Origin of the sequence: Pyxidicoccus sp. MSG2, from assembly GCF_026626705.1 — a bacterium.
Taxonomy (GTDB): domain Bacteria; phylum Myxococcota; class Myxococcia; order Myxococcales; family Myxococcaceae; genus Myxococcus.
Window position 1 is genome coordinate 281,063 of the sequence record NZ_JAPNKC010000001.1, and the last position, 57,182, is coordinate 338,244.

Annotated in this window: 48 protein-coding genes (2 of these 48 running past the window's edge); 14 read left to right on the forward strand and 34 right to left on the reverse strand. The window is 69.9% G+C overall.

Annotated elements, in window-relative coordinates; all coding sequences use genetic code 11:
* Both OV427_RS01245 and OV427_RS01250 read right to left on the reverse strand, forming a co-directional pair.
* Positions 1-800: the 5' portion of a CPBP family intramembrane glutamic endopeptidase gene (locus OV427_RS01245; protein WP_267854278.1), read on the reverse strand. It extends 145 nt beyond the left edge of the window; 800 of the gene's 945 nt are visible here — the first part of the coding sequence; the start codon lies at positions 798-800; the stop codon falls past the left edge of the window.
* Between the two features lie 176 nt (positions 801-976).
* A complete protein-coding gene (locus tag OV427_RS01250) occupies positions 977-1,771 on the reverse strand; it encodes an SDR family NAD(P)-dependent oxidoreductase (RefSeq protein WP_267854279.1) in 795 nt (264 codons plus the stop codon).
* Positions 1,772-1,997: 226 nt separating this feature from the next.
* Between OV427_RS01250 and OV427_RS01255 the strand changes: the two genes are divergently transcribed.
* Entirely contained in the window at positions 1,998-2,426 is a 429-nt protein-coding gene (locus tag OV427_RS01255; protein WP_267854280.1) for an EVE domain-containing protein, read from the forward strand.
* Here OV427_RS01255 and OV427_RS01260 read toward each other — a convergent pair.
* The 4 genes from OV427_RS01260 to OV427_RS01275 form a co-directional block, all read right to left on the reverse strand.
* Positions 2,389-3,873 (reverse strand): amino acid permease, encoded by a 1,485-nt coding sequence (locus OV427_RS01260; RefSeq protein WP_267854281.1) that lies wholly within the window; start codon positions 3,871-3,873, stop codon positions 2,389-2,391. The two genes, OV427_RS01255 and OV427_RS01260, sit on opposite strands and share 38 nt — an antisense overlap.
* 76 nt (positions 3,874-3,949) lie before the next feature.
* Positions 3,950-4,546 carry a hypothetical protein gene (locus tag OV427_RS01265; protein ID WP_267854282.1) on the reverse strand — a complete coding sequence of 199 codons (597 nt, stop codon included), beginning with the start codon at positions 4,544-4,546 and terminating at the stop codon, positions 3,950-3,952.
* 4 nt (positions 4,547-4,550) lie between these two features.
* Positions 4,551-5,144, reverse strand: a complete 594-nt coding sequence (locus OV427_RS01270; protein WP_267854283.1) for a hypothetical protein — start codon at positions 5,142-5,144, stop codon at positions 4,551-4,553.
* Positions 5,141-5,713: an RNA polymerase sigma factor gene (locus tag OV427_RS01275; protein WP_267854284.1), complete on the reverse strand. Its 573-nt coding sequence runs from the start codon at positions 5,711-5,713 to the stop codon at positions 5,141-5,143. The genes OV427_RS01270 and OV427_RS01275 overlap by 4 nt, the downstream gene beginning before the upstream one ends.
* A 54-nt stretch (positions 5,714-5,767) precedes the next feature.
* Between OV427_RS01275 and OV427_RS01280 the strand changes: the two genes are divergently transcribed.
* The 3 genes from OV427_RS01280 to pheA are packed head-to-tail and all read left to right on the forward strand — an operon-like array spanning position 5,768 to position 8,173.
* Positions 5,768-6,226, forward strand: a complete 459-nt coding sequence (locus OV427_RS01280; RefSeq protein WP_267854285.1) for a GNAT family N-acetyltransferase — start codon at positions 5,768-5,770, stop codon at positions 6,224-6,226.
* Entirely contained in the window at positions 6,223-7,359 is a 1,137-nt protein-coding gene (locus OV427_RS01285; RefSeq protein WP_267854286.1) for a bifunctional chorismate mutase/prephenate dehydratase, read from the forward strand. The genes OV427_RS01280 and OV427_RS01285 overlap by 4 nt, the downstream gene beginning before the upstream one ends.
* Positions 7,352-8,173: a prephenate dehydratase gene (pheA, locus tag OV427_RS01290; RefSeq protein ID WP_267854287.1), complete on the forward strand. Its 822-nt coding sequence runs from the start codon at positions 7,352-7,354 to the stop codon at positions 8,171-8,173. Before OV427_RS01285 ends, pheA begins: the two co-directional genes overlap by 8 nt.
* 128 nt (positions 8,174-8,301) lie before the next feature.
* Here pheA and OV427_RS01295 read toward each other — a convergent pair whose 3' ends face one another.
* The 10 genes from OV427_RS01295 to OV427_RS01340 all read right to left on the reverse strand — a co-directional run bounded on the left by OV427_RS01295 (position 8,302) and on the right by OV427_RS01340 (position 17,885).
* Positions 8,302-9,420: a 3-deoxy-7-phosphoheptulonate synthase gene (locus tag OV427_RS01295; RefSeq protein WP_267854288.1), complete on the reverse strand. Its 1,119-nt coding sequence runs from the start codon at positions 9,418-9,420 to the stop codon at positions 8,302-8,304.
* Positions 9,421-9,596: 176 nt separating this feature from the next.
* Positions 9,597-10,163 carry a tetratricopeptide repeat protein gene (locus tag OV427_RS01300; protein ID WP_267854289.1) on the reverse strand — a complete coding sequence of 189 codons (567 nt, stop codon included), beginning with the start codon at positions 10,161-10,163 and terminating at the stop codon, positions 9,597-9,599.
* A 132-nt stretch (positions 10,164-10,295) separates the two neighbouring features.
* Complete coding sequence (locus OV427_RS01305; protein WP_267854290.1) at positions 10,296-11,180, reverse strand: sterol desaturase family protein; 885 nt, start codon at positions 11,178-11,180, stop codon at positions 10,296-10,298.
* A gap of 4 nt (positions 11,181-11,184) precedes the next feature.
* On the reverse strand, positions 11,185-12,162 hold the full coding sequence (locus tag OV427_RS01310; RefSeq protein WP_267854291.1) for a Rieske 2Fe-2S domain-containing protein: 978 nt from the start codon (positions 12,160-12,162) through the stop codon (positions 11,185-11,187).
* A 70-nt stretch (positions 12,163-12,232) separates the two neighbouring features.
* Positions 12,233-13,174 carry a radical SAM protein gene (locus tag OV427_RS01315; RefSeq protein WP_267854292.1) on the reverse strand — a complete coding sequence of 314 codons (942 nt, stop codon included), beginning with the start codon at positions 13,172-13,174 and terminating at the stop codon, positions 12,233-12,235.
* Positions 13,162-14,397, reverse strand: a complete 1,236-nt coding sequence (locus OV427_RS01320; RefSeq protein WP_267854293.1) for a DUF6365 family protein — start codon at positions 14,395-14,397, stop codon at positions 13,162-13,164. Before OV427_RS01320 ends, OV427_RS01315 begins: the two co-directional genes overlap by 13 nt.
* Entirely contained in the window at positions 14,394-15,644 is a 1,251-nt protein-coding gene (locus OV427_RS01325; protein WP_267854294.1) for a DUF6365 family protein, read from the reverse strand. Before OV427_RS01325 ends, OV427_RS01320 begins: the two co-directional genes overlap by 4 nt.
* Complete coding sequence (locus tag OV427_RS01330; protein ID WP_267854295.1) at positions 15,634-16,413, reverse strand: sugar phosphate nucleotidyltransferase; 780 nt, start codon at positions 16,411-16,413, stop codon at positions 15,634-15,636. The genes OV427_RS01325 and OV427_RS01330 overlap by 11 nt, the downstream gene beginning before the upstream one ends.
* Positions 16,414-16,492: 79 nt before the next feature.
* Positions 16,493-16,792, reverse strand: a complete 300-nt coding sequence (locus OV427_RS01335; RefSeq protein ID WP_267854296.1) for a hypothetical protein — start codon at positions 16,790-16,792, stop codon at positions 16,493-16,495.
* Positions 16,793-16,814: 22 nt separating this feature from the next.
* On the reverse strand, positions 16,815-17,885 hold the full coding sequence (locus OV427_RS01340) for a radical SAM protein (protein WP_267854297.1): 1,071 nt from the start codon (positions 17,883-17,885) through the stop codon (positions 16,815-16,817).
* Between the two features lie 186 nt (positions 17,886-18,071).
* Here OV427_RS01340 and OV427_RS01345 point away from each other — a divergent pair, with 186 nt between their 5' ends.
* Together OV427_RS01345 and OV427_RS01350 are read left to right on the forward strand one after the other, a co-directional pair.
* Entirely contained in the window at positions 18,072-18,830 is a 759-nt protein-coding gene (locus OV427_RS01345) for an ABC transporter ATP-binding protein (RefSeq protein WP_267854298.1), read from the forward strand.
* Positions 18,831-18,834: 4 nt separating this feature from the next.
* Positions 18,835-19,944 carry an ABC transporter permease gene (locus tag OV427_RS01350; RefSeq protein WP_267854299.1) on the forward strand — a complete coding sequence of 370 codons (1,110 nt, stop codon included), beginning with the start codon at positions 18,835-18,837 and terminating at the stop codon, positions 19,942-19,944.
* Between the two features lie 890 nt (positions 19,945-20,834).
* Here OV427_RS01350 and OV427_RS01355 read toward each other — a convergent pair.
* The 6 genes from OV427_RS01355 to OV427_RS01380 all read right to left on the reverse strand — a co-directional run bounded on the left by OV427_RS01355 (position 20,835) and on the right by OV427_RS01380 (position 28,462).
* Positions 20,835-23,087 carry a caspase family protein gene (locus OV427_RS01355; protein WP_267854300.1) on the reverse strand — a complete coding sequence of 751 codons (2,253 nt, stop codon included), beginning with the start codon at positions 23,085-23,087 and terminating at the stop codon, positions 20,835-20,837.
* A complete protein-coding gene (locus OV427_RS01360; protein WP_267854301.1) occupies positions 23,087-23,893 on the reverse strand; it encodes an ActD protein in 807 nt (268 codons plus the stop codon). The genes OV427_RS01355 and OV427_RS01360 overlap by 1 nt, the downstream gene beginning before the upstream one ends.
* A 150-nt stretch (positions 23,894-24,043) precedes the next feature.
* Positions 24,044-25,357: a GNAT family N-acetyltransferase gene (locus OV427_RS01365; protein ID WP_267854302.1), complete on the reverse strand. Its 1,314-nt coding sequence runs from the start codon at positions 25,355-25,357 to the stop codon at positions 24,044-24,046.
* 54 nt (positions 25,358-25,411) lie between these two features.
* Complete coding sequence (locus OV427_RS01370) at positions 25,412-27,061, reverse strand: sigma-54-dependent transcriptional regulator (protein ID WP_267854303.1); 1,650 nt, start codon at positions 27,059-27,061, stop codon at positions 25,412-25,414.
* Positions 27,062-27,106: 45 nt separating this feature from the next.
* On the reverse strand, positions 27,107-28,060 hold the full coding sequence (locus tag OV427_RS01375) for a GGDEF domain-containing protein (protein ID WP_267854304.1): 954 nt from the start codon (positions 28,058-28,060) through the stop codon (positions 27,107-27,109).
* A gap of 123 nt (positions 28,061-28,183) precedes the next feature.
* Entirely contained in the window at positions 28,184-28,462 is a 279-nt protein-coding gene (locus OV427_RS01380; protein ID WP_267854305.1) for a glutaredoxin family protein, read from the reverse strand.
* Between the two features lie 21 nt (positions 28,463-28,483).
* Between OV427_RS01380 and OV427_RS01385 the strand changes: the two genes are divergently transcribed.
* On the forward strand, positions 28,484-29,638 hold the full coding sequence (locus tag OV427_RS01385; RefSeq protein ID WP_267854306.1) for a DUF4388 domain-containing protein: 1,155 nt from the start codon (positions 28,484-28,486) through the stop codon (positions 29,636-29,638).
* A gap of 16 nt (positions 29,639-29,654) precedes the next feature.
* Here the strand turns inward: OV427_RS01385 and OV427_RS01390 are convergent, their stop codons facing one another.
* A complete protein-coding gene (locus OV427_RS01390; RefSeq protein WP_267854307.1) occupies positions 29,655-31,058 on the reverse strand; it encodes a penicillin-binding transpeptidase domain-containing protein in 1,404 nt (467 codons plus the stop codon).
* Positions 31,059-31,242: 184 nt separating this feature from the next.
* Between OV427_RS01390 and OV427_RS01395 the strand changes: the two genes are divergently transcribed.
* Positions 31,243-32,142, forward strand: coding sequence for an ABC transporter permease (locus tag OV427_RS01395; RefSeq protein WP_267854308.1), 900 nt, complete (start codon positions 31,243-31,245; stop codon positions 32,140-32,142).
* On the forward strand, positions 32,139-33,050 hold the full coding sequence (locus OV427_RS01400; RefSeq protein ID WP_267854309.1) for an ABC transporter ATP-binding protein: 912 nt from the start codon (positions 32,139-32,141) through the stop codon (positions 33,048-33,050). The genes OV427_RS01395 and OV427_RS01400 overlap by 4 nt, the downstream gene beginning before the upstream one ends.
* A gap of 51 nt (positions 33,051-33,101) precedes the next feature.
* Here OV427_RS01400 and OV427_RS01405 read toward each other — a convergent pair whose 3' ends face one another.
* Complete coding sequence (locus OV427_RS01405) at positions 33,102-33,332, reverse strand: sulfurtransferase TusA family protein (protein WP_267854310.1); 231 nt, start codon at positions 33,330-33,332, stop codon at positions 33,102-33,104.
* Positions 33,333-33,529: 197 nt separating this feature from the next.
* Between OV427_RS01405 and OV427_RS01410 the strand changes: the two genes are divergently transcribed.
* Positions 33,530-35,506, forward strand: coding sequence for a DsbA family protein (locus OV427_RS01410; protein ID WP_267854311.1), 1,977 nt, complete (start codon positions 33,530-33,532; stop codon positions 35,504-35,506).
* Positions 35,507-35,608: 102 nt separating this feature from the next.
* Here OV427_RS01410 and OV427_RS01415 read toward each other — a convergent pair whose 3' ends face one another.
* Both OV427_RS01415 and OV427_RS01420 read right to left on the reverse strand, forming a co-directional pair.
* A complete protein-coding gene (locus tag OV427_RS01415; RefSeq protein WP_163999312.1) occupies positions 35,609-35,995 on the reverse strand; it encodes a RidA family protein in 387 nt (128 codons plus the stop codon).
* A gap of 83 nt (positions 35,996-36,078) precedes the next feature.
* Positions 36,079-38,301 carry a RelA/SpoT family protein gene (locus OV427_RS01420; RefSeq protein ID WP_267854312.1) on the reverse strand — a complete coding sequence of 741 codons (2,223 nt, stop codon included), beginning with the start codon at positions 38,299-38,301 and terminating at the stop codon, positions 36,079-36,081.
* 158 nt (positions 38,302-38,459) lie between these two features.
* On the opposite strand from OV427_RS01420, the gene OV427_RS01425 reads away from it, so the two are divergent.
* Positions 38,460-39,650 (forward strand): FHA domain-containing protein, encoded by a 1,191-nt coding sequence (locus OV427_RS01425; protein ID WP_267854313.1) that lies wholly within the window; start codon positions 38,460-38,462, stop codon positions 39,648-39,650.
* Positions 39,651-39,745: 95 nt separating this feature from the next.
* Here OV427_RS01425 and OV427_RS01430 read toward each other — a convergent pair whose 3' ends face one another.
* A complete protein-coding gene (locus OV427_RS01430; RefSeq protein WP_267854314.1) occupies positions 39,746-41,371 on the reverse strand; it encodes a serine/threonine-protein kinase in 1,626 nt (541 codons plus the stop codon).
* Between the two features lie 190 nt (positions 41,372-41,561).
* Between OV427_RS01430 and OV427_RS01435 the strand changes: the two genes are divergently transcribed.
* Positions 41,562-42,329 (forward strand): FHA domain-containing protein, encoded by a 768-nt coding sequence (locus tag OV427_RS01435; protein WP_267854315.1) that lies wholly within the window; start codon positions 41,562-41,564, stop codon positions 42,327-42,329.
* A gap of 73 nt (positions 42,330-42,402) precedes the next feature.
* Here OV427_RS01435 and OV427_RS01440 read toward each other — a convergent pair whose 3' ends face one another.
* The gene (locus OV427_RS01440; RefSeq protein WP_163999307.1) at positions 42,403-42,765 is read right to left on the reverse strand and encodes a TraR/DksA family transcriptional regulator; all 363 of its coding nucleotides are present in this window, start codon (positions 42,763-42,765) and stop codon (positions 42,403-42,405) included.
* A 125-nt stretch (positions 42,766-42,890) separates the two neighbouring features.
* Between OV427_RS01440 and OV427_RS01445 the strand changes: the two genes are divergently transcribed.
* Positions 42,891-43,772: a DNA integrity scanning protein DisA nucleotide-binding domain protein gene (locus tag OV427_RS01445; protein WP_267854316.1), complete on the forward strand. Its 882-nt coding sequence runs from the start codon at positions 42,891-42,893 to the stop codon at positions 43,770-43,772.
* Positions 43,773-43,838: 66 nt separating this feature from the next.
* On the opposite strand, the gene OV427_RS01450 is transcribed toward OV427_RS01445, so the two are convergent.
* The 6 genes from OV427_RS01450 to dnaK form a co-directional block, all read right to left on the reverse strand.
* Positions 43,839-44,399, reverse strand: a complete 561-nt coding sequence (locus OV427_RS01450) for a PspA/IM30 family protein (RefSeq protein WP_267854317.1) — start codon at positions 44,397-44,399, stop codon at positions 43,839-43,841.
* A 15-nt stretch (positions 44,400-44,414) separates the two neighbouring features.
* Entirely contained in the window at positions 44,415-46,685 is a 2,271-nt protein-coding gene (locus OV427_RS01455; RefSeq protein ID WP_267854318.1) for a vWA domain-containing protein, read from the reverse strand.
* Between the two features lie 67 nt (positions 46,686-46,752).
* Entirely contained in the window at positions 46,753-49,284 is a 2,532-nt protein-coding gene (locus OV427_RS01460) for an AAA family ATPase (RefSeq protein ID WP_267854319.1), read from the reverse strand.
* Between the two features lie 88 nt (positions 49,285-49,372).
* The gene (locus OV427_RS01465; RefSeq protein WP_267854320.1) at positions 49,373-50,245 is read right to left on the reverse strand and encodes a hypothetical protein; all 873 of its coding nucleotides are present in this window, start codon (positions 50,243-50,245) and stop codon (positions 49,373-49,375) included.
* A gap of 154 nt (positions 50,246-50,399) precedes the next feature.
* The gene (locus OV427_RS01470; protein ID WP_267854321.1) at positions 50,400-54,143 is read right to left on the reverse strand and encodes an Ig-like domain-containing protein; all 3,744 of its coding nucleotides are present in this window, start codon (positions 54,141-54,143) and stop codon (positions 50,400-50,402) included.
* Positions 54,144-54,262: 119 nt separating this feature from the next.
* Positions 54,263-56,173 (reverse strand): molecular chaperone DnaK, encoded by a 1,911-nt coding sequence (gene dnaK / locus OV427_RS01475; protein WP_267854322.1) that lies wholly within the window; start codon positions 56,171-56,173, stop codon positions 54,263-54,265.
* Positions 56,174-56,573: 400 nt separating this feature from the next.
* Between dnaK and OV427_RS01480 the strand changes: the two genes are divergently transcribed.
* On the forward strand, positions 56,574-57,182 hold the 5' portion of the coding sequence (locus OV427_RS01480) for a diacylglycerol/lipid kinase family protein (protein ID WP_267854323.1). Its footprint extends 486 nt past the window's final position; the window shows 609 of its 1,095 coding nt (coding positions 1-609); it begins with the start codon at positions 56,574-56,576; the stop codon falls past the right edge of the window.

The window sequence follows — 57,182 nt, forward strand, 5'->3', positions numbered from 1 at the left end:
ACCGCCACGCCGCCCGCCTCCGCGCCGAAGGAGCCTCCCGTCCAGGCCGCGGGCCCCTCCGTCCGGCTCTCCAGCAACGAGGCCACGTCCGTGCCCGAGACGGCGACACCGAAGAGCGCGCCCTGGGTCCAGTTCCAGGCGACGTGCACGCCGGTGGCGAACCACAGCGAGCGGGTCAGCATGTACGCCGCAGCCAGGAGCACGCCCGCCTCCAGGGCAATCGCCAGCGTGGCGAACCAGGTGGCATTCGGATTCATGCCGTGGACGAGGCCGAAGAACGCGCTGCTGATGACCAGCGCCGAGGCCGAGCCCAGCCACTCCTCCAGCAGCCGGAAGGCGATGCCCCGGAAGGCCACCTCCTCGAAGAAGCCCGCCGCCGTGAAGATGGCCGCCCACCAGAGCGCATCCCGGGCCTCGTCCTGGAAGGTCTCCGGAGGGCCTTCCACCAGGTGGTACCAGCCGGCCAGCGCCAGGATGCCGACCACCGTGCTGAGCAACGCCAGGCCCAGCAGCAGGCCCCTGCCGAAGTCACGCACCGCGCGGTGCCGCCCCAGCCCCAATTGCGCGAGCGTGCGACGGCCGAGGCCCCACTCCACCAGCCACATCGCCAGCAGGACCCCGGTGGCGTTGAACACCGAGAAGAGCAGGACGCCGGGGTTGCCGGGCAGATGCCGCTTCAGCCCGAGGAGCTGACCGAGCCCATGCAGCAGCAGCGCGAGCGCCACCGAGAGCACGACGCAGAGCACGAGCCGCGTGAAGGGATGTTGGAGGACACGGCGGAAGGTGGACGGTGAATCCATGAGCGCGGGTGCTTCCGTGGCGGGGCGTTCCGCCGATGCTCGCACGCGGCCCGGGCGCCGTCACTCCAGCCAGGCCCGGGAGCGGTGCGGCACCATGCTGTTCGGAAATGTCGGGACATTTCCCGCCGCAAGACCCCCGACATTTCCGAACAGGGCGCCCTCCGGCCCGCTCTGCGTCAGGCGATGGCGCGCACCACGCCGCCGTCCACGCGCAGCGCCGCGCCGTTGATGCCGGAGGACTTCGGGCTGCACACGAAGGCCACCAGCGCGGCAATCTCCTCCGGCCGCTCGAAGCGCTGGAGCAGCGAGGAGGGCCGCGCGTTCTTGAAGAAGTCGCGCTCCACCGTGGCCACGTCCACGCCCTGCTGGCGCGACAGGTTCGCCAGGAAGCCCTCCACGCCCTCCGAGCGCGTGGGGCCGGGGAGGATGGAGTTCACCGTGACGTTCGTCCCCGCCGTGCCCTCGGCGATGCCACGGGCCAGCGCAATCTGCGCCGTCTTGGTGACGCCGTAGTGGACCATCTCCACCGGAATCTGGATGCCGGACTCGCTGGAGATGAAGAGGATGCGGCCCCAGTTCTTCTCGCGCATGCCCTTGAGGTAGTGGCGGCTGAGCCGCACGCCACTCATCACATTCACTTCGAAGATGCTGAACCAGTCCTCGTCGGTGATTTCCTCGAAGGGGTGCGGCGCGAACGCGCCCAGGTTGTTCACCAGGATGTCCACGCGGGGCACCTCCTTGAGCATCCGGGCCACACCTTCCCGCGTCCCCAGGTCGCCCGCGACGCCGCGCAGCTTCGCGCCCGGCTGCTTCCCGCGGATTTCCTTCAGCGCCGCGTCCACGCGCTCCTGCGTGCGGCCGTTGACGATGACCTCCGCGCCCTCGTGGGCCAGGGCCTCCGCGATGGCCAGGCCGATGCCCGCCGTGGAGCCACTCACCAGCGCAACCTTGTCCTTCAGTTCCAGGTCCATGCGTTCCACTCCCGAAGTTGGCCGCACCCTCTAACGGGGCCTAGGGCCGGGCGCACGCCTCCCGTGCGGAAGGACGCAGCCTGTCCTGGAAGCTCCGGGCGCGCACGCCGCTTTCACCGCGAGTGTCCGCTCCCCGGCCCGGGCCTGGAGTGCGGTGCGTCCGCGCGCGTGGCGACACATTCGCCGCTGGCCTCCGGCGCCCTCCCCTGCTCTATGTTCCGCCGCCATGGCGAAACCCCAGTACTGGCTCATCAAGAGCGAGCCCTCTGTCTACCCGTACGCCCAACTGGAGAAGGACGGGAAGACGCAGTGGACCGGAGTGCGCAACTACGAGGCGCGCAACAACCTGCGGGCGATGAAGCCCGGCGACCTGTGCCTCTATTACCACTCGAACGAGGGCAAGGCCGTGGTGGCCGTGGCGAAGGTGCTCGCCGCCGCCGGCCCGGACCCCACCGCGCCGGGCGAGGACTGGGCCTCCGTGGACGTGGGCCCCGCCGTCGCGCTGAAGCAACCCGTGGACCTGGCGACCTTCAAGGCCACGCCCGCGCTGAAGGACTGCCAGCTCCTCACCCGCAGCCGCATCAGCGTGGTGCCCGTCACCGCGGAGCACTTCAAGCTCATCCTGAAGATGGGGAAGACCGCGCTTCCGAAGTAGCCCGTGCCGACGGGGGCCGCAGCAGCGTCACCTGGGGCCCCTTGAAGGTGTGCCGCTGCACCAGTCCCCAGTAAAGCCCCAGCAGCACCAGCGCGCCGGCGAAGGTGTAGCCGGCGAGCTGGTTGGGCGGCAGCACGAAGAGCACCATGATGACGGCGCACCAGGCGAGCGCCACCGCGTTGACCCAGGGCGACGCGCGGCCCAGATCCCAAGGACCCTGGTGGGCCCACGTCCCGGAGCGGCGCGCCCGCCAGCCCACCCAGATGGGCAGCGCATATGACGCGTAGAGCGCCAGCGTGCTCAGCGCCACCATGGCCGCGTACGCCTGCGCCCACAGCGCCACGACGAAGGCGGCCACGACGGACACCCACACCGCCACGGACGGACTCCTGAAGCGCGGCGACACGTGCTTCAGCCACCGCGAGCCGGGCAGCCCGTTGTCCCGCGCGAAGGCGAACAGCATGCGCGAGTTGGACGTCACCGACGACAGCCCACAGAACCACATGGCGCCAATGGCCACCCACACCAGCGCGCCACCGATGGCCGGGCCCAGCGCGTTCGTCAGCACGTACAGGAACGGATTGGGTGCGGCGACGGCGGCGGGCAAATCGTGGATGGCCAGCGTCACCGCGCCCAGCAGCACGTAGCCCACCACGGCGCTGACGGCCACGGACAGGAAGATGCCCCAGGGCGCGTTGCGCGTGGGGTCTCTCGTCTCCTCGGAGATGTGGGCGCTGGCGTCGTAGCCGGTGAAGGTCCACTGCGCCTGCAAGAGGCCGATGAGGAAGCCGTACGCGTACCAGGAGGGGCTCTCCGCGCTGACTCGGGTGAGGAGGAAGGCGGCGTCCTGCCTCGGCGCCAGCGCGGCGAGCGCGCCGATGAGCACCGCCACGCCAACGAGGTGGTACCAGGCGGAGAAGTCGTTGAGCCACGCCACCACGCGCACGCCCACGTGGTTGAGCACCGCGTGGGAGACGAGGATGGCGGCGTACAGCGGCAGCACGTCCCCGCGCTCGCGGGACAGGCCGAGCATGTCCGCGAGGAACTCAGCCAGCCCGTAGTCGATGCCGGCGGTAATCGCGAACTGGCCCACCGTGTTGAGCCACGCGGTGAAGAAGCCCACCCGGGGCCCGCCGAGCATGGCGGACCAGTGGTAGAGCGCGCCCGCCGTGGGGAAGGACGAGGCGAGCTGCGCGAGGCTCGCCGCCACCGCGAGCGTCATCACCGCCACCAGCGGCCAGCCCACGCCCATGACGAAGGGCCCGCCGAAGCGCAGCCCGTGGCCATACAGCGTCACCGCGCCGGTGAGGATGGAGATGATGGAGAAGGAGACGGCGAAGTTGGAGAAGCCGCCCATGTCGCGCAGCAACTGCTGCGCGTACCCCAGCCGCTGGAGCTGGGCGGCATCCTCCTCGAGCTGGCGCTCACGGTCCGGAGTGGTGGCCATGGCGCGCGAGGATACGCGGGCCCGGGGGTGAGACCTTGGAGGGGACAGCCTCCCGGGCCCGCGTCTGTCCGGAACGCTACGGCTTGCGAGGCGGCGGCGGGGTACCCGGGCGCGCCTCTCCCGCCTCCCCGGGAGCGTCCCGGCGAATCTCGATGCGCTTCTCGACGCGCATGGGCCCCATCTCCGCCTCCAGCTTCTGCCAGAGGTCCGGCCCCAGCAGCTTCTTGATCTGCACCATCAGCGACAGGCGGTTGCGGCGCACCGCCGTCTCCGCGCGGCCCACCTCCTCGGACTGGGTGAGGATGGCGCGCTCGTCCGGCGTGGGCGCGCTCAGCAGGCGCTCCAGCCGGAGCTGGGCGCGCTTCAGGTCCGCTTCGAGGGGAATCAGCGCATCGTTGGACTCGAAGGAGAGGTCCTTGATCTTCTGCGCCACGTCGCGCGGCACGCCCAGCTTCTCCACCAGGTGCGGGGGGATGCCGTTGGCGGCCATGGGCAGCGGGCCCAGCGGCATCGCCGAAGGCCCTCCCTTGAGCACCAGCGTCCTGTGCCCGCCAGGCCCGGGAGTCTGGACGACCACGTCCTCGTCGTCCGCCTGCGCCCGGGCCAGCGCGGGTGCCGCCAGCAGCAGTGCGGCCACGGTGGTGCTCCACAGCTTCGAAACGCGGGTCTTCATCGCTTCACTCCTGAGGATAGAGAGTCAAGACCGCCGTTCGGAACGGCGGGGTTTCCAGCGCGCGGGAGTCGGGAGGGCGCAGCCACGCGGCGAGCGTTCCGTAGGACCGGTACGCCTCGTCGTGGACCACCAGGTCGCGGCGCGTGTAGCCGCGCACCTCGCCCATCAGGTTCATCAGGGAGCCCCGCCCCGCGAGCACGGCACGGGCGGGGGCCTCCTCGGAAAACACATCCTCACGAGGCTGGCCCGTCATGCCCAGCTCGGCCCGGGGCGCGGGCACCTCGTCGGAATATTCGGGAGCCGTCCCCTCATCCAGCACCGGCACGGAGGGGCGCGTCCACAGCACCAGCCCGGCCAGGCACAGGGACGCCACGGCCCCGGCGGCGGCGCGGCGGCGGATGACACGGCGGCGCACCTCGCCCAGCACGGCGTCGCGGGGAATGGGGGGCAGCGCTGGAGGCGACGGCAGGTGCAGCGCGGAGGCGGAGGCGTGGAGGGCGGCCAGGGCCCGGCACTCGGCGCAGGTCTCCAGGTGGGCCCGCAGCTCGGGGGAGCGGCCTTCCTCCATGAGGGCGGCGGCCGCGTCGTGGCATCTCATGGGGTGTCTCCTTCCAGGGCGTCGGCGGCCTTCAGCTTCTTGAGGGCGCGGTAGAGGTGGATGCGGACGGTGCCCCGGCCAATGCGCATGGCTCCGGCGATGGAGTCCAAATCCAGTCCCTCCAGGTAGCGGAGGGTGAAGGCGGTGGCCTGCTGCGCGGGGAGCGTCCGCAGCGCGCGGCCGAAGCTGCGCCAGCGCTCGGCACCGGCGAAGTGCTCTTCCGGGGAGAGGTCATGTGAAGGCCCGAAGTCGAGCGCCTCGCGCACGAGCGTCCACACCCGGCGCCGGCGCAGGTGGCCCATGGCGCGGGACACCAGGATGCTGCGCAGCCACGCGGGGCCGGCCTTCACGTCCCGCAGGGCGTGGCGCTTCTCGTACGCGTCCGCCAGGGTGGCCTGCACCAGGTCCCTCGCCTCCTCCCCGTCCCAGACCAGCCTCCGGGCGAGGCGCAGCAGCCCGCCCTGCTCCGCCTCCAGGAGCGCGTCGAAGTCCCGCGCGGCCGTGGCGCGCGGCGGGCTCGTCGGCTCGTCCAGGATGGCGGTGCCCTTCACGGTGAAACGACCTCCCATCGACTTCCACGCGAATGAGGACGCACGGGCGGGGAAACCGGCATACTCGAATCCGTGAGTGCCCCTGAAATCCGCCGCATTCCCGCCGTGGAGACCCGTCCCCTCCGCCACGCCGTGCTCCGCCCCCACCAGTCGCCCAACATGGTCGTCTACCCCGGGGATGAGGACCTCGACACCGTCCACCTGGGCGCGTATGCGGCCAGCCGCCTCGTGGGGGTGGCCTCCGTCTACCGGGAGCCGCCACCGGACGCCCTTCGCACCACCACGGCGTGGCGCCTGCGGGGCATGGCGGTGGACCCCACCCTGCGGGGCTCCGGCCATGGCGCCGCCCTCCTGCGGGCCTGCATGGAGCACGCCCGGGGCCAGGGCGGCACCCTGGCATGGTGCAACGCCCGCGCGACGGCCACGGGCTTCTACCGCTCGCTCGGCTTCTCGCAGAAGGGGGACGCTTTCGAGCTTCCCGGCATCGGACTGCATCTCTTCATGTGGCGGACCCTGGAGTCTTCTCGATGACCATCCCCGACCTGGAGGCAGTGCGCGTCGCCATCGAGAACATCGACGAGGAAATCCTCGATGCCCTCCGGCGGCGCATGGACCTGGCGGACGACGTGGCGCGGACGAAGCTGGCCGCGGCGGCGCCCTTCCGAGACCAGCGCCGCGAGGACCTGCTCCTGCGCCGCATCCGCACCCGCGCCGCCGAGCACGGGTTGGACCCGCACGAGGTGGAGCGCATCTGGCGCCTGTTCATCGACATGTCGGTGGCGCGGCAGCAGGCGCTCGTCACCCGGCTGGACACCACGCCTCTGCGCGTGGGCTACCCGGGCGTCGAGGGCTCCTACAGCCACCTGGCCGCGCGAGAGCGCTACGCGAAGCGGCCCGGTGGCGTGCTGCTCACGGGCTTCGACGCGTCCCGCGAGGTCATGGAGGCCCTGCGCCGCGGCGAGCAGGACCTGGTGCTGCTGCCCATTGAAAACACCACCGCGGGCAGCATGAACGAGACGTATGACCTGCTCGCCGAGGGCGGCGTGGTCATCACCGCGGAACTGGTGAGCCAGGTGGACCACCGGCTGCTGGGGCTGCCGGGCGCGAAGCTGGAGTCGCTGCGCGAGGTGCTCTCCCACCCGCAGGCGCTGGCCCAGTGCGCGACGTTCCTGCGCGCGAAGGTGCCCTGGGCGCGGGCGGTGCCGGACGCGGACACGGGCGGCGCGGCGCAGAAGGTGCGCGAGCGCAATGACCCGACGGTGGCGGCCATCGCCAGCGAGACGGCGGCACAGCGCTTCGGGCTGGAGGTGCTCGCCCGAGACCTGCAGCCCGGGTCGGACTACACGCGCTTCGTGGAGGTGGGCCGCGAGGCCACGCCGCTGGCGCCGGGCGTGCCGTGCAAGACGTCGCTGCTGATGGTGCTGGAGCACAAGCCGGGGACGCTGGGGGAGATGCTGCAGCGGCTCACCCTGCGCGGCGTCAACGTGAGCAAGCTGGAGTCGCGCCCCATTCCGGGCCAGCCGTGGCAGTACCGCTTCTACCTGGACGTGGAGGGCCACGCGGCCTCGGCGCCGCTGATGGCGGCCCTGGACGACATCCGCCCGCTGACCTCGTCCCTGCGCGTGCTGGGCACGTACCCGCGCGCGGAGGGCCCCCATGGCTGAGCCGAAACGCCGCATCGCCTTCCAGGGAGAGCACGGCGCCTACGGCGAGGAAGCCGTGCGCGCGCTGCACGGCCCGCAGGTGGAGTCCGTCCCCGTCCTCACCTTCCGCGCCGTCTTCGAGTCCGTGGCGGAAGGACGCGTGCAGGGCGGCGTGGTGCCGGTGGAGAGCAGCCTCGGCGGCCCCGTCGCGGAGAACGTGGACCTGCTGCTGGAGCACGACCTGCAGATTACGGGCGAGCTGTCGCTGCGCATCCGCCACTGCCTGCTCGCGCCGCCGGGGCGGACGCTGGACGGAATCGAGCGGGTGCTGTCGCATCCGCAGGCGCTGGCGCAGTGCGCGGGCTACCTGCGCAGGCGCGGCATCCTCCCGCTGCCGGAGACGAACACCGCCATCGCCGCGCGCCGGGTGGCCGAGGAGGCCCCGCCCCGCACGGCGGCCATCGCCAGCCGGATGGCGGCGGAGCTGTACGGGCTGGCGGTGCTGGACGTGGGCGTGGAGGACTCGCCGGACAACCACACGCGCTTCGTCACCCTGGGCCCGGCGCCCGAGCGCACGTGGACGCGGCGGAAGACGGCGCTGGCCTTCACGGTGGAGAACACGGCCGGCGCACTGTACCGGGTGCTGAGCGCCTTCTCCTCGCGCGGGCTCAACGTGGCGCGGCTGGAGTCCCGGCCGCAGCGCCGCGCATGGGAATACGTCTGGTGCATGGACGTGGACGGCGCGCTGGAGGAACCGCGGGTGCGCGAGGCGGTGGAGGCCGCCCAGGGCGCCTGCATCACCCTGCGGGTGCTCGGCAGCTACGGCGTGGCGTGACGCCCCAGGCTTCGGGGCCGCACGGCCGTGCCCTTCAGCAAACGGTCGGCGTGCCTTCGCCACCGCCCTTCAGGGCGGCGACGGTGCGGCGTGGGCCCCACTCGCGTGAGGCCTCACGCCCGTGAGGCTCAGGACGCGGCGGGCTTGCTGCCGTCGCCGTTCTTCACGGCGGCCACGTACGCGTCGCGGATGATGCGCGTGTAGTTCTGGAGCGCGGGGAGCTGCTCCAGGCGCAGGGCCTGCGGGCCGTCACACAGGGCGGCCTCCGGATGCGGGTGGAAGTCCACCAACACCATGGACGCACCGGCGATGAGCCCCTGGCCGATGGCGTGGAAGATGTCCGGCAGCCCGTCCGGCGAAGCGGCCGCCTGGCCGACGGCGTGCGAGGGGTCCACGCACACGGGCATGCGCGTGAGCCGCCGCACCACCGGCACGTGGGCGAAGTCCACCATGTTGCGGTGCGGGTCGCCCAGGTGCGTCTTCACGCCGCGGAGGCAGAAGACGATCTTCGGGTTGCCTTCGCTCGCCACGTACTCGCACGCGTTGAGGGACTCCTCGAGCGTGATGCCCATGCCGCGCTTGAAGAGCACGGGGAAGGTGCGCTGCTGCCCGATGCTCTTGAGCAGCTCGAAGTTCTGCGCGTTGCGCGTGCCCACCTGGAGCATGACACCGGTGGCGTTGCCCGAGCGCTCCAGCGCGTCGCGAATCTCGTCGATGTGGCGCGGGTGCGTCACCTCCATCGCGATGACCTTGATGCCGTGCTTGCCGGCGGATTCGAATACCCACGGGAGACACGCGGCGCCCAGGCCCTGGAACTCGTAGGGGTTGGTGCGGGGCTTGTACGCGCCCATGCGCGTGGTCTTGATGCCGCACTTCGCGAGCGCGGCCATCATCGTGTCGACGTTCTCCCGGTTGTCCACGGCGCACAGACCCGCGAACAGCTGCACCGACTTCTCGTCGAAGGTGACGCCGTTGTAGTCGAAGCCAGACGAGGCCACCTGGCCCTTGTGCCGGCCGATGACGCGGTACTTCTGCGACACCCGGACGACCTGGCGAACGCCCGGAATCTGCTCGAAGGGCTCGGTGGGGACCTGCGCGGTGGAGCCGAGCAGATACACCTCGGTGACCGTGTACTCGGCGCCCTCCATGACATGCGCCCGAGGGGTCACTCCCTTGTACTGCGAAGCGACCTTGAGGACGGCGGACACGACGGACTCAGGCGAGTCCGGTTCGAGCATGACGATCATCTTTTGATTCTCCCGCGCGGCGTTGTCGTACCTGCCGTGAAGAATAACGCATCAGGCCGCGCGGGGTGTAACACCCCAGAAGGGGCCGTCGCGTCCACATGTCCAGACTGACACCCCGGGCCCCCTTCGTGAGGCTCCGTCGGACGCGTGGGGCGCTCGGCCTCCTGCCCGCCCGCTCAGCCCCCGACGGGGCGCAGGCGGCTGGCCATCTGGGCGTAGTGGTCCCGCTGGGAGGTGTCCCCCAGGTGCTCCCAGACGTCCGCCAGGGCCTTGGCGGCCTCGACGTAGGCGGGGGACAGCTCCAGGGCCAGCTCGAAGACGTGGCGGGCCTGCCGGTAGCGCGCCTTGTCCGGACGGCGGGAGCCTCGCGTCAGGAGCGCGTTGCCCAGCGAATAGACTTCCACGGCGACGGCCTCGCGGTAGCCGGGCTCCGGGTTGAGCTGCACGGCGCGCTGCATGAGCTGGGCGGCGGCCTCGGGCTCCCCCAGCTCGAGCTGGCAGAGGGCCGCGTCGCGGTGCGGGTCGGCCGCGTTCGGGTCCACTTCGATGGCGTGCTCGAAGCAGGCCAGCGCTTCCTGCGTGCGGCCCAGCTCGGCCAGGGCCGAGCCCTTGGCGGTGAGCGCCGGGACGTGCTTCGGGTCCACGGCGAGGACCTTGTCGAACGCGAGGATGGCGGCCTCGTGGTTGCCGGACATGGAGAGCTTGACGCCCTCGTTGAACGCCGCGAACAGCAACTTTGACATCGTGCCCCCAAAGCAGTGTTGGCTCGGACCGCGCGCACTGCGGCCATCTGGGAGCCTGTCACCGTGGGAGAAGGAGGGGAATGGTGTCCGTCGGGACGGCCTTGCTTCCCACTGATGGAAACCATTGGTCCATCAATCACGCAGACCGGCCTGGGGGGCTTCCGCCGGGATGCCCTCCCCTCCTTCCAGCTCGGGAATCCTGGAGGGGCTGGCCGCCGACCGGATACGTGCGTGAACGGCGTCGTACCTGAGCTCGAAGTCGGGCTCGGAGGTGCCGAAGAGCCTGTCCCAGAGGGTCGTGAGCCCGCCAAAGTTGCGGTCGGCAAGTTCATGGTGCCGGTCATGGTATGTGGGGGAGACCAGGAGCCGTGTCAGCGGATTCCGGTGCCACCACCAGGGCAGGAGTTCATGACCGCAGTGGATCATCAGGTTCTGGAGCATTCCGAGCACGCTGATGGCCAGGAGCGCGTGGACATGGAAGTCCATGGCGACGAGCAGCACCAGCGTGAAGCCGCTGGTCACCAGCGCCTCCAGGGGATGGAACGACAGAGCGGACAGCGCGTTCGGTGTCCGGGACACGTGGTGGACCTGGTGGAAGCGGTAACGCCAGCCGGTATGCATCCACCGGTGGAACCAGTAGTTGCAGAAATCGAACAGCAGGAAGTAGAGCGCGAGCTGGGACAGCAGGAGCGCAAGGCTCACGGGACCTGATCGAAACCGGATAAACCCTCGCTCGTGAAGCCCCTCGATGAGGAGCCGCACCAGTCCCGCCGAGAGGAACGCCAGGATCGCGAAGACGAGCTCGTGACGCCACACGGACCAGCGAGCACCCTGCTCCTGGATGCGCCTCCGCCACATCCAGGAACCGAGCACCCCGTGAAGAAGCAGCAGGGTCAGCGCAGCGAACAGCAACGGCTGCACGATGGCGCCCGCCAGCACCACGATGACATGACTGAATGGGTGCACGTTCCCTCGTCCTTCCACGAATCCAGCGCCCGGGCCGGAAGACTGCCGCATGCCCTCACGCCGTGGCGGCGGCGTCCCCGGGCGCCGAGTAGAACTGCCGCGCCCAGTGGCGATAGGCGCCGAGGATTCCCTCCGCCCGGGTGAGCGCGGGCGCCTCCACGTAGCGCTTGTTCTCCCAGATGGGGATGTCCTGCCTCAGGTCCGAGATGAACCCCCGGAAGAACAGGCCGAGGATGCGCTCCGTCAGGGCCGGGTCGGCGAAGCGGACGATGCTCGCCGCGAGCCGCAGCGTGACGCGCTCGTCATCCAGCGGCGTCGCCAGGGCGAACTGCCTGGAGCGCACTCCGAAGACGGAGTCCACCGCCTCCACGCATACGTAACCCAGGCCCCACACCTCCACGCGAAAGACGAACTCAGCCCGTCCCGCCGTCCCCAGTGACTCCACGGAGCGGGACGAGGCAAAGGCCGCACGGAGACAGGGACCGTCCAGGCTTGGCGGGTCGACCACTCGCACGGCCTCGTACCCATGCAGCTCCGAGAAGTGCGTCAGGTCGATGCTGTTCTCGGTCACCTCTTGAGGATGGGTCCGCACGTCCACGCGCTCGACGCGCATGGCGGACCACTCCGCAGCGTCCAGCACTGGCACCTCCCACTGCGGGGGACGTCCTTCCGCGTGGTGCCATACCAGCAACAGCCCATTGCGCTCACGCAACGGCCAGGTCCCGATCCGCAGCCCCGCCACCGCGGGGCCGCCTTGAGAGGTGCCAACACAGTGGCCCTGGCCGTCGTAGCGAAAGCCATGAAGAGGACAGCGGAAGCTGTCACCGCAGACGCGGCCGCCCCGCCCCAGGTGCGCCCCCAGGTGGGGGCAGTAGGCATCCAGCGCGAAGGCCGCGCCCGCTTCGGTGCGAAAGAGGACGAGCTCCTGCCCGAAGGCACGGCACGTGAGGCTGCCTCCGGCTGGCAGGTCACCGGATAGTCCCACGGCGAACCAGCCGTTCGGGTACGACGGAAAGGGGTACCTCCGAGACATGCGCACCTCGTCAGCAAGACACACCAGGAGGCCGCCCACCCCGGGTGTCGCGGAGATCTCCCGTGAATCTTCAGGAAGCCACTGTCGTGGGGACCTCGGGTGCGACTTCCCCCGCCCCCGTTCCCGGAAGCGGACGGAACTCGTTCCACCCGCGGTAGCTGATGTACTCCCGGTATACGCCGCCGCAGGCCTTGCGGACGCCGCAGGCCTGGCAGGGACTGCCAAACACCCGCATCGAGTCGCTCATGAAGGCGTCGTAGTCTTCAATCACCCGGCCCCGAATCATCATCCGGATGTCGCGGTACTCGTTGTTGAGGTGCAGGTCCTGCCGCTCGGCGACGCTGCAGTAGGGGAAGCCCTCAAGCGTCACCCGGCGGCCGCGCGCCAGGCAGTGGTCGATGGCTGGATAGAGGTGCGTGCGGACCTCCTCGAACGACGGGAGGATGCGCCCCAGCGCGAAGAGCGCGCTGCCGACCGGATGGATGTTGGAGATGTTGAAGTGGTCCACGCCCGCGTCACAGGCCACGCGGGCAATGGAGGGCAGCCGCTGGAGGTTCGCCCGGGTCACGACGGTGTTGGTCCGCACGCGAGCCCCCAGGGCCTTGACGTTCTGGATGGAGGCAATCACCCGGTTGAAGCCCCCGGGGGTATGGGTCTGCGTGTCGTGCGTCTGCGGGTCGTCGCCGTGCAGGGAGATGATGAACAGCTTCACGCCGAGCTCGAACGTCTTGCGAGCGAAATCCTCGTCCGCCAGGCGGGTGGCGTTCGTCTGTAGATGCACCTCGCGGAAGCCCAGCGTCTGGATGAGCGCCAGCGTTTCCAGGAACCTGGGATGGATGGTGGGCTCTCCACCGTGGAAGTTCACGACGTCGTACGTCCCCGCGTGGGCACGGAGGAATGCGACGACCTCGTCGTAGTTCACCGTGTCCTTCGTGTAGAGCGGTGAGGCAACGACGCAGAACGTGCACTTGCTGTTGCACAAGTCCGTCAAGTGGATGCTCAGGCAGCGCATGTCGTGTCTCCAGACAGATAGCCGTCGATGACCTGTGCGGCGGTGGGCAACTTGCCGAGCCGGACGAGGTAGTCCTCCTGGCGCTGGCGGTGCGCGGAGCGTGCCGGACCCTCGAAGAGCAGCGCACGACAGACCGCCTCCAGGCGCTCTTCCTCCACCAACTCCACACGCTCGAAGGCCTCGCAGTAGCTGTTCCCGGCCAGGACCGGCTCCAGGTAGGCGCGGTACTTGAGGGGCCAGAGCAAGAAGGGATGGAGGGGAAAAAGCTCCAGCATCCAGGAGGGAGCCCCCCCCTGCTCCGGGGACGGGCCGTCCGCGTGGAGCGCGCGGGAGTTATGGAGCACCACCGTGGGAATCCCCGCGACGATGGCCCGTGTCACCGTCGTCGCGGCGACGTTCGCGGACAGCATCAAGTCCACCGCGCCCAGCAGCACGTCGAACTCGGGGTCGGACACCTGCGGTGATGGCCGGTACCGACTGCCCAGCACGGACCAGGCCTCGACCGGGGCGGGTCCCACGTGCAGCAGGTGCACGCGGGGCCCGAGGCGCTCCAGGCAGCGCGCCATCACCCCGTTCACCGCGTCGATGACCCGCCGGGTGGCGGGCGGGTGGTGCTTCGCCAACTGCCAGTCCGCGCTGCAGAACAGCACGCACCGGTCCGCTTCGGAAAGCCCCAGCGCCTCCCGGGCGGCCGCGCGGCGTGTGTCCGCGCGCTGGGAGCCATCCGTGGAGATGCAGCGGAAGGCTCCGGGGCGGAGCTCGGGGCGCAGGATGGGGACCGGCAGCAGCCTCCAGGGCAACGCCTCAATCCACCGGCTGACGGCGAGGCTCTCCGTGTCGGTGCGGTCGATGACGAAGCCACTCTCCCGGTAGTCCCAGGTGTCCATCGCGATGAGGGGGAGGCCATGGCGGGTCAGGGCCTCGGTGCCGCAGCGGTGGGCGCGCAGCGTGGCGTGGACGGAGTTGAAGTCACAGAGAATCAGGGCGTCGGGTCGCTCGGTCCGGATGACGTCTTGCAGGAGGAGTTCCAGCAGGGGGCCCAGGTGTCCGGCCACCCGCTCCACGCGGAAGCCGGTTCCCTCGAAGAGGGGACCGACCGAATCCGCGGCGACGAAGAGGGCCTCCCCTCCCGTCGCACGCAGTTCCTCCGCAATGCGCAGGGCCATGACACCCCTGCCCCAGGAGTTGGGCCCGAGGACCAAGAGCAGGTGCTTGCGGCTCATGCGGCGATGGTCCCCTCCGCGAGGTACTGGCGGACCACCTCCGAGGCGCGGGGTAGTCGGCGAACCCCCGCCACATAGGCGGCCTGCCGCTCCAGCATGCTCCGCCTGGACGTGTCGTCATGGAGCAGTTGCTGGCACGTCTCCACGAAGGCGCGCTCGTCGGTGAGCTCCACCGTCTCGACGGCCCTCATGAAGGGGTTGTCCTTCAGCACAGGGGCCAGGAAGTCGAACCACCCCAGGGGCCAGAGGCGGAAGCGATAGAGGGGCAGCGTGTCCACGAGCCAGCGCCGCAGCGCGTCCGACGGCGGCTGCGGGAGCCGCGACTCCAGCTCGAACAACTCCTCCACCTCGTGCGAGTTGTGCACGACCACGGTGGGCACACCCGAGGCGATGGCCTTGAGGTTCGTCCCGGCGGAGATGTTGGCGGACACCAACAGGTCGGAGCTCCCGAGCAGCTCCTCGAAGTGGAGCGACTGGAGCGGCGGCAGCCAGTGGTAGCGCTCCCCCAGGCGCTCCTGGAGCGGGAAGGCGGCAGGCCCCACGTGGACGAGGTGCACCGAGGGGCCCAGGCGCGAGACATATTCCGCCAGCAGGAGCGGAAGCGCGGCCGCCATCCGGTTGCCATGCCGGCTCCGGTAGCGCATGTGCTGCCACGTCGCGGTGCAGAGCAGGACGAGGCGCTCCGAATCACCAATGCCCAGGTTGTCCCGCAGGTGCGTCCTCACACGGCGCGTCAGCCGTACGGGCTCCGGCATGCAGTCGTAGGCACCCGGCCGGGGCGCGGAGTGAAGGATGGGGACCGGCAGCAGGGGCCGTGAGGCGCGTGCCAGCCCCAGGTCCAGCGCCTGCGGCTCGCCGAGAAAGAGGTCCATCGTCGCGCCCGTGGTCGCCTGGTCCCAGGTGTCAATGGCGAGGAGCGGCAGGCCGTACTGGGCCAGGAACGACGCATCCACGTTGGCCTGCGAGCAGAAGCGCTGCGTGGTGGCCATGTCCGATAGGACGATGGCCGTGGGGCGCTCGTCCTTGACGAGCGAGTCCACGTAGGCGCGCACCAGCATGCCCGCTTCGTCGCTGATGAACTCCCGGGCGAACGGCGTGTCCGCCATCAGCAGCGAGTTGGATTTGTGCGCGAGGAAGGAGACCGAGCTGCCTTGCGCCGTCAGCTCTTCGGCGATGCGCAGGCCCAGCGCGGTCTCTCCCCACCCCGCCCGCGTGAGAGCGAGAAAGAGGAATCGGTCAGCCTTCATGCGGCTCACGCGGCGGAGGTCGAAGCAGCAGCGAGGCGAGGCCTTCCGGCGTTCCCGCGTCCCTGTAGCTGCCCCCGGCGAAGAAATGGGCCTCCACCTTCAGTCCTGCGTGGATGGCCTTGTCGAACAGCTCTCCCAGGTGAACGTCCTGCGTCTGCGGCACGGCCGCCAGGTGCTCATGCAGGAAGTGACCGAAAGTGGGGGACCAGACAGCCATCCCCCAGGTGTTGCGGACATCCGTCCGGGCCGGCTTCTCCTGCACCTGGAGCACCCGGCCATGGCGGTCCATCGTGACGGGGCCGAGCTGCTCGGGGCGGTCCGTCGGGAAGACGCCCAGCATGACATCCGCGCGGCGGCTCACGATTTCACGACACAGCAGAGCCGGGCCATGGAGGGGTTGGTAGATGGTGTCGGGCAGCGCGAGGCAGACATACCGCTCACCCACCCACGGGTAGGCGACGTCGACGGCGCGCGCCAGTCCATCGGCATTCTCCTGGATGAGGTAGCCCAGGTTGATGCCGTAGTCGCCCCCGCCGCCGAGCAGACTGAAGAAGTCTGCCTTCGCGGGCGACACGACGAGCAGCACACGCTGCAGCTCCGCCTGCCGCATGGCGCGCAGCGTGTACTCGATGGCGGTCATCGGTTGGGCACGCCGCTCCTCGCCATCCAACTCGTAGACGATGGGCAGCAGCTCCTTGGGGTAGCGAAGCGGGCTGAGCCGCACGGCGCGCCCCGCCGCGGGCACCACCCCGATGAAGTCATTCCTCATGACCAACTCCGTTCGGGTCTTGCGGGCCGCATGGAGCGCGCCGTCATCCGTTGTCGGAAAAGCCAGTCAATGCGGGTGCCTATTCGTAGCCTCCTCCATCATCCACTTTTTCTAGGTTCATTGCCTTGACTTCCAGCGAGGAGCCCACCTTCTCCACCTGGGCGGTGAACTCCGCGAGCGGCGCCTGCGTCACGCGCTTGATCTCCTCGATGGTTTCATCGGAGAGGCCGTACTGCGCCTTCAGGGACTCGGGCGCCTCGATGAGGCGGCGGGCGAACATCGGGTCCTGCGAAGCCTGTCGCAGGGCATCTCGGAGGCTCAAGGGGTTTTCGACCTGCTGCGGGGCTGCATTCGGAAGCTTCAGGACGCTCTGGGCCACGGGGGCTCCCTTCTGTGGGACTTCATGAGGTACCAGTGGGGTTGGGCGCCGCCGGAATGGATTCAGCCATGGGCGCTTCACCCAACTGGAGTGTCAGCCGGATATCGATGGACTCCTGCACCCCCCGGCTCGCGAGGTGTTCCTTCAATGCCGTGCGGCCGGCCTCCGTCGCCAGAACGGAGAAACACATGTCGCACCCATTCGTGAATCCCGAGCGCCCCGGCGAATGGACAGCCTGGATGAGGTCGGGATTCCGCTTGAACAGCTCCGCCACGCCACGGGGCCCGTGAGTCCGCAGGAACTGATAGTCGGCCCGCTGGCTTGCCCGCTCCATGAGCGCCTGGAACCCGAGTTCCCGCAGGCTGCCCAGGTAGTGCGGCACCTCGCGGAAGTCGTGGTGCGCGGCGGCCTTGGCGATGTGGCAACTGAAGACGTCGCCGTCGGGGTTGACCATGGGGGTCCCCGTCCAACAGGAGCACTCGTATTCCTCGGGCGTCGGCGCGCGCAGCGAGGACTGATTGCGAAGCACGCGAGCGGCGAAGTACGGGTTTGGGATGACGCGCTCCTCGTAGAAGCGCACGCGCCTGGCATAACGCGCATACTCCGCGCGCACGGCCTCCAACTCCTGAGTGTTTGTATAGGTGATGCAGATGGTGATGGTCTTCACCCCCTGCTCGAACGCCGCCTCGATGACGTTATAGACGTTCTGGTAGGGCACCCTGCGTTGGTGAAAGACATCCGAGCTCAGGTAGAGGTGCGTCAGGCCGGGAAGCTGGCGAAGCATGTCCCTTGCGGCCTCGGGGGAGGTGCCCCAGTTCGAGCTCGTGAAGCAACCCACGCCAGCGCCGCGCTCGGCCGCCCGGGCAACGCTCTGCTTGAGCGCGGCGAAGCGCATGAAGGGCTCTCCGCCGGTGAAGATGATGGTGGGGACGCCATAGTCACAGGCCTGACCCACCCAATCCGCCAGTTCCTCGGGCTCCGCCTCGCGGTCGCGCTTCGAGCCGATGAAGCCGCAATGCGCGCACCCCACGTTGCAGGCTTCGGTGACGCTGACAAGGAGCGACTTGAACCGCGGCAACCCAGGGGCCGGCATGACGAAGTCTCTCCATTCCTGTTGCGCCCCCGGGTGCCACCCGCCAGGGTATGGCACTCAAAGAGCCACTGACTCAGAGGCAGTCAGTCCTTCACTTCGGGTAATAGAATAGTTTTCGTGATTTTCCACTGTCAAGGCGTTTCCCAAATCCCATGGTATGACCAGCCCATTCCAGGGAGGAGCGGATTGGCGCCGATCATCCGGGTGGACAACCTGCGCAAGTGCTTCGATTCGCAGGTGGCGGTAGACGGTGTCTCGTTCGAGGTACGGGCCGGACAGGTGTTCGGGCTGCTGGGGCCCAACGGCGCGGGAAAGACAACGACCCTGGAGATGCTCGAAACGCTGCTTGAGCCAGATGAAGGGAGCATCATCATCGATGGCATCGACGCGCGGCGGGAGCCCTGGGCAGTGCGGGCACGGATTGGCGTGCTGCTTCAGCAGTCCAGCTTCCATCCGCACCTGACGCTCGTAGAGTTGCTGCGCATGTTCAGCGCGCTCTACCAGGTGCGGGGAGACCCGGAAGCCTCCCTGCGTCACGTACAGTTGCTCGACAAGCGACACTCCACTTTTGACAGGCTTTCAGGCGGGCAGCGCCAGCGGTTTTCCATTGCCGTGGCACTAGTGAACCAGCCTCGCGTCGTCTTCCTGGACGAGCCGACCTCCGGGTTGGACCCTCAGTCCCGGCACCACCTCTGGGAACTCATCCGCCGGGTGCGTGACGAGGGCACCACCGTCGTGCTGACGACGCACTACATGGACGAGGCGGAGCAACTCTGCGACCAGCTCGCCATCCTCGATGGCGGCCGCATCGTCCGCATGGCGCCGCCGGTCCAGCTCGTGGATGAGCTGGTGGCTTCCGGGTTCCGGCGACCCGTCCAGCCACGCGCGGCGACGCTGGAGGACGTCTTCCTCCACCTGACGGGCAAGCAGCTCCGGGAGGGCTAGGGCCATGCGGGCCTTCAAATGGCATTCCGGGCAGGTGCGTGCGCTGCTGGTCTTGAGCTGGTACTTGCTGAAGTCACAGCTGCGGACCACGAGCACTGTGCTGCTCGGCTTCCTGTTCCCCCTGATCTTCATCGCGGTGTTCAGCTTCGTGGGGGGCGAGCCCCGGAAGCTCAGGTTCGGCATGGAGGAGGAGGACGCGGCGACCGCGAGCTCCGTCTTCGTCGTGGAGCTGCGCACGGTACGGGAGCTCGAGCTCGTCTCTCTCCCCCGGGCGGAGCTCGACATGCTCCTGCGGGCCGGCAGGCTCGACGGCATCGTCCACTTCGTTCCGGCCCCGGCGACGGCCGGTGGGCTCGTGCAGCTGAGCTACTCCTCCGCGAGCCCTCAGTCCGCGGCCATCTCTCGGCTCGTCGTCGACACGCTCGTCCAGAAGGCGAACCTGCGACTCACCGGCGTCACCGCGCCCCTGCTCGGCTTCCAGGCGACTGCCCTGGAGGCGCAGCCGTTCCGGTACGTGGACTTTGCGCTACCCGGGCAGCTGGGCTTCTCGCTGCTGACCCTCGCGGTGTCGGGCATGGCCTTGAGCCTCGCGGTCCAGAAGAAGACGCTGGTGCTCAAGCGCATGTTCGCCACGCCCTTGTGGAACCCGCTCATCCTGCTGAGCCAGGCGCTGAGCCGCCTGGCCATCGTCATGCTCAACACCACCCTGCTGTTGAGCTGCGGGGTACTGGTCTTCCATTTCCACCTCTCGGACGGCGCCACGACGTTCCTGCGGATGCTGGCACTCTCCATGTTTGGCCTCGTCGCCTTCCTCGGCTTCGGGCTCCTCATTGCGTCACGCGCGCGGAGCACCGAGTCCGTCGCTCCGCTGGCCAACCTCTTCACCATCCCCCAGCTCCTGCTAGCCGGGACATTCTTCAGCACCGACCAGCTCCCGGGCTGGCTCCAGCCCATTGCCCATCACCTCCCGCTCACCTATTTCAACGTGGCAATGCGAAAGCTGGTCATGGAGGGGGCCTCTCTCACGGACATCTCTGGCCCGTTGCTCGGAATGACCGCCTGGAGCGTGGCGTCGTACGTCCTGGCCTCACGCTCCTTTCGTTGGACCCCCTGAGCCACCGTGGGAGTCGGGCAGGCAAAGAGTTGTCCCAGATGGCTGGGTACTACTCGGCCATATGCGCGATGGCCCACGAGACGTCGCGCGAGCGTTGACCGGGCGCGGAGCCCTTGAGCGATCACCCCCGGAAGCGTTGTCGGTGCTCACGCCGCTCAGCATTGTCTTCGACTGAATGCCTACATCACTCCAGGCTTTATCCGTGCGAGTGGCAATAGCATCAATTCCATATATCCATGAAATATGATAGGGACTCGAGTGCCGTCCACCCTTTCGTCGGAGCATCCATGCGCTTCAACCGTCTGCTTGCCGTTGCCGCCGCCCTTGCCCTGTCTCCCTCGGTGACGTTCGCCATGCCCATCCAGTGCTACGCCGTCTGTCCGGAGAGCTATAACTGCAATCGGGGGTGTGGCGAGGGCTATCACCTCACCACCTGTGGCGAGGCTGGGTATGCCTGCGTCTCTCCGGTCAGCGATTCTGAGCCAAGCGGTGACGAGCTGGTTTCGGCCTGCTCGGACTGCAGCGATGCGCGGACAGGCTGCCTTGGGGGGGCGACCAGCGCTGGGGACGTCTGGGCGTGCGTTGACACCTATAACGCATGCGCCGAGACCTCCTGCGGGAGCGCAAATTAAAGAGGAACAAGAGGATGGGCCGCTCGGACCCAGGCCCGATTCAAAGTCGCTCGTCAGCGATTGCGTGAGCAGGGCCCTCTGGGAGTAGGTGCTCGGAGGGCAATGCTCCGCCGTTCGGCTGGACGGCCGTGCGGTGTGAGTGAAGTGCAGGAGAAGAACGAAGGGAGACCTGGCGAGCCCGTCAGGCGAGTGCAGTTGTGCGAGCGTCATGCCCATCAACACAGGGCTGCCGCACCCGATTCATCTGACCGGGCAGTGTCACAGCCGCACGCCGACCTGCATCCCGGGCCACCAGATGAAGTGCTTGGGGCCCTGCCGCGAGAAGGTGCTCAGCGCGGTGATGGCGTCGCCGTCCACGCCGTGCAGGAGGTTCATCGTCGGCCCGCCGATGAGGGTGAAGTGCTTCGCGACCTGGAACCCACCGATGACTCGCACCTGGTGCAGCAGGCGCGTCGTCGTGAAGCTCGCGTCCCAGTCGTAGACGGAGTGCGTCACCCCATCCACGTCGACGAAGAAGCGCTCGGACACGGGGATGTGGCCGCCCAGGCCGAAGCCCAGCGTCCAGTGGCTCGGCCCCTGGGCGCCCGCGACGTGGCCCATGCCCACCACCACCGTCGTGTAGAAGTGGCGGCTGCCCACCTTGAGGGCGGTGTTGGCGAAGTTGATGTCGCTGCCGAACGCCTCGACGTGGAACTGGCCGTTCTTCACGATGCTCAGCGCGCCAATCGGCAGGCCGGAGTCCATCTCCCGCGCCACGTTGACGATGCCGAGCTGCAGGCCGCTCATCTTCCCCGCGATGTTGATGAGCCCCAGCTGCATGCCCTTCACGTCGTCGCCGACGTTGAGGAGCGACAGCTGCATGCCCCGCGCGGTGTCCGCCCAGTTCATGCCCACGGACATCTGGACGCCCTCCATGCGGCCCCGCACGGCGTTGAGGCCCACGGTGCCCTGGACACCGTCGAAGTCGCCCTGCACCCAGTTGGTGCCCACCGACAGCTGGGCGCCGCTCAGCGGCGCCCGGGACAGGTTGCCGCCCACGGACAGCTGTCCCGCCAGGCCACCCTGCTGCGCGATGTTGAGGCCCGTCGCGACCTGCACGCCGCCCAACGCACCCGTGGCCAGGTTGCCGCCAATGGCGAACTGGCCGCCCGTCACGTCCGCGCGCGCGACGTTGCCGCCAACGGCGAGCTGGAGGCCTCTCACGGAGTCCGTCGCCCAGTTGGCGCCCAGCGCCAGCGCCACGCCTTTCAGCCGGGCCGTGCGGCCCGCCGCCAGTGCCAGCGAGAAGTTGTTGTCCACGGTGCCGCCGAACAGGTCATTGGTCTGCACCGACGGGAACAGGCCCAGGTTGAAGGGCATGCGTCGGTGTGGAGGCCCCTCGACCGCCGGCACGCTTCCTCCGCTCGCCGCGGGCGTCACGCCGTCGAGGCGAGGCGTGCCCCCGCCGCGCATGGCCGTCAGCTCCAGGCCCACCGGCCGGAAGGCGTTCTCCGCGAGCACGAAGCGCCCGCCCTGGTCCAGCACCAGCTCCGCCTGCGAGCCCACGCCGAGCGACTCGCGCATCACCGTGTAGCGCCCCGGCTGGAGGCCCAGCTCGGTGGCGCGGCCGGCGAACTTCTTCAGCTCCACCACGAGCCGGCCCGGCGCGTCGCGCACGTAGAGGCGCCCGTCGAGCATCTCCCCCAGCACCAGCACCGCGGCGGTGGAGCGCAAATCCGTCATCACCAGCTCGCCGGTGCCGGCCAGCTCGATGTCGTAGGCGGGGTGCTGCGCGCCGGCCCGCGTCTGCTCGGTGCGCGCCAGCGTCTCGTGGAAGGCGAACTGGTAGGCCTCGTGGAGCGTCACCCGGCCGTCGCCGGTGGCGTCCGCGGCGCCGCGCATGCCGGACACCAGGTTGTGGGTGAAGAACGAGCCACCGATGCGGTCGGACTCCTGGGACACCTCGTCCTCGGACGAGGACGTGAGGATGGCGTGGCCGCGCACCGCGGTGGACGCGTCCACCAGGAAGGACGGCCGGCGCACCCCGCCCTTCTGCCGCGCCAGCGTGCCGGACGCGCACGAGTCGAGGATGGCGATGCGCACGTCCGCCGGCAGCGACTCCAGCGCCTGGCGCAGCTCCTTGTAGCCGAAGCGGTCCTGCTGGAGCAGCAGGCCCGCCTCGTCCGAGTGGCCCGAGTAGTAGACGAGGGCCTCGGTGCGCCCGCCGGACGTCTTCGCCGCGGCAATCATCGCCTTGAACTTCGACAGCGCGCCCTCCAGCTCGGCGCGGCCGCCCTCCATCAGCATCAGCCTGTCCTGGGGCTGCACGCCGCCCAGCTCCTCCAGCACGTCGCCGAAGGATTGCGCGTCGGTGACGGCGTAGCGGAGCTTCGCACGGCCCGGGCCTCCGTCGTTGACGCCCACCAGCAGCGCGAAGCGCCGCACCGGCTGGGAGGAGCCCGCGTTGGGCACGGGAGCCGCCGAGGCCAGGGCGGGGAGCAACAGGAGCGAGAACAGGAGCGACCGCGTCATCACGGCACCTTCTCCAACGTGAACGATGTCTGGGCCAGGGTATCCGGCAAGGGGAGCGGCCGGGTGCGAGCTTCGGAGGGCTGGCGGGCGAGCACGCGCGCCGCGTCCAGCACCATGGCCACATCCAGCGGCACATCCGAGGTGACGAAGAGGAAGCGCTCGAAGCCGGGGGCGTCGTCCAGCTCGTAGGAATGGCCGAGCGTCACGGCCTCGCCGGGGGCCAGCTCCGTGGAGCTGGTGAGCGTGGCCGGGTGGTGCAGCGTCACCGTGCCGCGCCCGTCCACCGACACCACCACGCCGTGCGGGCGGCCTCCGGACACGTAGCTGAGCTGGAGCACGTCGCCGCGACGGGCCCGCGCGTGGTTGGCGAGCAATTCCGGCTCGGTGGCGCCCTGCCGGTGGACGCGCAGCATGGGCTCACCCTTGATGCGCTCCGAGACGTTCCAGATGATGGGCGCGCGCGCCGGGGCGGGCTCCGGCGGCGGCTCGCGCTGCGTGGACAGGACGAACAGCACGAGCGACGCGGCCACCGGCATGCCCAGGGACAGGCCGTGCCAGCCCCCCCGTCCGGCCTCGCGGGCCGCGTCGATGCGGGTGCGAGCGGCGCGGCGGCGCTCCACCTCGGCGGCCACGGCCGCGGGCGGGTGGCGCTCCAGGGTGAGGCGGGAGTCCTCCGCCAGCCGGGCCAGGCGCCCGTCCCCATCCGGCTCGCGCTCCAGCCGCGCGCGGGCAGCGGCCAGGGCGTCCGGGGGCAGCTCGCCCAGGGCGACTCGCTCCAGCAACCAGTGGGGGATACACAAAGCCATGCTCAGGGAGCCTCCAGCGCGGCACGACGCGCCTGCCATCGAACACCGGCGCTGTTGGGAACTGTCACCGGATCACGCCACGTTTCCGTGACGTCCGCTCCGGAAGCGCTCCCGAGAGGATGTCGCGGGTGCGCCCCTGTAGGCCAGGACTCACAGAGGCAGACACATCAACTCCTCGTCGACGTAGGCCCCGCCAATCTTCAGCGCGGCCGGCTCCACGCCGTAGGTGCGGAACCCCAGGGAACGGTAGAGGGACTGGGCCGCCGTGTTGCCCACGGAGACGGCCAGCAGGAGGCGCTCGACGCCCGCCATCTTCCGGCCCTCCGCGATGAGCCCCGTGAGCAGCCGCCGGCCCACGCCCCGGGAGCGGGCCTCGGGCAGCACGTACATGCCCCAGACGTGGGCCTTGTGGGCCGACTTCCGCTCCTGCCCCCGCCACATGCCCGCCACGCCCACCAGGCGCGCCCCGTCGAAGGCGCCCATGACGACCTGCGAGTCCCCCACCATCCGCGCGCGGACGACGTCCATCGGCCGCGCCGTGTCCTCCTCCAGCGACGCGCCGAAGGCCTCTGGATGCTCCCGCAGGCCGCGCAGCCGCAGCGCCCAGAAGACCTCCGCCTCGTCGGGGCGAAGTTTCCGAACGGTGAGCGGCTCGGGCCCACCCCCGCGGCCCTCGGCCTCCAGCAGCGCGGTGAAGCCGGCGACGTAGTCCGGGTAGCGCGGCCGCCAGCCCAGGTCCTTGAGGCGCGCATTGGACACCGCGCGGTCGCCCCTCAGCGACTCGTGGAGGCGCTCCAGCGGAACGCGGGGCGGCGGCGGCAGGCCGAGCCGCTCGCACAGCCAGGTGACGGTCTCCTCCTGGGGCGCGGGCCGGTCATCGGCGACGCAGTAGAAGGCCCCGGGCTCGCCCCACTGGAGCGCCACGCGGATGGCCTCCACCAGGTCGTCCACGTGGACGCGGGAGATGCGCCCTCCCCCACCCTCCGGCAGCCGGACGGCGCCCGCCTGCAGGCGCGCGAGCGTGCTCCGCTCCGGGCCGTAGATGCCGGCGATGCGCAACACCACCGCGCCCAGCGAGAGGAAGCGCGACTCCGCCTCGATGCGGCCACGTGCCGTGGGCGAGGTCGGCTCCACCGGCGTGTCCTCGTCCACGAGGCCGCGTGCGCCGCCGTAGACACCGGTGGATGACAGGTAGACGAGCCGCGAGGGCGGGTGCCGCGCGAGCGCCTCGGCGATGCGCGAGTCCAGCCCCGCGTCCGGCGGGACGGAGGTGACGACGCGCGCCCCGTCCGTCCTGGACAGCGCGTCCTCCAGCGAGGTGACGCGGGCTCCCGCGCGCTCCAGCGCCTCACGGCGCGCGGAATCCCTCGTGGCCGCCAGCACGTCGCGGCCCGCGCGGGCTTCCGCCACGGCGAGCCGCGTGAGCGTGTACCCGGAGCCCAGGAGGACGAGTGGAGGCGTCATACCCCCCGCGATAGCGGGACCGCGGGGGGCAACGCAAGTGCCGGTGCAGAAGGATTACAGCTCCGCGCTGGAGCGCGGGTCGATGATTCCGCACTCCTTGATTTTGTAGAGCAGCGCCTTGTAGCTGATGCGCAGCTTGGTGGCCGCGCGGCGCTTGTTCCAGGCGGTGCGCTGGAGCATGCACAGTATGGCCTCGCGCTCGGCCAGCATCGCCGCCCGCTTGCCGATGTCCTTCAGCGACGGCTCCCCCGCCGGAGCAGGAGGCGGCGGCGGCTGCGGCACGTCGAACGGATTGACGTACCGGGGCGCCGGGAGGACCGAGTTGGCGGGCTCCAGCATGACGGGAGCCGGCGCGGGCGCGGCGGACACCACTGCCTGGGCGGACCCACGCGAGGGCATCTCCAGCACCTGCACGGACGAGGACGGCGGCGAGCGCACCGGCTCCTCGTGCGAGCGGCCATACGTGCCGTCGTCACCGCCGTACGCGGTGGGCAGCGACGGCGCGCTCGCGGGGCTGCGGCCCGCCGCGTTGAGCTCGTCGAGCACCAGCGTGGCGTCCTTCAGCACGCACAGCCGGCGCACCATGTTCTCCAGCTCGCGCACGTTGCCGGGCCAGTCGTAGTCCGCGAAGGCCTGGAGCACCTCGCGGGGCAGCTCCGACACGCCGTTGATGAAGTTGCGGCCGTACTTCTTCAGGAAGTGGTCCGTCAGCGGCACCACGTCCTCGCGGCGCTCGCGCAGGGGCGGCAGGCGGATGGCCACCACATTGAGGCGGTAGTAGAGGTCCTCGCGAAAGTTGCCGAGGGCAATCTCCTTCTCGAGGTCGCGGTTGGTGGCCACCACCACGCGGCTGTCCACGCGCACGCTCTTCTTGCCGCCGACTCGGAAGAACTCCTCGTCCTGCAGCACCTGGAGCAGCTTGGCCTGGAGGCGGATGGCCATCTCGCCAATCTCGTCCAGGAAGATGGTGCCCTGGTCCGCCAGCTCGAACTTGCCGGGCTTCTCCGCGGTGGCGCCGGTGAAGGCGCCGCGCTCGTGGCCGAACAGCTCGCTCTCCAGCAGCTCGCCCGGCAGCGCCGCGCAGTTCACCTTGATGAACGGCTTGCCGCGCCGCTGGCTGCGCGCGTGGATTTCGCGGGCAATCACTTCCTTGCCCGTGCCGGACTCACCCAGCAGCAGCACCGGCACGTCCGTGTCGGCGATGCGCTCCACCAGCGCCCGGGCGCGGCGCATGGACGGAGACGTGGAGATGAGCACCCGCGCATCCGCGGCGGGGTCCACCACCGGCGACACCACACGCGGAGGCAGGGGCGGCGCCACGGCCTGGCGCTCCGGGGCGCGCGTCCCCAGGGCTCGCGCCAGCACGTCCTGCAGCTCGTCGTTGCCGAACGGCTTGGAGAGATAGTCGCTCGCCCCCATCTTCATGGCGCGCACCGCGTCGTCCGCGCCCGACAGCGCGCTGAGCACGATGACCGGCGCGGAGCCACCCGCGCCCCGGTAGCGGCGAAGGACTTCCAGACCGCTCATCTCCGGCATCACCACGTCGAGCAGCACCGCGTCGAAGGAACCTCCCGAGAGCATCTCCAGCGCCTGAGCGCCGCTCGCGGCACTGCGCACCTGGTAGCCCGCACTGCCGAGCAACTCGGACAGGAACGTGCGCACCGATTCTTCGTCATCCACCACCAGCACCGCGATCCGATCCATCCCCACGCCTCCGCTCGCCCTGTGCATCGAACCTCCACCCATCCCTTACACCGACAGTCGGGTTGGTCCCCCGACCATGCGACGAAATTCTCGTGTCCGCCTCAGCTCCTGGAGCGCCGCCGCCAGCAGCTGTGTGGGCGTGCCCACCGCGTCCGGGAAGCTCACCGCGCCCAGCTCCAGCGCCGTGCGCACCACCCGGCCCTCCACCTGGAAGCGCGCCGCCTCGAAGCGCGCGCTCACCCGGGCCATCACTTCAGGAACCGACTCCGCCGGCGTGCCCGGCAGCAGCAGCGCGAACTCGCTGTCGCCCACCCGGGCCACCGCGTCCGCCTCGCGCACCGTCTGTCCCAGCACCACCGCGCTGTACACCAGCAGGCGCTCGGCCATGCCGCGCCCGAATTCCTTGCGGAAGGCGCCGTAGCCCCCCACCTCCGCCGCCACCACGGAGAACGTCCCGCCGTAGCGCTCCGCGCGGCGCACCTCCAACCCGATGAGCGACAGCAGGAAGGGCCGGTTGTAGAGCCCCGTCACCGGGTCATGCAGCGCCAGCGCGGTGCCGGACTCCTCGCCCGCCGCCGCGCGCAGCACCGCCGCCTTCAGCTTCAGCTGCGCATGCAGCTTCATGGACAGCTCCGCCCCGCTGCACCCGCGCGAGACGATGTCCACGCACTGCCCCTTCTCCAGGCAGAAGCGGTACGCCTCCATGTCGTGGGGATCCACGAGGTAGAACACCGGCACCGTGCCCCGGCTCACCTGCCGCAGCCGCCGCGCCACCTGCACCGCGCTGTAGTCCGGCGACTGCGCGGCGAGCAGCACCGCGTCCGGACGGATGACCTCGAACAGTGGCATCGCCGCGTCGAAGCGCGTCAGCGGCACCACCCGGAAGCCAGCCTCCCCCAGGAGCGACCGGGTCCGCTCCAGGTCCTCGGCCCGTGGCTCCACCACGAGTACGGTGGGAGGCTGCCCCGCCTTGCCCACCCGCTTCCGTCTCACGCCCACCGCTCCACCCTCCCCGCCAGAAGTTTCTTCTCCACCGCGCCTCCGCCCCGCACCCGGATTTACAGTCCCGAGCCTTCCCCTGACCTCTACAACTCCTCGGATTTACTGGGAAAGGGCACTGAACTACCCATCCTGGGCAGCGGATTTAGCAATGGCTGTGCCACCTTGGGCCTCACGCAGGCGCGCTTCGAGCTCGGCTGGCTCCACGCGGTGCTTGAAGGCGGGCACGCCGTCGATGACGACCACGGGGATGTCGTAGCGCCAGGCATCGAAGGCCGCCGCGTCCTCCAGGATGGAGATGATCCGCAGCTCGAAGGGGATGCGAGCACGGACCGACTCGACGACGGCGGCTGCCTTGTCGCAGAGCGAGCAGTTGGGTTTCGAGTAGATATCGACTCTCATGCGGTGCAGGATGGCCGGTCCATGCGTGGTCTGTCTGGTGACTTTTCGACGATGCCCCTCAAGGACCTCGTCGTCTACCTGGGGAACCGGCGAGTCACCGGTTCGCTGAAGGTGGAGCGTGGGGACGTGCGCAAGCAGCTGGAGCTGCGCGACGGCCACGTGGTGAGCGCCAGCTCCAACCAGCCGCGTGAGTTCTTCGGTCAATTCCTCATCAACATGGGGCACCTGACGGAGGACCAGCTCGAAAAGGCATTCGCGACCCAGGCCCAGACGCGCGTCTTCCTCGGCAAGATTCTGGTGATGACGGGCCTGGTGGCCGAGGCCACCGTCCGCAGCGCGCTGAGTCACAAGTTCCGGGAGATGCTCCTGGACGCCTTCCATTGGAGCGAGGGCGGCTTCGCCTTCGAGTCCTCGGACACGGCGCCAGAAGTCGCGGGGCTGGACGTCAGCGTGGACCTGCTGGACATCCACCGCGAGGGCGAGTTCCGCGAGACGGCGTGGCAGGCCATCCGCGCCGTCTTCCCTTCCGGAGCCGTGCGGCTGTCGGTGGACGAGCGCAAGCTGCCCGAGCGCAAGCCCGGCAGCATGGACGAGCGCATCGTCCAGCTCATCAAGGACGGGCTCAACATCGACGGCATGGCCCTGGCGCTGCACGCCACGGACTTCTTCCTCTACCAGCGCCTGTACGCGCTCTACCGGCTGGACGCGGTGAAGGTGTCGGAGCTGGAGCCCGAGCCCGAGACGGCCGTGGTGGTGGAGGAGGAAGAGGATGCGAGCGTCATCGGCGCCGAGTCCTCGGCGGACGAGGTGCTCCAGGCGGCGCAGCTCTTCCTGGACGCCGGCAACGTGCGCGACGCCGAGGCCCTCGCGAAGCGCGCGCACGAGCTGGGCCCCTCGCCCCGCACGGCGGAGCTCTTGAAGAAGGCCCAGGAGCGGCTGGTGGTGGAGCTGCGCCGGGAGTTGGTGGAGCCACCCCGGGTGCCCGCGCTGCAGGTGGCGCCCGCGCACCTGAAGACGCTGCAGCTGTCCGCGCCCGAGCGCTACCTGCTGTCGCGCATCGACGGCCGGCGCGACGTGGCCGCCATCGTCCACGTGTCCCCGCTCCAGGAGCTGGACGCCCTGAAGTTCTTCCAGGGCTTCGTGGACCGGGGGCTGGTGAAGCTCACCGCGCGCTGAGGCGCGGCCCTGTCGCTCAGTGCTTGCCCGCGGCGGACGCCGGGGCCGTCATCTCCACCGGCGCGGGGACGCGCTGCAGGCCCAGGCGCAGGGCCTCGCGGCCCAGCCAGGCGCCGCGGATGCGCCACTTCGGGTCATTGACGATGACGGCGGCCACGACCACGCGGGGGTTGTCCTTGGGCGCGAAGCCCACGAACCACGAGTAGTCGCGGAAGGGATTGCGGTCCGCCAGCGTGCCCGTCTTGCCCACCGCGTCGTCCACGCGGAAGGCGCGCTCGCGGAACACGCCGCGCGCGGTGCCGTGGGTGACCGTCTCCTCCAGCATGGCGGTGAGGTCCTTCGCCGCCTCGGGGGTGAGGACGGGCTCGCCCTCCGGGGGCAGCAGCGGGCCGGACTCCGGCTCCACCAGCACCGGATCCACCCACCGGCCGTCGTTGGCCGCCACGGACGCCATCAGCGCGCCGTGCAGCGGGGACAGGTACACGTCGCCGAAGCCCGCGCCGGTGTTGGCCAGGCCGAAGGGCTCCTCGGGGATGGCGGCGAGCGACACGTCCATGGGGACGGGGAAGGCAATCTCGCGGTTGAAGCGGAAGCGGGCCGCCATGCGGCGCAGCACGTCCGCGTTGAGGTGCTTGTGCGTCAGCTTGGCGAAGACGACGTTGGCGCTCTTGCCCATGGCCAGCGCCAGCGAGATGCAGGCCCCGTCGCGCTCGCTGTCCTCCAGGTGCTTCTCGGACAGCCGCCGCTTGCCGCCGTGGAAGCACTCCTCCACGGACGGGGGGACGCCCGCCTCGAGCAGCGCGCTGCCGGTGACGATCTTGAAGATGCTGGCCGCGGGGAACACGGCGCGCACGGGCAGTCCGCGCATCTCCGGCCGCGCCGCCGAGTGCTCCGCCAGCGCCAGCACGCGGCCCGTGGAGGGCTCCAGCACCACGGCGGCGCCGTAGGGCACGGCGTAGTCGCGCATGATGTTCGTCAGCTGCGTCTGGAGCACCGGGTCGATGGTGAGCACCTGCTTGTGGCCGTTCTTCTCCTTCACCACCAGCCGCTCACCCTCCAGCTTCGCGCGGGCCAGCAGGTCCGCGGCGCGAGGCAGCGGCTGCAGCTTCGCGATGGGCGGCGCCGACTCGCGCGACGGCACCGGCACCGGAGGCACCAGCCCGGGCTCCGCGGCCAGCGCGGCGAGGCCGCCATCCGGGGATGCGCCTCCCAGCACCGCGGCGCTGGCCGTGGCGAGCGACTCGGGGGTGCCGGCGTCGGCCGGCGTCTCGGCGATGGCAGGACCCACACCTTCCGTTCCGGAGTCGGCCAGGGCCCCGGTGACAGGGGCCGTGGCTCCCGGCTGGGGCTCATTCGCTCCGAGCAGGAGGGCGAGGGGGAACAGCGCTGCGGCGGACAGGAGACGGCGGCGGATCGTCATTGCTGCGCAGGGGCTCCAGGGGGGCTCCGGCGCTTCCGTGAGGAGTCGCCGGAGATGAGCTGAGCGCGAACTCTACCGGCTGGCGGCGCGCTGTCCACGGACGCTTCCTCGGTCGCTTCCGTCCGGCCGCTGGCGTCAGAAACTTGGCGGAGGGGTGCGCAACTCCGCTAGGTTCCCCCACACCTTGGACGGATTGAAAGAAACCCTGGTCATCTGGAGCGCGGAGCTGCGCCGCGCCGTGCGCAGTGGGCGCGCGGTGGTGCTGCTCGGCCTCTACAGCATGTTCTCCGCGCTGGTGCTGCTGGTGGTCGGCTGGATTGCCGGCCAGGTGCGCGAAGCGGTGAACAAGCAACTGGAGACCGCGGGTGCGGGCGCGGATGCCTCGGCGCAGGTGGGCGAGGAGATGCGCAAGGGCGTGCTGGGGTTCCTCCTCAGCGATGACAGCGCGATGATGGAGGCGCTCTCGCGGGTGCCGCTCGAAGTCCTGGTGGTCTTCAAGGTCACCCTCTTCTTCCTGCCGGCCTACGTGGCGCTGATGGGCTTCGACCAGCTCAGCGGCGAGGTGGGCCCGCGCTCCATGCGCTACCTCACCGTGCGCGCGCGCCGCTCCTCGGTGCTGCTGGGCAAGTTCCTCTCGCAGGCGACGCTGCTGCTCGGGCTGGTGCTCATCATCGACCTGGCCATCTTCGTCTACGCCCGCATCGCCAATCCGGGCTTCGGCTTCGCCGACGTGGTCATCAACCTCATCAAGTTCTGGCTGGCGGCCATCGTCTTCTCGCTGGCCTACGTGTCCCTCACCACGCTGTGCTCCAGCCTCTTCCGGAGCCCGGCGGTGAGCCTCGTCTTCAACTTCATCCTGCTGTTCGTCTTCTGGCTGATGGACACCACCGGCCGGGCCGCCGAGGCCGCCTATGGCGAAGCGAGCGTGGTGCGCTACGTGCGCTACCTGTCGCCCTCGTATTACTCGGTCAACCTGCTGCACCCGAGGCTGGCCGAGTTCGCCGCCAGCGGAGCCGCGTACGCGGGCTTCGCGATGCTCTTCCTGCTGGGCGCCTACGCCGTCCTGCGCGCGAGGGATTTGTGAGCGACCTGGCCATTGAGCTGTTCGGAGTCTCCAAGCGCTTCGGCCCCAAGGTGGCCGTGAGCAACGTGAGCCTCTCGGTGCCCCGGGGCTCGGTGTTCGGCCTCATCGGCCCCAACGGCGCCGGCAAGACGACCACCTTCTCCATGATGTGCGGCTACCTCTACCCCACCGAGGGCTCGCTGAAGGTCATGGACGTGGACCCCGCCACGCCCGGCGCCCTCAAGGGCCGGCTGGGCGCGCTGCCCCAGGACGCGGTGCTGCCGCCTGGCTGGGAGACGGGTGCGCTGCTGACGTACTGGGCCCGCCTGTCCGCCCTCGCCGACCCCGAGCGCGAGGCCCGCGAGGCCCTGGAGCAGGTGGGGCTGATGGAGGCGTGGAACGTCCAGACGCAGGCGCTCAGCCACGGCATGGCCAAGCGCGCCGCCATGGGCCAGGCCCTCATGGGACGACCTCCGCTGGTGCTCCTAGACGAACCCACCGCCGGGTTGGACCCGCGCATCGCCGCCCAGGTGCGCCAGGTCATCAAGAACATGAAGGAGGCCCGGCAGACGGTGGTGGTCTCCAGCCACAACCTCCAGGAACTGGAGGAGCTGTGCGACGCGGCCGCCATCCTCGACAAGGGCAAGCTCGCGCAGGCCGGCACCATGTCCGAGCTGACCGGCCAGGGCTCCGAGTTCCGCGTGCAGATTGCCCGCGGTGACGTGCTCATCCCCGAGATTGCCGCCCTGGCCGACGTCACCGACGCGCGCATGGAAGGCGAGTCCGTGCTGCGCGTGCGCATCAAGGGCGGCGTGAAGCCCGAGGAGGTCATCAGCCACGTGGTGGGGCACCTGCTCCAGCACGGCGTCCTCATCCTCGGCGTCAGCCGGGGCCAGCGCCTGGAAGACCGCGTCCTCCAGCTCCTCTGAGGGAGCGAGCGATGGGGGGGCTGCAGGAGGGGCCGCCCGTCAGGAGGCGGCTCAGCCCGCCTTGCGCACCCACCCCACGTAGCTCGTGCCCCGGCGCTCCAGGCGGAGGAGCGGATGGCCGGTGGCCTCGCACCAGGCGGGAAGGTCTGCTTCCAGCCCCCTGTCGGTGGAGATGAGCTCCACCACGGTGCCCGGCGCGAGCCTCCGCATGGCCTTGGCAATCTCGAGAATGGGCATGGGGCAGAGTGCCCCCGAGGTGTCCAGGCGGACTGAGGCGTCCATGATCCTCACTCTGACGGAATTTTTTCAAAAACTCCCCAGTTTCCGGGCCCCTAGGGGGGGTTGTACCCCCGTGGAAGCCAGACTCACTGGCTTGCGTGTCTGGAATTCCGTCTGTTAAGTACCCCGCCCCTGCCCCTGTAAAAAACCCCACGCTCGGGCCCGGAGTCGGACCCATGGCGAAGGAGCATAGCCAACCCATGAAGCCCAATGTCATCGTGGCCCTCATCGTGGGCCTGGTCCTCGGTTTCTTTGGCGGCCGCGTCGTCAGCGGCCCGTCCTCGAAGACCGAAGCCGCCAAGCCCGCCGCGAACTCCCCTTCCGCTCAGGCGCCCGGCCGGCGCCCGGTGGACCCCACCGTCTTCAAGGTGAACATCGACGGGGCCCCGGTGAAGGGCAACCCCGACGCGCTCATCACGCTGGTGGAGTTCTCGGACTACGAGTGCCCCTTCTGCAGCCGCGCTCACGCCACCGTGGAGAAGCTGCGGGAGCAGTATGGCGACAAGCTCCGCGTGGTGATGAAGCAGAACCCGCTGTCCTTCCACCCGCACGCCAAGCCCGCGGCCCTCGCCGCGCTGGCGGCCGGTGAGCAGGGCAAGTACTGGGAGATGCACGACAAGCTCTTCGCCAACCAGAAGAAGCTGGATGAGGCCTCGCTGGAGGGCTACGCGAAGGACCTGGGCCTGGACGTCGCCAAGTGGAAGGCCGACATGGCCAGCCCGAAGTTCCAGGACACCATCCAGAAGGAGCAGAGCCAGGCGAGCACCCTGGGCGCCAGCGGCACCCCGGCCTTCTTCATCAACGGCCGCTTCCTCTCCGGTGCGCAGCCCATCGACAACTTCAAGGCCCTCATCGACGAGGAGCTGGCGAAGGCCGAGTCCCTCGTGAAGGGCGGCGTCCCCGCCTCGCAGGTGTACGCGAAGACCATCGAGAAGGGCGCCGAGAAGGCCGCGCCGAAGCAGAACCCGGTGCAGCAGGCCGCCGCCGCCGTCCGCAAGGTGGACGTGCCCTCGGACTCCCCCGCCTTCGGCCCGGCGACCGCCAAGGTCACCATCGTCGAGTTCTCCGACTTCGAGTGCCCCTTCTGCAGCCGCGTGGTGCCCACGCTGACGCAGATCAAGAAGGACTACGCCAAGGACGTGCGCGTCATCTTCCGCAACCAGCCGCTGCCCTTCCACGCCAACGCGAAGCCCGCCGCCGAGGCCGCCATGGCCGCGCACGAGCAGGGCAAGTTCTGGGAGATGCACGACAAGCTCTTCACCAACCAGAAGGCCCTGGACCGCGCCTCCCTGGAGAAGTACGCGCAGGAGATTGGCCTGAACGTCGGCAAGTTCAAGGCCGCTCTCGACAGCGGCAAGTTCAAGGCGAAGATCGAGGCGGACATGGCCGCCGGCAGCGCGGTGGGCGCCAACGGCACCCCCACGTTCTTCATCAACGGCCGTGAGTTCGTCGGCGCCCAGCCGTTCGACTCCTTCAAGAAGGTCATCGACGAGGAGATCGCCAAGGCGGACAAGCTGCTGGCCGCCGGCACGAAGCCGGAGGAGCTGTTCGGCAAGATCCTCGCCCAGAACATCGCCGCTGCTCCCGCCGCCCCGGCGGGTGGCGCCGACGGCGCCCCGGCCGAGCCGCCGGTGCAGAAGGTGGAAGTGGGCAACGCCCCGGTGAAGGGCGCGAAGAACGCCCCCGTCACCATCGTCGCCTTCTCCGACTTCGAGTGCCCGTTCTGCAGCCGCGTGGTGCCCACGCTGAAGCAGCTCGAGGACCAGTACCAGGGCAAGATCAAGGTCGCCTTCAAGAACCAGCCGCTGCCCATGCACGCCAACGCCAAGCCGGCCGCCGCCGCCGCGCTGGCCGCGCACGAGCAGGGCAAGTTCTGGGAGATGCACGACAAGCTCTTCGCCAACCAGCGCGCCCTGGACCGCGCCTCGCTGGAGAAGTACGCGCAGGAGATTGGCCTCAACGTCGGCAAGTTCAAGGCCGACCTCGACAGCGGCAAGTTCTCCGCGCAGATCGAGGCGGACTCCGCCGAGGGCTCGCGCCTGGGCGCCAACGGCACCCCGACGTTCTTCATCAACGGCCGCACGCTCGTGGGCGCCCTGCCCTTCGAGGCCTTCAAGAAGGTCATCGACGAGGAGCTGAAGAAGGCCGGCGGCGCGGTGGCCGCGGACGCCAAGTAGTCGCTGCCCGCTGAAGGGCCCTGAAGAGGGCCTGAAGCACCAGAGGCCGTCGGACCTTCGGGGTCCGGCGGCCTCTGTGCTTTCGGGCCTTCGTGCTTCTCGTCAGGAGACGGCGATGGCGTCGATCTCCACCTTGGAGCCGCGGGGCAGCGCGGAGACCTGCACGGTGGCGCGGGCCGGGGGCGCGCCGGTGAAGTAGCGGCCATACACCTCGTTGACGCGGGCGAAGTCGCCCAAGTCCGTGAGGAAGATGGTGCAGCGCACGACGTGGGAGAAGTCCAGGCCGCCGGCGGTGAGCACGGCCTTGAGGTTCTCCATCACCCGCTCGGCCTGCGCGACGACGTCACCCTGCACCATCTCCATGGTGGAGGGGTCCAGGGGAATCTGGCCGGAGAGGAAGGTCATCTTCCCCGCGTCCACCTGCACCGCCTGGGAGTAAGGGCCAATGGCCTTGGGGGCCTGGTCGGAGTGGATTGCCTTGCGAGCCATGCGGGCACCTCGGAAGTAGAGGGGCGGCCCCTTGACGGAGCCGCCCCGGGTTTCCGGGGCGCTCTAGCACGAAAGACGGCGCTCTAGATTCGCTCGACGGAGTAGACGCCGTTGAGACGCTCGATGGTGCGCATCAGGTCGGTGAGCTGCTTGAGGTCGGAGATGGTGACCTCGAAGGTGTTCACCGCCCGGTCATCCCCCGTGGCGCGGCAGTTGGCCTGGGAGATGTTGACGCCCTTCTTGGAGAAGGTGTTGGAGATGTCCGCCAGGAGGCCCGGCCGGTCCGCCGTCAGCACGCGCAGCGTGACGGGGCGCTTGAAGTCCCCGCGTACGTCCCACGTCACGTCCACGCGGCGCTCGGGGTCCGTGGCCAGTGCCTTTTCGCAACCCACCGTGTGCACCGTCACTCCCCGTCCCCGGGTGATGAAGCCGGCGATGGGGTCGCCGGGGACGGGGTTGCAACACCGTCCGAAGCGCACCAGCACGTCGTCCACGCCGCCAATCTGCACGCCGCTGCGGTTGCTGCGGCCCACCAGCCGCTTGGCCAGGTCCGTGACGCGCGACAGGCCGGGCAGCATGGAGGAGCTGACGGAGTTGCTTCCCGACAGGCTGTTGCCGCCGCCGTCGCCACGCGCCGCCGTCTCCGCCGCGGCGAGCTTCTCCTGCGGCACCAGTCGGTGCACGAGCTGCTGCGGCGTCACCTTGCCGTAGCCGACGGCCACCAGCAGGTCGTCTTCGATGCGGAAGCCCAGCTCCTCGGCGACCTTCTTCATCTCCCCGGACTTGAGCAGCCGGTTGAAGTTGAGCTGGAAGCGCTTCAGCTCGCGGTCCGTCAGCTCGCGGCCCAGCTGCAGGCTCTTGTCGCGCTGCTGCTGCTTGATGAAACCGCGGATGCGCTGCTGGGCACGGCTCGTCTTGACGAAGGTGAGCCAGTCCTTGGACGGGTGCTGCTGGGGGCTGGTGAGCACCTCCACCGTGTCGCCGTTCTTCAGCTTGTAGCGCAGGGGGACGATCTTGCCGTTCACCTTCGCGCCCACGCACCGGTTGCCCACGTCCGAGTGGATGGCGTACGCGAAGTCCACCGGCGTGGCCCCGCGAGGCAGCGAGCGCACGTCGCCCTTGGGCGTGAAGACGAAGACCTCGTCGGTGAAGAGGTCCACCTTCACCGTCTCGAGGAACTCCTTCGGGTCCTTCAGGTCCTGCTGCCACTCCATGAGCTGGCGCAGCCAGGCGAACTTCTCGTCATCCTTGGAGATGACCGCCTTGCCCTCCTTGTACTTCCAGTGGGCGGCGATGCCCTCCTCGGCGATCTTGTGCATCTCCGAGGTGCGGATCTGCACCTCCACGCGCTCGCTCAAGGGACCAATCACCGTGGTGTGCAGCGACTGGTACATGTTGGGCTTCGGAATCGCGATGAAGTCCTTGAAGCGTCCGGGCACCGGCTTCCACATCTCGTGCACCAGCCCGAGCGCCTCGTAACAGGAGGGCGCGGTGGGGGCGATGATGCGGAAGGCGATGATGTCGTGGATCTGGTCGAAGTCGATGCCCTGCGCCTTGATCTTCTTGTAGATGCTGTAGACGTGCTTGAAGCGGCCGGACACCTCGCCCTTCAGCCCGCGCTCGGCGAGCTTCGAGCGGATGAGGTCGCACGTGTCCTCGATGTACTTCTCGCGCTCCTTCTTGCGCTTGTTGAGCTTCTCCTGGAGCGCGAAGAACTCCTGCGGCTTCACGTAGCGGAAGCTCAGGTCCTCCAGCTCCGTCTTTATCCAGGAGATGCCGAGCCGGTTCGCGAGCGGCGCGTAGATGTCCAGGGTCTCCTGGGCGATGCGCGCCTGCTTCTCCTCGGACATGTGGTCCAGCGTCCGCATGTTGTGCGTGCGGTCCGCCAGCTTCACGAGGATGACGCGGATGTCCTGCGCCATCGCGATGATCATCTTCCGGAAGTTCTCCGCCTGCTTCTCCTCCTGCGAGAGGCTGGCGGACGCGGAGAACTTGGACAGCTTGGTGACGCCGTCGACGAGCTGGGCGACTTCTGCGCCGAACAGCTCGGTGAGCTCCTCGGCGGTGGCGAGTGTGTCCTCAATGGTGTCGTGGAGGAGGCCGGTGACGATGGACGCCTCGTCAAGCTTCAGCTCTCCGAGGATGCCCGCGACCTCGAGCGGGTGGACGAGGTAGGGCTCGCCTGACTTCCTCAGCTGGCCCTGGTGGACCTTGGCTGAGTAGACGTAGGCCTTCTTGATGATGTCCAGGTCAGGGTCCGGGTGATACGAGGAGACCCGTTGGAGGATGTCGTTCAGGCGAATCATCGAGTGAAGGGCAATCGTAACTTTGCCCCCCTGGGGGGGCAACGTCGCCCCACACCTGGGTGTTCCAGTTCACGTACGGGGCCGGGGGGACTATCCCACCTGTCGCGTTCGCTTTCGTTGACCCGACGTTTTCAGGGCCCCTAGATTCGCCCTCTCCCATGTCACAGCTCCTGCTGTCCGCCCTTGCCGTGGTCTGCCCGAACTGTGACGGGTACAACCCTCCTCGCTCGGCCGCCTGTGTCCTGTGCGGCCAGGCGCTGGAGGAACCCTCCGCGGCCCGGCCGCCCGCCGCCCGGCCCGCCGGGGCGACTCCCCGTCCCGTAGCGCCGCCTCCCGGCCGTCCCGTGGCGGTGTCCACCTTCCCCGGCCCCCGGGGAGAGTCAGGCGTCCCGAACACCACGCCGCCTCCGCCGAGCGCCATCCCTCCCGGGCTGCGCCCCTCGGCGCGGACGCCTCCGCCCACCGCCGCCGCCGGGCTGCCCGTAGAGCGCCCCGGGGCCCGGGTGACGGCTCCGGCGGGTGGCGCCGCCTCGGTGCCTCCCGTCGCCGCGGCCCGGGCGTCCGCGGGGGGGCCCGCGTCGGTGCCTCCGGGGCCCGCCGTCACCCGGCCTCCGCCTCCGGTTCCGGACAGCGCCATGCCCTTGAAGCCCGGGGCCGCGCCCGCCGCGACTCCCGGAGCCCCGCGGCCGGCGCCTCCGGCGGCGTCCCGCTTCGGACTGGCCGTCATCGCCGGCTCCACGCGGGGCCAGCGCTACAAGTTGCCCGTCACCGGCTGCGTCGTGGGCCGGCAGCGCGGCGCCATCCTGTTCTCGGATGACGCGTACGTGTCGCCCCTGCACGCCACCTTCCTGGTGAAGGACGGCGCCCTCTTCGTCCGGGACGAGTCGAGCGCCTCGGGCGTGTTCGTCGCCGTCGCCGGCACCGAGGCCCTCGCCCCGCGCACCCTCTTCAGCGCGGGCCAGCGGCTGTTCCGCTACACGGGCCGGCTGGAGCCGGTGGCGCCCGTGGCGGGCCGCCCCCACGTCTACGGCGCGCCGGTGCCGCTGGGTCAGGCGGTGTACGGGGTGGAGGAGGTCCTCGTGGGCGGGCGCGCGGGCCGGGCGGTGGTGACGGCGGCGCCGCTGCTCACCATCGGCCAGGCGAACTGCGACTTGAGCTTCCCGGGGGACGAGGGCCTGGCCGGCCGCCACTGCGAGCTCTCCCCCACCCCCACGGGCGCCCTGCTGAGGGACCTGTCGGGAGGACTGGGCACGTACGTGCGCCTCGCGGCCGGCGTGGAGCGCCCGCTGCGTCCGGGAGACCGCGTCCGCCTGGGCCAGCACGTGCTCCAGGTGGAAAACCTGGGCTGAGCCGCGGAGACCGCGCCCGCCTCGGCCCGCGCGCGCTCCAGGTGGAGAATCCGGGCTGAGTCGCTGCCACAGGCGTTTGCCGCCGCACCTGCCCGTCAGGGCGCGGCGGGCCGGGCGATGGCCCCACCCAGGCGCTGCTCGATGAGCTCGCGCGCCTTGGAGTTGGGGACCTCGCGCAGGTGGCGCTCCCACCAGCCGCGGGCCTCCTGGACGTCGGGGTTCGGGCGGCTCCAGTAGATGTCGCCCAGCTTCAGCGCGAGTTCGGCGTCGCCACTCACCGAGAAAGCATCACGGTACAGCGTGGCCGCGAGGCCGGTGTCCTTCTGCAGAGCCCGGTCCCCGTCCCGCGTCAGACGCCCGGCGCGTTCCACGTCGCGCTCCGCCATGGAGATCTGCCGCTCGTAGAGGGGCACCTCGGCGCCTGGCACGCTCCCGACGGCGCCGGGCACCGGCGCGTTCTTGGGCAGCGCGTACGGCAGGTCCTGCGGGCCGCTGCCGGTGCCGACGTAGTAGGCGTAGGCGAAGAAGCCCGCCGCGGCCACGACGAGGAGGATGGTCAGCGACTTGAAGAAGAAGGCGAACCCGCCCCCGCCCGAGCCAGGGTTCGTCGGAACCAGGGAGTCCGTCTTCTCCCGGGTGGCGGGCATGTCGTCCGCGTTCGCCGGCAGGGGCGAGAGCACGCCCGGCAGCGCGCGGACCGTTGCTTCCACCGTGACTTCGTTGTTGTCCCAGCCCGGCACGGTGACGTCCCGGCCGTCATTCAGCGGTCCGCCGGTGGACTTGCGCGGCAGCGGTGCGAGCACCGCGGAGGGCCGCGCGCCACGCTGCGAGGCCTCGGCCCGGCGGCGCTCCTTCTCCACCGCCGCCAGCTCCGCCTTGAAGGCCTCGGCGTTGGCGGGCCGGTCATCCGGGCTCTTGGAGAGCGCGCGCAGGATGAGCTTCTCCAGCCCCGGGGAGATGCGGGCTTCCGGCCGGCGCCGGCTGGGCGGTGGGGGCTCCTCGGTGAGGTGCTTGGTGGCGAAGCCCACCGCCGAGTCGGACTCGAAGGGCAACAGCCCCGTCGTCAACTGGTAGAGGATGACGCCCACCGCGTACAGGTCCGAGCGGTGGTCCAGCTGCGCGCCGCGCGCCTGCTCCGGGGACATGTACTCGGGGGTGCCGCACACGAAGCCCGCGCGGGTGAGCGCCGGGCCGTCGTCGGTGGAGTCGGTGATCTTGGCGATGCCGAAGTCCAACACCTTCACGAAGTCGCCTTCGTTGCGGCGCTGCTCCACCATGATGTTCTCGGGCTTGAGGTCCCGGTGGATGACGCCGGCGCCGTGCGCGTCCGACAGCGCGCTCAGCACCTGGCTGACGAGGCGCACCACGCGCGCCTCCCCCAGCGGCCACTCGCGGCTGAGGATCTGGTGCAGGTCCTGCCCCGCCACGTACTCCATGGCGATGAAGAGCGCGCCGTCCTCGGCCTGGCCGAAGTCCAGCACGCTGATGGAGTTGGCGTGGTTGAGGCGGCTGGCGGCCTTGGCCTCGCGCTGGAAGCGCGCCACGGTGCGCTCGTCCGACAGCAGCGTGTGGCGCAGCACCTTGAGCACCACCACCTTGTCCAGGGCCAGCTGGCGGGCGCGGTACACCTTGCCCATGCCGCCCTCGCCAATGAGGGCCTCCACCCGGTACTTGTGGGCAATCGTCTTGCCGACGTACTCGTCCGCGTCGGCCGCGCGCACGAGCGTCGCGCCGCAAGCGGGACAGTAACGAGAGCTTTTTTCTTGGGCGTCGGCGCCGCAGGAGGGGCAGAGCAAGGCAACGTTCCCCAGTGGGGTGGGGTCCGGACTTCACCACGTCGCTCGGGTGACGGGCAAGCCATGCTCAAGGCGAGCAACCAGGCTCGACCCCTGGTAGAACCCGGAGATCGCCATGGACGCCGTGGAATATTGCCCCCGCTGTGACGCCGAGAATGCCCGGGACGCCGCCGTCTGCCGGGCGTGTGGCTCGCCCATCCGCTCCGGGACGATGGTGATGGCCGTGGCCAGCCTGGCCACGCGCCCGCAGGTCTCCATCCGCGTGGTGCGCGCCGACGGCGGCCCCGAATCCGTCGTCCGCATGCAGCGCGACACGCTCACCTGCGGCCAGCAGGGCGAGATTCCGCTGCCGGACGACCCGTTCATCATGCCCGTCCAGCTGCGCTTCTTCTTCTCCGGCGCCCGGCTGGCGGTAGAGGACGTGGGCGGCGCCAACGGCGTCTTCGTCCGCCTGCGCCAGGAGCGGGAGCTGTCCCCCGGCGGAGAGCTGCGCCTGGGACGGCAGCGCCTGGTGCTGGAGCCCATCCCCGCCGCGGCCAATGGCCCGGGCGGCACCCAGGTATGGGGCTCACCGGATCCCGGCTACCGCCTGCGGCTGGTGCAATTGCTGGAGGGGGGCTTGAGGGGCGCGGCCTTCCCGCTGCGCGAGGGCGACAACCTGCTGGGCCGCGAGCAGGGCGACCTCACCTTCCCCACGGACGGCTTCGTGTCCGGGCGTCACGCGGTGCTGCAGGTGCGGCAGGACCGGCTCCAGGTCCGGGACGTGGGCTCGTCCAACGGTACCTTCATCCGCTTGGCGGGCCCCACCTTCGTGGACAACGGGGACCACTTCCTCATCGGCCGCCAGCTGCTTCGCGTCGAAATCCAGGCGCCCGCGGCCTGAGGGCGCCCGGTCCGGTCATGACTCCAGGGCGGGCCGCACGAGGGCTTCCTCGCGCGGCCCGGGCTCCCGGCGCTCAGCCGTAGGACTTCTCCTTCTTCTCCTGCTCCTCCTTGCAGCGGATGCAGAGCGTCGTCACCGGACGCGCCTCCAGCCGCTTCGGAGAGATGTCCTCCTCGCAACGCTCGCAGATGCCGAAGGTGCCGTCCTCGATGCGGGCCAGCGCCTTCTCGATCTTCTGCAGGAGGAACTTCTCCCGGTCGCGCAGGCGGAACACCATGGATTGCGCGTACTCGGAAGAGGCCAGGTCGATCTCGTCCGGGAGGTCGTCCGTGTCGAAGTTGGACTCCTCCACCAGTGTTTTCTTGGCGCTCTCGAGCAGGCTCGTCTTGCTGTCCTCGAGCATCTTCTTGTAACGCTTGAGATCTTTCTGGTTCACAGACTTCGCTCCAGTCCAGCGAGGGTTTGGGCCCTGCCCCCAAAAAAAGGGCCCGAAAGCTTTATTCATGTAACCTTCAGTGTCAAGCTGACGTGGGTGCACACTGTGGGTGAAGGGAGGGGCTTTTGACCGAGAACACGAAGTTCGATCGGGAGTTCCTTCGCTCGGCCCTCTCGCTGGCGGGCAAGAGCGAAGTGGACCACTTCCTCTACATTTGTGACACACCCATTCCTCCCGACGAATTCCGGGGCCGGCCTGCTCGCAAGAAGCTCGTGTACGCGGTGACGCTGGAGAAGCTGGCACAGGAGCACCTGGCGAAGAAGGTCCGCGCCCTGGTCATCCCCGCCTACGACTACTCCCGCACCGAGCGCGTGAAGGTGGCGCTCGTGTCCGCGCTGTCCCAGGGGGCGTTCAAGGAGGGAGACCTGGTGCTGTGCATGACGGGCAAGGTGGGGCGCCCGCCGGACACGCTGATGCAGATGCGCATCGGTGGCTCGCTGGATGACCGGCTGGCCATTGAAGGCGTGAAGCTGGGCGAGGAGTTCAACTCGCAGGTGGTGGACGCGCTCATCCAGCTGGCGCTGCAGATTGGCCAGGAGGGCTTCGAGGGCCATCCCATCGGCACCATCATCACCATCGGCGACCACACGACGGTGCTGGAGAAGAGCCGGCAGATGACCATCAACCCGTTCCAGGGCCTGTCCGAGGCCGAGCGGAACGTGTTGGACCCGAAGATTCGCGAGGCCATCAAGAACTTCTCGGTGCTGGATGGAGCCTTCGTCATCCGCGAGGACGGCGTGGTGCTGGCCGCGGGCCGCTACCTGTCCGCGACGGACGACATGGTGAAGATTCCGCTTGGCCTGGGCGCCCGGCACGCGGCCGCCGCGGGGATTACCTCCACCACGCACTGCATCGCGCTGGTGGTGAGCCAGACGTCCGGCGCGGTGCGGCTCTTCAAGGGTGGCAACATCGTCCTGGAGCTGCACCAGACGGCGCGCCGCACCTGACGGCGAGCGGGCGGCTCAGCGCCGCTGGGAGCGCACTGCCCATCGTGGGAGCTGCGGCGCGGAGGCTCAGCGCTCCTGCTCCCGCAGCTCCTCGCGGTAGATGTCGGCCAGGGCGTGCGCGCGCTCCACCTCGTCGCGGGCGGCGTCCACCACCAGGGCCTGCTCGAAGCGGGCCACGCGCTCGCGCATGGCCTCGGTGACGATGCCGCCCACGGTGAGGCGCGCGGAGGCGCTCTCCCGCTCGCGGCGCAGCTCGGCCACCCGGTCTCCCAGCTCGCCCGCGGCCTCCAGCAGGAGCTTCCCGTCCGCGTCCGCCCGCTCCAGCGCGTCACGCGTGGAGGCCCGCAGCGCCTCCGCCTGCTCCCGGTCCTTCGCGAGCACGGCCACGGCCCGCCCGTCCCCGCGTGACTCGGCGGTGGCGCGGCGCGAGGCGATGTCCTCCAGCCGGCGCGTGTAGCGCTCCACGGCGCGCGTGAGGTCCCCCTTGAGGGCCAGCAGCGTGGCCGCGGACTTGCGGACCTCCGCCGCCTGGCGCTCCAGGTTCTCGATGAGCTGGTCCAACGCGGCGAGCGGGTCCGCCGGCCGGGAGGGCTCCTTCTTCCGTTTCCGCAGCAGGCCGAAGAACATGGCGTGGAGGGCAGCCTACCCGAACGGCCGGCACAACAGCCGCACCCGTTCCAGCGCCTCGCGCACCGGGAGCCCACCGGCGGACAACGCGGCCAGGTAGCGCGCCGGCGTGAGTCCATACACCGACAGCAGGTGCTGCAGGAGCACCACGCTCTCCGAGGCCCGCCGCTCCGCCGGGGCCAGCGACGCCGTCTCCACCAGCGCGGCGAGGATGTCCACCACGCGGTTGACCACGTCCGGGCCCGGAACCTCGCGAGCGGCGGGCGCGGAGGGCACTTCCGGGAAGAGCGCGTCGAAGGACGCATCCACCGCCACCTGCGCGGGCTGGCCCCGCCCGGCCGCCACCGCCTCCAGGGCGTCCAGGTGGGGCGCCAGCTGCTCCAGCGCGTCCCCGGTTGCGGGCACGTCGCGCGGCAGCAGCGTGCGCCAGGGGGTGTCGAACTCGGTGCGCGCCCACAGAATCTCCTCGTCGGAGAGGTGGTGGTAGAAGGCGCGGCCTCCGGCGGCGCGCTGCTCCTTCACCAGCATGCGCAGGTCGGGGTTCTCCTCGCCGAGCGAGATGAAGCTCAGGGCGATGTCCAGCACGCCCATGGGGGCGCGGGTGCGGCGGATGAGCTCCAGGTCCACCCGGTCCTCGCCGTCGGTGATGATGACCACGGTGGCCCGGGCGAGGTACGGGTCCCTTCCCTGCGCGGCGCGGATGGAGTCGAAGGCGGACATCAGCGCGAGCGTGATGTCCGTCTGTCCCTCGGCGGGCGACTCGCGGAAGAGCTTCTCGATTTGACGCGTGGCCTCCACGGCGGTGTCCACGCGGGCCAGCTCGGTGGGCACGTCGTTGAAGAAGCTGAAGTAGAGCGGGTCGAACGGCTCGTTCCGGCGCGCCTTGACGCGCAGGTTGTTCAGCTCGGCGATGACGAGCGCATCGCGGAAGCGGGCGCGCCCGCCGTGCATGGAGCCGGAGGCATCACACACGTAGACGCGCACCGCCGTGCGCTTCACCTTCTTGGGGCGCGGCGGGGGCTCGTCCTCCAGGTACGCGCGCACGAGCTGGCGGTTGGCGGCCAGGTCTCGCAGCAGCATGCGCGGGTCGCTCAGCACGAAGTTGTGCACCTCGTGCAGGCTGCCCGTCGTCTCGTAGGTCATCGACTGGGTGGGGTACGGCACGCGCCGGGGCACGGGCCGCTGCGTCTGGGTGTCCGCCAGGACGATTTCCTCGGAGAGCGCATCCTCCACGTCGAAGTAGCGGGCACAGCCGGCCGCCAGCTCGAAGGTGGAGAGCTGCTCGGGCTTGAGCGAGAAGGCCAGGTCCGCGAGCAGCTCGTCCGAGCGCGGCGCCGCGGCCTCCGGCTTCCCTCCTTCCGGCTCCTCGCCGAACCAGTGCGCCAGCGAGTCCCGCTCCGCCGTCTCCACCAGGGACGACAGGCTCTGACGCGAGGGCAGCAGGGGGTTCAGGGCCGTGCGCGCGGCGTCCGCCAGTTGCGTGTCGCCCGCCTCCAGCGCCCGCTCGTACAGCCCGCGCAGCGAGCGGTACGCCACCTGTGGCTCCCGCCGGGCCGTGTGCCGCACGTGCCGCAGCAACTCCTCCAGCGAGCGCACCGCCGGCACCGAGCGGACACGCTCCCGGGCCTCCACCACCTGCCGGCGCAGCGTCAGGCCCCGCTCCCGGTCATGGTCCGCGCCCAGGCGCAGCAGCAGCTCGTGCGCGAGGTCCAGGTCGCGGCGCTTCTGCACCACGTCCGCCACGTTCTCCCGCGCGCGGCTGGCGAAGAACTCGGCCGCCGCCATGCGGGCGCTGGTGGGTGGGCGGTCCCTCCGCGTCGTCTCCTGGCGTACGTAGATTTCGAAGTCCGCGTCCGTCCCCTCGACGGGAGGCCGGGAGAACAGGTCCGCCACCTTCACCGCCCGCGCGAGCTGCACGAAGGCCCGCTCCAGCACGGTGAGCGCACCCGGCGGAGGCTCGCCCGCGCGCCACGCGCGCTCCACGCGCAGCACGCACTCCTCCATCTCCTCGAGCGCCTGCTGGGCCCGCGTCTGGAGGCCCTGGGCCAGCGTCCCCGCCCGCCCCTTGCGCACGCCCAGCTCGCGGAGGAGCTGCGCGTCCGCCGCGGTGTGGACGCCCACCCGGTCCAGCTCGCGGTCCAGCGCCGTGAGCACCGGCAGGGCCAGGTCCTCCGGCCCGCGCGCGCGGCGGCCGAACGTCCACCCGCGCCAGCCACCGGCGGGCGGGGCAGGCTGGTGCAGGGCGTCCAGGCGCCGTCGCAGGTCCGTGAGCCGCCGGGACAGCACGCTCAGCGCCCCCTCTCAGTCCCAGCCCGAAGGTAGGGCCCGGCCGTAGGGCCTGGAAGACGCCGCCTCATGACGCGGACCGCCGCTCCAGCACCTGCCGGCTGAAGCGCCCGAAGTCCTCGTCGATGCCTCGCAGCTGCCCCTCCAGCCGGCGCGCGCTCTCGCCCAGGTCGCCAGGCATGGAGCCCAGGAGCGACAGCACGCCGCGCAGCCGCACCAGCTCCCCCTCCTTCAGCGCGAGCATGGGGAAGCGGCTGCGCACCAGCCGGTCCACCGTGCGCTCCGCCTCGGCCTTCTCCGAGATGGAGTCCGGCGCGGGCAGCGACGTGAGGAGCTGCGTCAGCCAGCTGCGCAGGTACTTCACGCGCGAGTGGACGAAGGACAGCTCCGCCTGCGCCACGGCCGCCCGGACGTTCTCCGACAGGAAGCCCGACGAGGCGCCACCGCGGGTGACGGTGAGCTGCCCGTCGAGCCCGAGCAGCGCGGCCAGCTCCCCGTCGGGCGCCCGGGAGGAGAACTCGCCCCGGTAGAAGACATAGGCGTCGCCATTGAGGACCGCGGTGGCCTGGGGCGGAGGGCTGGCCACCTCGCGCGTGAGCAGCCGGGCGTGCTCCCGGAGCCGGGTCTCGATGAGGTCGCGGCACTCGGCCAGCACGAGCTCCGCGGACAGGCCCTCTCGCCGCAGGTTCTCCGCCACGGACTGCACCGCGCGGCCGTACTGCTCGATTCGCTCGAAGGGCGTGGTGCCGAGCACGTCGCGCGCGTAGGCCAGCCCCAGGGGAAGCAGCAGTTCCTGCTTGAGGCCCGCCTGGGACGGGTCCAACACGGCCAGGGAGTGCTCCAGTTGCGTGAGGCGTCGCGAGTCGGCGGAGAGTGCCTCCAACGGCTCCTTGCGAGAGCGCCCCGTGGAGCCCTGGAAGGCCTGGGCCGCGCGCCTGCGCAGGGCGGACACCACGCGCCGCCGCACGGCGACCTCCGCCACGCGCAGGCGCTCCAGCGCGGCCGGAGCCCCTTCCGCCAGTTGTCCCGCCAGCTCCGTCGTCTGGGACAGCTCCTCCTCCAGGTTGTCCGCCAGCCCCACGAGCCCTTCGAGCTTCAGCCCGTCCTCGAAGTCCACGCTCTCCGCGGAGAGGGCAATCATCTCCAGCGCGCCCTCCAGGAAGCGGGCCGTGGCCTCACAGAGGGGCGCGAAGTTGGCGCGCAGCTCGGGAAGGGTGCGGCACAGCTCCAGCGCGTCCCGGAAGGACGACAGCAACGCCAACCCGCCCCGGCCCTCGCCCTGCCCCGCCATGCCGCGTGCAAGCCGCTGCTCGAGCGCCGCCACCAGCGCCCGGGCTGCCACCAGCAGCGGCGCCCGGTTCTGTGCGTGGCGCGGCCCGGGCACCAGCTTGGCCAGGAGCGCCTTCGCGGTGTTGGAGACCAGGGCCGGCTGCCAGTTGCGCCCCAGCGCCTCGGCCGCCGTCACCTCCTCCTGCGCGCCCAGTGCCTGGGCCTCGCGCTCCACGCCGCCGCCCAGCTCCTGCCGCACCTTCGCCAGGGACTCGTCGAAGGCCCGCTGCTCCAGCCGGACGATTTCGAGCTGCGCCCGCTCCCGGGGGTCCACCACCGCCTTGAGCAGCGCCTCCGTCTCCGCCGCGGGCGGGCCGCCCAGCAGGAAGAACCAGCGCAGCGAGTCCAGGTCCTCCACCGTCGCCTCCAGCGGCCGGTCCGGCCGCCGGTAGAGCTGGTCCCTCACCACCGCCGCCTTCAGCGCCCACAGCGCCTTCACCGCCGAGCGCTGGGAGAAATACTTCGTGGGCACGTAGTCGGGCAGCTTGGACACCTGCGCCGCCAGCGCGCGCTCCAGCGCGTCCGCCAGCAGCTCCACGCCCTCCAGCACGTGGCTGGGCACCTTCACCTTCGTCACCGCGTCCTGGAGCAGGTCCAATTGCTGCAGCGTGAGCTGGGCGCGCAGGTCCGGCCGTGCCCCGGCCGAGAAGCGCTGGAGCATGGCCGCCCGGCTCTCCCTCCGGGCGAAGGACTTGGGCACGAAGCAGATGAAGCTCAGCCGGTCCGCGAAGGCCAGCAGCAGCTCCGGCGAGCGCGCCAGCACCTCGGAGAGGTACCGGTTGCTCGTCATGATGACGCACTCGGTGCGCCCCGCCGTCACCCGCCGCCCGTGCTTCAGCTCGCGCTCGTACAGCACGTTGAGGATGGAGCGCAGCAGCATGTCCCGGCCGTCGAAGACCTCGTCCAGGAAGGCGTGCTCCGAGCCCAGCATGCCCTCGTCGGTGAGGTACTCCGTGCGTCCCGTCTCCGTGAGCACCTTGAAGTCCACCGGGCCGATGAGGTCCGCCTGCACGGTGGACTCGGCGAGCTGCTTGGAGAACAGCGACGGCTGGCCCGTGCGCTCGTCGATGATGCGCCCCAGCACCGCACTGGCGATGGCGCTCTTGGCCGTGCCTGGAGGCCCCACCACCAGCACGTGCTCCCGCCCCAGGAGCGCCAGCTCGATTTGCGTGAAGAGCGTCTCTCGCTCCAGGTAGGCGTCCCGGAGCTCGCCGAAAAAGTGACGGAAGGCCCGGGCGGCCTGGAGGTACGGGGGCGGTTGAGGGGACACGGACAACCCAGAGGTGGCGGGGATGCGCCCATGCTATCCGCCGCCGTCGCCCCATTTGAAGTGGACCTGCGCCCTCCCCACACGAAGGTCACCGCTCCCGCAGGGTGTCGTGCAGGTGCGCATGGACGCTGCGCCAGATTCCGTGCTGCCGCTCAATCGGGTCCATCAGCTTCATCCCCACCTCCGTGGCAGGGGAGCTGCCCTGGAAGGCGGAGTACTGGCGCAGCCGGGTTCCACCCTGGCCGTCGTCCTGGAAGACGAAGCGGTTCGTGCCCCGCAGCGGGTGCCCGTCCAGGGTGGTGATGTGCAGCGTGTTCGACCCCGGCTCCAGCCGGACGGTGATGGGGGCCCACACCGGCGGGGGGCCCTTCTCCTCCAGGAACAGCTTCGCCCCGTCCGTCAGCACGCCCACCGCGGGCCGCACCTGGATGCCCGCCGACTCGAACACCGCCCCCGGGTTGCGCACGAAGTAGGCATAGGCCTTCTCCGGCGACACGCCCGGAATGGAGCTGGTGTAGTCCGTGAGCGACGTGGGCGCTCCCTTGATGGGAGGGCTCGCATCGAGTCGCTTCAGGTGCTGGCGCGCGTACGCGTCCACCACGCCGCCGCCCCCCATCACCAGGCTGGCCGCCGCGGCCTCGGACTGCGCGGCCGTCAGCGTCAACTGCTTCATCTGCTCGGCCAGGTTGCCCGTGGGCTTCGGAGGAAAAGCGCCTCCCACCGCGAAGTCGAACCGGTTGTTCGCCCCCGCCATGGGACCGGTGCGGGGGCCCGTCACCGGAGTGCTCTCTCGTGCCCCGCCCTCTCCGCCTCGGAACACCTCCACGGTGGTGGCGGGAGCGGAGGCCGCCGGGCGGGACGGAGCCGGCCGCTGCGAGGACGGAGCGAGGGTGGCCGGAGTCGCCTCGGTGTCGACGAGGCCGGGATGGAGAGAAGACGGCGGGGACTCGATACGGGACATGGGGCGCCCTTTCACTGGCACGAGGTGCCCTGTCCGGTTGCAGCCTCGCCGCCAGCCGCCGCCCCAGTCCCATCAAGCACTTGCCGACCCCAAGCGTCCCGCTTCTCGTACCCCCGTCCACCGCTTCGGAAGACCCGCGGTCCTCCCTCTCCGATCAGCGGCGGCGCCGGGACAGCCGCAGGAGCAGTCCGAGGGCCATGAGGGTCAGGGGCGCCCCCGGGCCCGCGCCGGAAATCGGGTTGCAGCCGCAGCCGGAGGTATCGGAGACGTCGGGAGGGGTAACCGTCCCACCGTCCGCTCCGGTCTGGACGTCCGAGACCGTAAACGTCCGCTCGGCGGAGAAGGCACTGGATGCATCGCGCGCGTCCGTGGCCCTCACGCGCCAGGCATGACTGCCTGCCGGCAGCGCCTCGCTCGCGGCCAGGGTCCAGGTCGTCTCCACCGTGCTGTGCGTGCGAATGACCTCACCGCCCTGGAGGACGTCCAGTTGATAGGTGATGGCCTCCCCTTCCTCGTCCGTGGAGGCACTCCACTGGAAGGCGACGAGCCCACTCTCCAGACGTGCACCCTCCGCGGGCGATACGAGCACCGGGATGGACGGAGCGTCGTTGAACGGCACCACCTGGATGGTCACCCTGACCACCGCCGACACGAACTCTCCATCCGAGACACGGAAGGTGAAGCTGTCCGCGCCGCTGTAGCGAGCCGCCGGCGAGTAGGTGCGACGGGAGCCAGTGCCACTCAGGGTGCCGTGCTGGGGCAGCGTGGTGATGTCATAGGTGAGCCCCTGTCCCTCCGGGTCGCTGCCCTGGAGCTGGATGTCCAGAGGGGTGTCCTCCACGGCGGACACCGCCTGGGAAACGGCGGACGGCGGTTGGTTGTCATTGAACGTCATGAACCGGCCGCGGACTCGATGGCTCCAATAGGGAGATGAGAGGTCGAAGCGGTCATAGACCACGAAGGCCGTCCGGCCGGAGCCGGCGAACACCACCGACGGCGCCTCTTCCGTGTCAGCGGTGTCTGCGATTGCAAACCCCATGGGCGTGCGAACGGTGCCCCCGTTCGTCACGCGCGCTCCGTAGATGTTGGGATTGGCCGTGCTCACGCTGTGGTCCTGCCAGACGACGACGTACTCCGCCCCCAGGGAGGCCACCGAGGGGACTTGCTGGTATCGGGTGGCCGTGGTGATGGCGATTCCCAAGGCGTCCAGCACCGTGCCCTCGCTCGACACGCGCGCACCGTAGACGTCGGAGGCGCTGCTCCTGCGAAAGTCCCCCCAGGCGACGAAGTAGTCCGTGCCATTCGAAGCCACGGCGGGGTCTCGCTGCGTATCGACCGCGGTGGTGATGGCGAAACCCGAGGCCTCCAGGACCGCGCCCGCGCTCGTCACCCGGGCTCCGAAGATGTCGTTGTTGTCGTTGCGGGAGTCCTCCCAGACCACGAGGTAGTCCGTGCCATTCGAGGCCACCGCGGGGTCTGTCACATGCCCGGGCGGCCCGGAGACGGCGAGCCCCGAGGCCTCCAGGACTGCACCCGCGCTCGTCACCCGGGTGCCGGAGATGGTGGAGAGGGCGTTGTCACCGGGCACCTCCCAGACGACGAGGTAGTCCGTCCCGTTGGAAGCCACCGAGGGAGCACCTGATACCCGGGCCGACGACGCGGAGAGCGCAAGCCCCTGCGCGTCCAGAATCTCTCCGCCCCCCGTGATTCGCGCGCCCAGGACCTTGTTCTCGAGCCCACTGCCGTCCAGCCAGGCGACGAGGTAGTCCGTCCCGTTGGAGGCCACCGAAGGGTAGAGGTGTCCATCTCCCGAAGCAGAGATGTCGAGCCCCGAGGAGTCGAGGACCTCGCCCGCGCCCGTCACCCGCACTCCGTAGATGGCCACCGTGTTTTCCCGCTGACGGCTCTCGTACCAGACGACGAGGAAGTCCGTCCCGTTGGAAGCCACGGCGGGAGCCGACTGGCCATTGGCCGCCGTGGAGACCGCCACTCCCGAGCCGTCCAGCACCGCCCCCCCGGTCGTCACGCGCGCCCCGTAGATGTCCAGGAACGAGCGAGCGTCCTGCCAGGCCACGTAGAAGTCCGTGCCATTGAAGACCACCGACGGGCGGGTCTGGGCGTTGTAGGTGGTGGAGATGGCGACCCCGGAGGCGTCCACCACCGTGCCAGCGCTCGTCACCCGCGCGCCGAAGATGTCGCCCGCCGTCTCGAGGCGGGCGTCCTCCCAGGCGACCAGGTAGTCCGTGCCATTCGAAGCCACCGACGGCGTGTCCTGCGACTGGAGGGCCGTGGAGATGGCGAACCCGGTGGCATCCACCACCGTGCCAGCGCTCGTCACCCGCGCGCCGAAGATGTCGCCCGCCGTCTCGAGGCGGGCGTCCTCCCAGGCGACCAGGTAGTCCGTGCCATTCGAAGCCACCGACGGCGTGAGCTGCGACTGGGACTCCGTGGAGATGGCGAGGCCCGCGGCATCCAGCACCGCGCCCGCGCTCGTCACCCGCGCGCCGAAGACATCCGGATTGCCAGCGCGCGCGTCCTCCCAGACGACCAGGTAGTCCGTCCCGTTGGAGGCCACGGACGGCAGGCTTTGAGCCTGGGTGGCCATGGCGATGGCCAGGCCCTCGCCATCCACCACCGCACCGGTGCTCGCCACCCGCGTGCCGTAGATGTCCGGGTTCCCGTTGCGCATGTCCCACCAGACGACGAGGTAGTCCGTCCCATTGGAGGCCACGTCGGGAGCGTGCTGCCCTGAAGTGGAAGTCCCCAGCGCCAGGCCGGCGGCATCCTGGACCTCCCCCGCCCCGCTCACGCGCGTCCCACGAATGGTGGCATCGCTCCCCGAGAGCGTGTCCTCCCAGACGACGAGGTAGTCCGTCCCGTTGGAGGCCACCGAGGGATTGTGCGGGAAGGCGGACTCACGGGAGATGTGGAGACCCCAGTCATCCAGCACCATCCCCGCGCTCGACACCCGGGCGCCGAAGATCTCGAAGCCGCCCCCCCGGAAGTCCTCCCAGACGACGAGCTGGCCCGAGCCATTGGAAGCCACCGACGGGAGCTCCTGGCTGTAGCTCTGCGGCTCCGGCACCGGCTGGTTCGTGCCGATCTCCGGTGAGATGGTGGGGGCGAGCGTCGCGGGAAAGACGGTCGCCGCCAGCAGCGCCTCGGACACCTGGAAATGGATGGCCCCCGCGCGGTAGCGGGCCTGAAGCGGCGTGCGCCGCCCCGTGGCATCCACCCAGGCGGCATGGCCATAGCGGAAGCCCAGGCCACTCTTCGCATCCCTGAAGTGAAGGCCCTGGTCGGTGCCCTCAACAAAGGCCAGCCCCTGCACGGGCAGCGTCAACACCAGGTCACCCGCTCCTGCAGGCGCGGCCGCGAAGACCCACTCCTGTTGAACGCCCTCCTCCGAGTTGCGCAGGTGCTCGGAGAAGCCCTCGCGGGACAGGGAGAGCTGCCCGCCCTTCTCCACCCGGACCCGCGCCTCCGTGGCCCGCATCTCTCGAACGCCCCGACGCACCTGCACGGCACCCAGCGTGAGGGGCGCACCCTTCACGGCCGAAGGCTGGGACGATGCGTGCGAACGCCCCTCGCCAGTGGGGTCCACCCGGGGATGGAAGAAGGGCGTCAGGCCCAGCCCATCACCGCTCGCCCGCACGTCGTACGTGGAGTGGCCGCCGCGCCAGACCGCGCCCTCGGGCCGCCAGGCGAAGTGGACCTGCCGCATGACGGCGGAGACATCGAACGATGCGCCGACCTCGGGTGCGGGCGGAGGCGCGGCACTCTCTTCGACGGTGGACGACCGGCAGGAGAGCAGGGACAGGGTAACGACAACCCCGAGGAGCGGGCGGAGCCAGACGGGCGAAGGGAGCATGAAGGGCCGAAGCTTCTTCCCAATCATGAATCAAAGACAATCCCCGGGTCCGTCCCGCCCTCAATGCGAGAGGGCCGGCCTCCCGCCTTCGCGGAAGCACCGGCCCTCTTGCAACAGCTCAACGCAGGCGGCTCACCGCCCCGGCACTACGACTGCCGGAACTCGGCGTCCACCACGTCGTCCTTCTTGGCCGAGGCCTGCGAGCCCGGCGCCGCGGACGGGCCGGCACCCGGAGCACCCTCGGCGCCCGGAGCGCCGCCGGTGGCGCGGTACATCTCCTCCGCCGCCTTGTAGCTGGCCGCCTGGAGCTTATCGAGGGCCGCCTTGATGGCGTCCTTGTCCTGGCCGTCGCGGACCTTGTTGAGCTCCGCCACCGCCTCCTCGAGCGGCTTCGCCACGTCCGCGGAGAGCTTGTCCTTGTTCTCCTTCAGCAGCTTCTCCGCGGCGTACGCCTGGCTCTCCGCCTGGTTCTTCACCTCCACCAGCTCGCGGCGGGACTTGTCGGCCGCCTCGTTGGCGCGGGCGTCGGACACCATCTTCTCCACCTCGTCCTTCGCGAGACCGGACGAGTGGGTGATGGTGACCTTCTGCTCCTTGCCGGTGGCCTTGTCCTTGGCGCTGACGTTCAGGATGCCGTTCGCGTCGATGTCGAACGTCACCTCGATCTGCGGCACGCCGCGCGGCGCCGGAGGCATGCCCGTCAGGTGGAAGCGGCCGAGGCTGCGGTTGTCGCCCGCCATCTCGCGCTCACCCTGCAGCACGTGGATCTCCACCTGCGTCTGGCCGTCCGCGGCCGTAGAGAAGGTCTCCGACTTGCGCGAGGGGATGGTGGTGTTGCGCTCGATGAGCTTCGTCATCACGCCACCCAGCGTCTCCACGCCCAGGCTCAGCGGCGTCACGTCCAGCAGGAGGATGTCCTTCACCTCGCCGGAGAGCACGCCCGCCTGCACCGCGGCGCCCACCGCCACCACCTCGTCCGGGTTCACCGAGCGGTTCGGCTCCTTGCCGAACAGCCGCTTCACCGCCTCCTGCACCTTCGGGATGCGCGTGGTGCCGCCCACCAGCACCACCTCGTTCAGGTCCTTCGGGTCCAGCCCGGAGTCCTTGAGGCACTTGCGGCACGGCTCCAGCGAGCGCTCGATGAGGTCGTCGATCATCGCCTCGAACTTGGCGCGCGTGAGCTTGACGTTGAGGTGCTTGGGACCGGACGCGTCCGCCGTGAGGAACGGCAGGTTGATGTCCGTCTCCATCGCGCTCGACAGCTCGATCTTCGCCTTCTCCGCCGCCTCCTTCAGGCGCTGGAGCACCATCTTGTCCTTGGTGACGTCGAGCCCGGTGTCCTTCTTGAACTCGGCAATCAGCCAGTCCATGATCCGCAGGTCGATGTTGTCGCCGCCCAGGTGCGTGTCACCGTTGGTCGCGAGCACGTCGACCACGCTCTCGCCCACTTCCAGGATGGACACGTCGAAGGTGCCGCCGCCGAAGTCGTAGACGGCGATCTTCTCGTCCTTCTTCTTGTCCATGCCGTACGCGAGCGCCGCGGCAGTCGGCTCGTTCACGATGCGCTTCACCGTGAGGCCGGCAATCTCACCGGCGTCCTTGGTGGCCTGGCGCTGGGCGTCGTTGAAGTACGCGGGGACGGTGATGACCGCCTCCGTCACCTTCTCGCCCAGGTAGTTCTCCGCCGCGCGCTTCAGCTTCAGCAGCACCTGCGCGCTGATCTCCGGCGCGCTGTACTGCTTGCCGTCGATGTCCACGCGCGCGTCACCGTGCGGGCCACGGGCGACCTTGTAGGGGACCAGCTTGGCCTCCTCGGTCACCTCATCCTGGCGGCGGCCCATGAAGCGCTTCACGGAGTAGACGGTCCGCTCGGGGTTGGTGATGGCCTGACGCTTGGCCACCTGGCCCACCAGACGCTCCCCGTCCTTCGTGAACGCGACCACCGAGGGCGTGATGCGGCTGCCTTCCTCGTTGACGATCACCTTGGGCTCGCGACCCTCCATGATCGCAACCACGCTGTTCGTGGTGCCCAGGTCGATCCCGATAATCTTGCCCACGGTTCGTATCCTCCGGAAAAGACTGCGTTTTTCTCAAAAGCTCCTGATGTACGCCCAACGTAACCACCCACCCCCTCCTGTCAAACCAGGCAGGTGCCCGCGCAGGCCCGTCGAAGTGAAGGTGGCAACCCCCGGTGCGTAGCGCAGTGCGCAGGCAGGCATGCGCCGCGTCACGCCTGCGCCACCAACGCGGCACGGGTGCGTAACGCGCTCTACACCTCTGTCACCCCGCGGTAGCAACCGGGCGACCTCACGATCAGCAGCCAACGCTCCAACCCCTTGGAAAGACACGCCTGCCTGCCTGCTGACGCCTCGCGTCAGGGCTTGGCGAGAAAAGTGCACACTCGGCCAGCCGTCGCCATCGGGCCCCCCCAGCCCGAGCAACCCAGGAGCCTGCCGCATGCTCGTCCAGCCCCTCCGCTCTCCGGACTTCCGCCGTGCTCCCGCGTCGGACACCACCGCCGAGCCGAAGGTCGCGGTGCTGCTGAACGCCAATGCCCGCAAGGTGGACGCACGGGTGGTGAAGTCGCTGTCGCACGTGGTGCCGGAGCAGGACCTGTTCCTCTCCCGCTCGCAGCTGGATGGGCGGCGCATCGTCCAGACGGTGCTGGAGCGGGGCTACCCCATGGTCTTCACGGGCGGCGGTGACGGCACCTTCATGGGCTTCGTCAACGAGGTGCTGCACCAGGTGGGGCCGCGCGGCCGCTTCGCCGGGCAGACGGCGCCCCGCTTCGGCATCCTCAAGCTGGGCACGGGCAACGGCATCGCCGCGCACGTGAATGCCTCCAGCACGCGCGGCGACGGCATCCTCAACGACGTGCTGCGCGCCCGCACCGGCGAGGTGCCGGGCTACCGCCCCATGGACCTGCTGATGGTGGATGGCCAGCGCGCGCCGTTCGCCGGACTGGGCGTGGATGGCAAGGTGCTCAACGACTACATCTGGGTGAAGGAGAACCTGGGCAAGGGCCTCTTGAAGGGCATGCTCACGGGCAGCGGCGGCTACTTCTCC

What these genes read in the sequence shown, in the direction of transcription:
- OV427_RS01315 (WP_267854292.1), bottom strand. Translation starts at nt 13,174, where the DNA reads ATGCGCTGCCTGAGCATCCACTTGACGGACTTGTGCAACAGCAAGTGC.
- OV427_RS01325 (WP_267854294.1), bottom strand. Translation starts at nt 15,644, where the DNA reads ATGAAGGCTGACCGATTCCTCTTTCTCGCTCTCACGCGGGCGGGGTGG.
- OV427_RS01320 (WP_267854293.1), bottom strand. Translation starts at nt 14,397, where the DNA reads ATGAGCCGCAAGCACCTGCTCTTGGTCCTCGGGCCCAACTCCTGGGGC.
- OV427_RS01305 (WP_267854290.1), bottom strand. Translation starts at nt 11,180, where the DNA reads ATGCGGCAGTCTTCCGGCCCGGGCGCTGGATTCGTGGAAGGACGAGGG.
- OV427_RS01260 (WP_267854281.1), bottom strand. Translation starts at nt 3,873, where the DNA reads ATGGCCACCACTCCGGACCGTGAGCGCCAGCTCGAGGAGGATGCCGCC.
- pheA (WP_267854287.1), top strand. Translation starts at nt 7,352, where the DNA reads ATGGCTGAGCCGAAACGCCGCATCGCCTTCCAGGGAGAGCACGGCGCC.
- OV427_RS01360 (WP_267854301.1), bottom strand. Translation starts at nt 23,893, where the DNA reads ATGGCTTTGTGTATCCCCCACTGGTTGCTGGAGCGAGTCGCCCTGGGC.
- OV427_RS01350 (WP_267854299.1), top strand. Translation starts at nt 18,835, where the DNA reads ATGCGGGCCTTCAAATGGCATTCCGGGCAGGTGCGTGCGCTGCTGGTC.
- OV427_RS01300 (WP_267854289.1), bottom strand. Translation starts at nt 10,163, where the DNA reads ATGTCAAAGTTGCTGTTCGCGGCGTTCAACGAGGGCGTCAAGCTCTCC.
- OV427_RS01405 (WP_267854310.1), bottom strand. Translation starts at nt 33,332, where the DNA reads ATGGACGCCTCAGTCCGCCTGGACACCTCGGGGGCACTCTGCCCCATG.
- OV427_RS01465 (WP_267854320.1), bottom strand. Translation starts at nt 50,245, where the DNA reads ATGTCCCGTATCGAGTCCCCGCCGTCTTCTCTCCATCCCGGCCTCGTC.
- OV427_RS01310 (WP_267854291.1), bottom strand. Translation starts at nt 12,162, where the DNA reads ATGTCTCGGAGGTACCCCTTTCCGTCGTACCCGAACGGCTGGTTCGCC.
- OV427_RS01370 (WP_267854303.1), bottom strand. Translation starts at nt 27,061, where the DNA reads ATGGATCGGATCGCGGTGCTGGTGGTGGATGACGAAGAATCGGTGCGC.
- OV427_RS01255 (WP_267854280.1), top strand. Translation starts at nt 1,998, where the DNA reads ATGGCGAAACCCCAGTACTGGCTCATCAAGAGCGAGCCCTCTGTCTAC.
- OV427_RS01275 (WP_267854284.1), bottom strand. Translation starts at nt 5,713, where the DNA reads ATGGGAGGTCGTTTCACCGTGAAGGGCACCGCCATCCTGGACGAGCCG.
- OV427_RS01390 (WP_267854307.1), bottom strand. Translation starts at nt 31,058, where the DNA reads ATGACGATCCGCCGCCGTCTCCTGTCCGCCGCAGCGCTGTTCCCCCTC.
- OV427_RS01385 (WP_267854306.1), top strand. Translation starts at nt 28,484, where the DNA reads ATGCGTGGTCTGTCTGGTGACTTTTCGACGATGCCCCTCAAGGACCTC.
- OV427_RS01340 (WP_267854297.1), bottom strand. Translation starts at nt 17,885, where the DNA reads ATGCCGGCCCCTGGGTTGCCGCGGTTCAAGTCGCTCCTTGTCAGCGTC.
- OV427_RS01270 (WP_267854283.1), bottom strand. Translation starts at nt 5,144, where the DNA reads ATGAGATGCCACGACGCGGCCGCCGCCCTCATGGAGGAAGGCCGCTCC.
- OV427_RS01410 (WP_267854311.1), top strand. Translation starts at nt 33,530, where the DNA reads ATGAAGCCCAATGTCATCGTGGCCCTCATCGTGGGCCTGGTCCTCGGT.
- OV427_RS01285 (WP_267854286.1), top strand. Translation starts at nt 6,223, where the DNA reads ATGACCATCCCCGACCTGGAGGCAGTGCGCGTCGCCATCGAGAACATC.
- OV427_RS01380 (WP_267854305.1), bottom strand. Translation starts at nt 28,462, where the DNA reads ATGAGAGTCGATATCTACTCGAAACCCAACTGCTCGCTCTGCGACAAG.
- OV427_RS01450 (WP_267854317.1), bottom strand. Translation starts at nt 44,399, where the DNA reads ATGTTCTTCGGCCTGCTGCGGAAACGGAAGAAGGAGCCCTCCCGGCCG.
- OV427_RS01365 (WP_267854302.1), bottom strand. Translation starts at nt 25,357, where the DNA reads ATGACGCCTCCACTCGTCCTCCTGGGCTCCGGGTACACGCTCACGCGG.
- OV427_RS01435 (WP_267854315.1), top strand. Translation starts at nt 41,562, where the DNA reads ATGGACGCCGTGGAATATTGCCCCCGCTGTGACGCCGAGAATGCCCGG.
- OV427_RS01470 (WP_267854321.1), bottom strand. Translation starts at nt 54,143, where the DNA reads ATGATTGGGAAGAAGCTTCGGCCCTTCATGCTCCCTTCGCCCGTCTGG.
- OV427_RS01295 (WP_267854288.1), bottom strand. Translation starts at nt 9,420, where the DNA reads ATGATCGTCATGCTCGAACCGGACTCGCCTGAGTCCGTCGTGTCCGCC.
- OV427_RS01250 (WP_267854279.1), bottom strand. Translation starts at nt 1,771, where the DNA reads ATGGACCTGGAACTGAAGGACAAGGTTGCGCTGGTGAGTGGCTCCACG.
- OV427_RS01420 (WP_267854312.1), bottom strand. Translation starts at nt 38,301, where the DNA reads ATGATTCGCCTGAACGACATCCTCCAACGGGTCTCCTCGTATCACCCG.
- OV427_RS01415 (WP_163999312.1), bottom strand. Translation starts at nt 35,995, where the DNA reads ATGGCTCGCAAGGCAATCCACTCCGACCAGGCCCCCAAGGCCATTGGC.
- OV427_RS01330 (WP_267854295.1), bottom strand. Translation starts at nt 16,413, where the DNA reads ATGAGGAATGACTTCATCGGGGTGGTGCCCGCGGCGGGGCGCGCCGTG.
- OV427_RS01425 (WP_267854313.1), top strand. Translation starts at nt 38,460, where the DNA reads ATGTCACAGCTCCTGCTGTCCGCCCTTGCCGTGGTCTGCCCGAACTGT.
- OV427_RS01355 (WP_267854300.1), bottom strand. Translation starts at nt 23,087, where the DNA reads ATGACGCGGTCGCTCCTGTTCTCGCTCCTGTTGCTCCCCGCCCTGGCC.
- OV427_RS01265 (WP_267854282.1), bottom strand. Translation starts at nt 4,546, where the DNA reads ATGAAGACCCGCGTTTCGAAGCTGTGGAGCACCACCGTGGCCGCACTG.